Origin of the sequence: Pseudomonas sp. NFACC16-2, from assembly GCF_900119205.1 — a bacterium.
Classification (GTDB): domain Bacteria; phylum Pseudomonadota; class Gammaproteobacteria; order Pseudomonadales; family Pseudomonadaceae; genus Aquipseudomonas; species Aquipseudomonas fluorescens_Q.
Map to the genome: position 1 here is coordinate 57,058 of NZ_FPIX01000022.1, position 48,074 is coordinate 105,131.

The 48,074-nt window shown below is 60.3% G+C and carries 43 protein-coding genes; 17 read left to right on the plus strand and 26 right to left on the minus strand.

What is annotated here, in order from left to right; genetic code table 11:
• The first annotated feature begins 140 nt into the window (after positions 1-140).
• From BT116_RS18115 to BT116_RS18130, 4 genes are all read left to right on the plus strand, one after another.
• Complete coding sequence (locus tag BT116_RS18115; protein ID WP_072346113.1) at positions 141-1,157, plus strand: outer membrane protein assembly factor BamD; 1,017 nt, start codon at positions 141-143, stop codon at positions 1,155-1,157.
• A gap of 125 nt (positions 1,158-1,282) precedes the next feature.
• Positions 1,283-1,516 (plus strand): PP0621 family protein, encoded by a 234-nt coding sequence (locus tag BT116_RS18120; protein WP_063324319.1) that lies wholly within the window; start codon positions 1,283-1,285, stop codon positions 1,514-1,516.
• On the plus strand, positions 1,506-3,095 hold the full coding sequence (locus tag BT116_RS18125) for a two-component system sensor histidine kinase NtrB (protein ID WP_072346115.1): 1,590 nt from the start codon (positions 1,506-1,508) through the stop codon (positions 3,093-3,095). Before BT116_RS18120 ends, BT116_RS18125 begins: the two co-directional genes overlap by 11 nt.
• Positions 3,092-4,438: a sigma-54-dependent transcriptional regulator gene (locus BT116_RS18130; RefSeq protein ID WP_072346117.1), complete on the plus strand. Its 1,347-nt coding sequence runs from the start codon at positions 3,092-3,094 to the stop codon at positions 4,436-4,438. The genes BT116_RS18125 and BT116_RS18130 overlap by 4 nt, the downstream gene beginning before the upstream one ends.
• 226 nt (positions 4,439-4,664) lie before the next feature.
• On the opposite strand, the gene BT116_RS18135 is transcribed toward BT116_RS18130, so the two are convergent.
• The 8 genes from BT116_RS18135 to BT116_RS18175 form a co-directional block, all read right to left on the minus strand.
• Positions 4,665-5,030: a DUF6124 family protein gene (locus BT116_RS18135; protein WP_072346119.1), complete on the minus strand. Its 366-nt coding sequence runs from the start codon at positions 5,028-5,030 to the stop codon at positions 4,665-4,667.
• Between the two features lie 599 nt (positions 5,031-5,629).
• Positions 5,630-6,730: a glycine oxidase ThiO gene (gene thiO, locus BT116_RS18145; RefSeq protein ID WP_072346121.1), complete on the minus strand. Its 1,101-nt coding sequence runs from the start codon at positions 6,728-6,730 to the stop codon at positions 5,630-5,632.
• Positions 6,731-6,784: 54 nt separating this feature from the next.
• Complete coding sequence (locus BT116_RS18150; RefSeq protein WP_072346123.1) at positions 6,785-7,186, minus strand: type IV pilin protein; 402 nt, start codon at positions 7,184-7,186, stop codon at positions 6,785-6,787.
• Between the two features lie 11 nt (positions 7,187-7,197).
• Complete coding sequence (locus tag BT116_RS18155) at positions 7,198-10,299, minus strand: pilus assembly protein (protein WP_072346125.1); 3,102 nt, start codon at positions 10,297-10,299, stop codon at positions 7,198-7,200.
• Positions 10,286-10,756 carry a pilus assembly PilX family protein gene (locus BT116_RS18160; RefSeq protein ID WP_371856188.1) on the minus strand — a complete coding sequence of 157 codons (471 nt, stop codon included), beginning with the start codon at positions 10,754-10,756 and terminating at the stop codon, positions 10,286-10,288. The genes BT116_RS18155 and BT116_RS18160 overlap by 14 nt, the downstream gene beginning before the upstream one ends.
• A gap of 20 nt (positions 10,757-10,776) precedes the next feature.
• The gene (locus BT116_RS18165; RefSeq protein ID WP_063324311.1) at positions 10,777-11,493 is read right to left on the minus strand and encodes a PilW family protein; all 717 of its coding nucleotides are present in this window, start codon (positions 11,491-11,493) and stop codon (positions 10,777-10,779) included.
• Complete coding sequence (gene pilV / locus BT116_RS18170; RefSeq protein WP_072346127.1) at positions 11,490-11,951, minus strand: type IV pilus modification protein PilV; 462 nt, start codon at positions 11,949-11,951, stop codon at positions 11,490-11,492. The genes BT116_RS18165 and pilV overlap by 4 nt, the downstream gene beginning before the upstream one ends.
• Complete coding sequence (locus tag BT116_RS18175) at positions 11,948-12,421, minus strand: GspH/FimT family pseudopilin (protein WP_072346129.1); 474 nt, start codon at positions 12,419-12,421, stop codon at positions 11,948-11,950. The genes pilV and BT116_RS18175 overlap by 4 nt, the downstream gene beginning before the upstream one ends.
• 262 nt (positions 12,422-12,683) lie before the next feature.
• Here BT116_RS18175 and BT116_RS18180 point away from each other — a divergent pair, with 262 nt between their 5' ends.
• Positions 12,684-13,199 (plus strand): GspH/FimT family pseudopilin, encoded by a 516-nt coding sequence (locus BT116_RS18180; protein ID WP_063324308.1) that lies wholly within the window; start codon positions 12,684-12,686, stop codon positions 13,197-13,199.
• Here the strand turns inward: BT116_RS18180 and ispH are convergent.
• The 6 genes from ispH to murJ all read right to left on the minus strand — a co-directional run bounded on the left by ispH (position 13,176) and on the right by murJ (position 20,618).
• Positions 13,176-14,123 (minus strand): 4-hydroxy-3-methylbut-2-enyl diphosphate reductase, encoded by a 948-nt coding sequence (gene ispH, locus BT116_RS18185; protein WP_063324307.1) that lies wholly within the window; start codon positions 14,121-14,123, stop codon positions 13,176-13,178. The genes BT116_RS18180 and ispH overlap by 24 nt on opposite strands.
• 108 nt (positions 14,124-14,231) lie before the next feature.
• Positions 14,232-14,669 carry an FKBP-type peptidyl-prolyl cis-trans isomerase gene (gene fkpB / locus BT116_RS18190; RefSeq protein WP_063324306.1) on the minus strand — a complete coding sequence of 146 codons (438 nt, stop codon included), beginning with the start codon at positions 14,667-14,669 and terminating at the stop codon, positions 14,232-14,234.
• A complete protein-coding gene (gene lspA, locus BT116_RS18195; protein ID WP_063324305.1) occupies positions 14,662-15,174 on the minus strand; it encodes a signal peptidase II in 513 nt (170 codons plus the stop codon). Before lspA ends, fkpB begins: the two co-directional genes overlap by 8 nt.
• Complete coding sequence (ileS, locus tag BT116_RS18200; protein WP_072346131.1) at positions 15,167-17,998, minus strand: isoleucine--tRNA ligase; 2,832 nt, start codon at positions 17,996-17,998, stop codon at positions 15,167-15,169. The genes lspA and ileS overlap by 8 nt, the downstream gene beginning before the upstream one ends.
• Before the next feature lie 13 nt (positions 17,999-18,011).
• Positions 18,012-18,950 (minus strand): bifunctional riboflavin kinase/FAD synthetase, encoded by a 939-nt coding sequence (gene ribF / locus BT116_RS18205; protein WP_063324303.1) that lies wholly within the window; start codon positions 18,948-18,950, stop codon positions 18,012-18,014.
• 129 nt (positions 18,951-19,079) lie between these two features.
• Positions 19,080-20,618: a murein biosynthesis integral membrane protein MurJ gene (gene murJ / locus BT116_RS18210; protein ID WP_072346135.1), complete on the minus strand. Its 1,539-nt coding sequence runs from the start codon at positions 20,616-20,618 to the stop codon at positions 19,080-19,082.
• A 254-nt stretch (positions 20,619-20,872) separates the two neighbouring features.
• On the opposite strand from murJ, the gene rpsT reads away from it, so the two are divergent.
• Positions 20,873-21,151: a 30S ribosomal protein S20 gene (gene rpsT, locus BT116_RS18215; protein ID WP_003185593.1), complete on the plus strand. Its 279-nt coding sequence runs from the start codon at positions 20,873-20,875 to the stop codon at positions 21,149-21,151.
• Positions 21,152-21,321: 170 nt separating this feature from the next.
• Here the strand turns inward: rpsT and BT116_RS18220 are convergent, their stop codons facing one another.
• The 6 genes from BT116_RS18220 to rplU form a co-directional block, all read right to left on the minus strand.
• Positions 21,322-23,358: a toxin-antitoxin system YwqK family antitoxin gene (locus tag BT116_RS18220; RefSeq protein WP_072346164.1), complete on the minus strand. Its 2,037-nt coding sequence runs from the start codon at positions 23,356-23,358 to the stop codon at positions 21,322-21,324.
• 81 nt (positions 23,359-23,439) lie between these two features.
• Entirely contained in the window at positions 23,440-23,895 is a 456-nt protein-coding gene (locus BT116_RS18225) for a CreA family protein (protein ID WP_003205733.1), read from the minus strand.
• A 9-nt stretch (positions 23,896-23,904) separates the two neighbouring features.
• On the minus strand, positions 23,905-25,023 hold the full coding sequence (gene proB / locus BT116_RS18230; RefSeq protein ID WP_072346137.1) for a glutamate 5-kinase: 1,119 nt from the start codon (positions 25,021-25,023) through the stop codon (positions 23,905-23,907).
• Between the two features lie 268 nt (positions 25,024-25,291).
• On the minus strand, positions 25,292-26,515 hold the full coding sequence (cgtA, locus tag BT116_RS18235) for an Obg family GTPase CgtA (protein WP_003205736.1): 1,224 nt from the start codon (positions 26,513-26,515) through the stop codon (positions 25,292-25,294).
• A gap of 190 nt (positions 26,516-26,705) precedes the next feature.
• Positions 26,706-26,963 carry a 50S ribosomal protein L27 gene (rpmA, locus tag BT116_RS18240; protein ID WP_053153633.1) on the minus strand — a complete coding sequence of 86 codons (258 nt, stop codon included), beginning with the start codon at positions 26,961-26,963 and terminating at the stop codon, positions 26,706-26,708.
• Positions 26,964-26,998: 35 nt separating this feature from the next.
• A complete protein-coding gene (gene rplU / locus BT116_RS18245; protein WP_007950961.1) occupies positions 26,999-27,313 on the minus strand; it encodes a 50S ribosomal protein L21 in 315 nt (104 codons plus the stop codon).
• Positions 27,314-27,552: 239 nt separating this feature from the next.
• On the opposite strand from rplU, the gene BT116_RS18250 reads away from it, so the two are divergent.
• The 3 genes from BT116_RS18250 to BT116_RS18260 all read left to right on the plus strand — a co-directional run bounded on the left by BT116_RS18250 (position 27,553) and on the right by BT116_RS18260 (position 29,567).
• Positions 27,553-28,521, plus strand: a complete 969-nt coding sequence (locus tag BT116_RS18250; protein WP_072346139.1) for a polyprenyl synthetase family protein — start codon at positions 27,553-27,555, stop codon at positions 28,519-28,521.
• A gap of 240 nt (positions 28,522-28,761) precedes the next feature.
• The gene (locus BT116_RS18255; RefSeq protein WP_072346141.1) at positions 28,762-29,103 is read left to right on the plus strand and encodes a zinc ribbon domain-containing protein YjdM; all 342 of its coding nucleotides are present in this window, start codon (positions 28,762-28,764) and stop codon (positions 29,101-29,103) included.
• 206 nt (positions 29,104-29,309) lie between these two features.
• Complete coding sequence (locus tag BT116_RS18260) at positions 29,310-29,567, plus strand: PA4570 family protein (protein WP_003205743.1); 258 nt, start codon at positions 29,310-29,312, stop codon at positions 29,565-29,567.
• Positions 29,568-29,702: 135 nt separating this feature from the next.
• Here BT116_RS18260 and BT116_RS18265 read toward each other — a convergent pair whose 3' ends face one another.
• The 4 genes from BT116_RS18265 to BT116_RS18280 form a co-directional block, all read right to left on the minus strand.
• Entirely contained in the window at positions 29,703-30,320 is a 618-nt protein-coding gene (locus BT116_RS18265; RefSeq protein ID WP_003205746.1) for a BamJ family beta-barrel-assembly machinery protein, read from the minus strand.
• 203 nt (positions 30,321-30,523) lie between these two features.
• Complete coding sequence (locus tag BT116_RS18270; RefSeq protein ID WP_003205748.1) at positions 30,524-31,012, minus strand: TIGR00645 family protein; 489 nt, start codon at positions 31,010-31,012, stop codon at positions 30,524-30,526.
• A gap of 132 nt (positions 31,013-31,144) precedes the next feature.
• Positions 31,145-31,486, minus strand: a complete 342-nt coding sequence (locus BT116_RS18275) for a PA4575 family protein (protein WP_072346143.1) — start codon at positions 31,484-31,486, stop codon at positions 31,145-31,147.
• A 311-nt stretch (positions 31,487-31,797) separates the two neighbouring features.
• Positions 31,798-34,236 carry a Lon protease family protein gene (locus BT116_RS18280; RefSeq protein WP_072346145.1) on the minus strand — a complete coding sequence of 813 codons (2,439 nt, stop codon included), beginning with the start codon at positions 34,234-34,236 and terminating at the stop codon, positions 31,798-31,800.
• Between the two features lie 275 nt (positions 34,237-34,511).
• On the opposite strand from BT116_RS18280, the gene BT116_RS18285 reads away from it, so the two are divergent.
• From BT116_RS18285 to lanM, 7 genes are all read left to right on the plus strand, one after another.
• Positions 34,512-35,000: a DUF3015 domain-containing protein gene (locus BT116_RS18285; protein ID WP_003185616.1), complete on the plus strand. Its 489-nt coding sequence runs from the start codon at positions 34,512-34,514 to the stop codon at positions 34,998-35,000.
• Between the two features lie 89 nt (positions 35,001-35,089).
• A complete protein-coding gene (locus BT116_RS18290; RefSeq protein ID WP_072346147.1) occupies positions 35,090-36,943 on the plus strand; it encodes an Lnb N-terminal periplasmic domain-containing protein in 1,854 nt (617 codons plus the stop codon).
• 104 nt (positions 36,944-37,047) lie between these two features.
• Entirely contained in the window at positions 37,048-37,404 is a 357-nt protein-coding gene (locus BT116_RS18295) for a hypothetical protein (protein WP_072346149.1), read from the plus strand.
• Positions 37,405-37,474: 70 nt separating this feature from the next.
• Entirely contained in the window at positions 37,475-37,966 is a 492-nt protein-coding gene (locus BT116_RS18300; RefSeq protein WP_072346151.1) for a GreA/GreB family elongation factor, read from the plus strand.
• A 232-nt stretch (positions 37,967-38,198) separates the two neighbouring features.
• Complete coding sequence (locus BT116_RS31070) at positions 38,199-38,339, plus strand: hypothetical protein (protein ID WP_170845994.1); 141 nt, start codon at positions 38,199-38,201, stop codon at positions 38,337-38,339.
• Between the two features lie 158 nt (positions 38,340-38,497).
• On the plus strand, positions 38,498-38,656 hold the full coding sequence (locus tag BT116_RS31075; protein WP_170845993.1) for a hypothetical protein: 159 nt from the start codon (positions 38,498-38,500) through the stop codon (positions 38,654-38,656).
• Positions 38,657-38,740: 84 nt separating this feature from the next.
• Positions 38,741-41,824, plus strand: coding sequence for a type 2 lanthipeptide synthetase LanM (gene lanM, locus BT116_RS18305; protein WP_072346153.1), 3,084 nt, complete (start codon positions 38,741-38,743; stop codon positions 41,822-41,824).
• A 53-nt stretch (positions 41,825-41,877) separates the two neighbouring features.
• On the opposite strand, the gene ettA is transcribed toward lanM, so the two are convergent.
• The gene (ettA, locus tag BT116_RS18310) at positions 41,878-43,542 is read right to left on the minus strand and encodes an energy-dependent translational throttle protein EttA (protein ID WP_030140297.1); all 1,665 of its coding nucleotides are present in this window, start codon (positions 43,540-43,542) and stop codon (positions 41,878-41,880) included.
• A gap of 271 nt (positions 43,543-43,813) precedes the next feature.
• Between ettA and BT116_RS18315 the strand changes: the two genes are divergently transcribed.
• Positions 43,814-47,662, plus strand: coding sequence for a sensor domain-containing protein (locus BT116_RS18315; RefSeq protein ID WP_072346156.1), 3,849 nt, complete (start codon positions 43,814-43,816; stop codon positions 47,660-47,662).
• Between the two features lie 85 nt (positions 47,663-47,747).
• On the opposite strand, the gene BT116_RS18320 is transcribed toward BT116_RS18315, so the two are convergent.
• Positions 47,748-48,074: transposase (locus BT116_RS18320; protein ID WP_139209507.1), on the minus strand; the 327-nt coding region annotated here is incomplete at its 5' end.

Below are 48,074 nucleotides of genomic sequence, written 5' to 3' on the forward strand. Positions count from 1 at the left end.
GGCGTCGGCACAGCCTTTGGTTTCGGCTGCGCGCTTGTGGTTAAATACGGCGTCTTTTGCCCCGAGGCTTTCAACGGGGCGCTCATCATAACAGGACGGCCCCGCCCAAGACAGCGGCCGTCATAGGGACGCAAGCCGCCATGCAAGTGAAACACCTGCTGCTGATCGCCATCCTCGCATTGACTGCTGCTTGCTCGTCGAAGGAAGTCGTAGACGAAAACCTGAGCGAAGTCGAACTGTACCAACAGGCGCAGAACGACCTGGACAACAACAGCTATACCAGCGCCACTGCCAAGCTGAAGGCGCTGGAGTCGCGGTATCCGTTCGGTCGCTACGCCGATCAGGCCCAGCTGGAGCTGATCTACGCCAACTACAAGAACGCCGAGCCGGAAGCAGCCAAGTCCGCCGCCGAGCGTTTCATTCGCCTGCACCCGCAGCACCCGAATGTCGATTACGCCTATTACCTCAAGGGCCTGACCTCCTTCGACCAGGACGTCGGCCTGCTGGCGCGCTTCCTGCCGCTGGACATGACCAAGCGTGACCCGGGCGCTGCGCGCGACTCCTACAATGAGTTCGCCCAACTGACCAGCCGCTTCCCCAACAGCCGCTACTCGCCGGACGCCAAGCAGCGCATGATCTACCTGCGCAACCTGCTGGCCTCCTATGAAATCCACGTGGCCGACTACTACCTGACGCGTCAGGCCTACGTCGCCGCCGCCAACCGTGGCCGCTACGTAGTGGAAAACTTCCAGGAAACCCCTTCGGTGGGTGATGGCCTGGCCGTGATGACCGAAGCCTACCAGCGCCTGCACCTGGACGACCTGGCGGCCACCAGCCTGGAAACCCTCAAGCTGAACTACCCGGATCACCCATCCCTGGTCGATGGCCAGTTCACCCCGCGGGTCGACGAAGCGGACAACCGTTCGTGGCTGAGCAAGGCGACCCTGGGCCTGATCGAGTCCCGTCCTCCTCTGCCGCCAGGCGAGACACGCGCCAACCAGGACGTACAGCGCCAGTTCCAGGATGCCAAGGAAGCCATCCCGAACGAACTCAAGCCAAAGGATGAAAATGGCGACGTGATCGAGGAAGAAGAGCCTGAAAGCGAGTCCAGCGACCGCTCCTGGTTCAGCCACCTGACCTTTGGTCTGTTCGACTGAGACCCAAGGCATTCAAAAAAGGGAGACCCGACGGTCTCCCTTTTTTTGTGCCTGGGTTTATTGCGCTGTGCGCCGTTCCTGTCCTTGGCTAAACTGCCTGATCTCTAGCCAAAAAGCCGCCCATCATGCTTCGTTTACTGTTCTGGATCGCCCTGATTGCCGCCGCGGTATGGTTCTGGCGCAAGTTCAAGAGCACCTCATCCGCGCCGAACGCTCCCCGGGAGCAGGACGCACCGCCCATGGTTCGTTGCGCCCATTGCGGCGTCCACCTGCCCCGTGACCGGGCCCTGGCCCTCGAACAACAATGGTATTGCAGCCAGGCTCATCTCGAGCAAGGCCCGGGCACTCGTGATCGCTGAGGCCTCAAGCCCACGCGAAAAACAGGCGCAGCGCCTGCTGCGTCTCTATCACCTGTATCGCCTGAGCATCGGCATCACCCTGGTGCTGCTGATCTCCAGCAAGCTGGACAACCGCCTGCTGGAGTTCGCCAACGACGACCTGCTGCGCAACGGCAGTTGGTTGTACCTGGTGCTGAACATCCTGCTGGTGGTGTTCCTTGAGAACACTCGCCGCCCCGCCCGGCTGTTCGGCCTGGCCCTCACCGACGTTCTGCTGCTTTCGTGGCTGTTCTTCGCCGCGGGCGGTGTGCCCAGTGCCATCGGCAACCTGCTCATTGTCTCGGTAGCCATCGGCAATACGCTGTTGCGAAGCCGGGTCGGCCTGTTGATCGCCGCTGTCGCCACGATCGGTATCGTCGGGTCGACTTTTTTCCTCGGCCTGAGCGATTCGAACCGTCCCAGCAGTTATCTGCAAGCCGGCACCCTCGGGGCACTGTGTTTTGCCGCCGCCCTGCTGGTACAGGGCCTGACCCGGCGACTGGAAGCCAGTGAAACCCTGGCCGAGCAACGGGCCAGCGAGGTGATCGGCCTCGAAGCGCTCAATGCACTGATCCTGCAACGCATGCGCACCGGTATCCTGGTGCTCGACCGCGAGCGGCGCGTGCAATTGGCCAACGAAAGCGCCTTGAACCTGCTGGGCATACACGACCTGGTCGGCCAGCGAATCGATGACTATTGCACCGCCCTGGTCGAACGCCTGCAATTGTGGCTGAACAACCCCAGCCTGCGTCCCCCCAGCCTGACCGTGACCGGCACAGGCCTGACCCTGCAACCGAGCTTCATCGCCTTGGGGCATTACGATCAGCAGCAGTTGCTGGTATTCCTTGAGGACCTGGCCCAGGTTGCGCAGCAGGCCCAGCAACTGAAACTCGCGTCCCTCGGGCGCCTCACAGCTGGCATCGCCCATGAAATCCGCAATCCCTTGGGCGCCATCAGCCATGCAGCGCAATTACTGCGCGAATCCGAGGAACTGAACAACGCGGATCGGCGTCTGACGCAGATTATTCAAGATCACTCCCAACGAATGAACCGCGTCATTGAAAACGTCCTGCAGCTGTCTCGTCGCCAGCAAACCACCCCCCAACGCCTCGACCTGCGGACCTGGCTCGACCAGTTCGTCCGGCAGGCCCGCGAAAGCATGGCCGAGCACCAGCACTTGCACCTGAGCATCGACCCGGGTGACTACACCACGCTGATGGACCCCGACCAATTGACCCAGATACTCGACAACCTGCTGCGCAACGCCTGGCGCCACAGCGCCATGGTCCACGAACAGGCCGAGGCCTGGCTGAAACTGTTCATCGACCCCCACAGCCAGTTATCCACCCTGGACATCATCGACAACGGCCCTGGCGTGACGCCAGAGCAGCAGGCACATTTGTTCGAACCCTTCTTCACCACCAGCAGCCAGGGCACCGGCCTTGGGCTCTATCTGTCCCGTGAGCTGTGCGAAAGCAACCAGGCCCGCCTAGACTTCAAACCACGCCAAGGCGGCGGTTGCTTTCGCATCACCTTTGCTCACGGACGGAAACAGATTTGAATACACGCTCACGGCAACGAATCCTGATCGTCGATGACGAACCGGACATCCGCGAACTCCTGGACATCACCCTGGGCCGGATGAAACTCGACACCCGCAGCGCCAAGAACCTCGCCGAAGCCCAGAACCTGCTGGCCGGCGAGGCCTTCGACCTGTGCCTGACCGACATGCGCCTGCCCGACGGCACCGGCCTGGAACTGGTGCAACACATCCAGCAACGTTACCCCCAGCTCCCCGTGGCAATGATCACCGCCTACGGCAGCCTGGAAACCGCCATCGACGCCCTCAAGGCCGGCGCCTTCGACTTTCTGACCAAACCGGTAGACCTGGGTCGGCTGCGGGAGCTGGTCACCAGTGCCCTGCGCCTGCCGCCGGTCGCCACACCTGGCACCACCCTCGAGCGCAGCCTGCTGGGCGACTCGCCACCCATGCTCAGCGTGCGCAAGCAGATCGAAAAACTCGCCCGCAGCCAGGCACCGGTGTACATCAGCGGAGAATCGGGCTGCGGCAAGGAACTGGTCGCCCGGCTGATCCACGAACAAGGCCCCCGTGCCAACCTGCCCTTTGTACCGGTCAACTGTGGGGCAATTCCCACGGAACTGATGGAAAGTGAATTTTTCGGCCATCGAAAAGGCAGCTTCAGCGGCGCCATCGAGGACAAGCCAGGTTTGTTCCAGGCCGCCCATGGCGGGACCTTGTTCCTCGATGAAGTGGCCGACCTGCCCTTGGCGATGCAGGTCAAACTGTTGCGGGCGATCCAGGAAAAGGCCGTGCGCGCTGTTGGCGGCCAGCAGGAAGAAGTGGTGGACGTGCGCATCCTCTGCGCGACCCACAAGGATCTGGACGGCGAAGTGGCCGCCGGGCGCTTTCGCCAGGACCTGTACTATCGGCTGAACGTCATCGAACTGCGCGTCCCGCCATTGCGTGAACGCCGCGAAGACATCGAGCTGCTGGCCAATCACATGCTTGAGCGCCTGGCAGCCAACACAGGCAGTCCACCGGTCAAGTTGCATCCCCAGGCGCTGGACGCTCTCAGGAGTTACCGCTTCCCGGGCAACGTGCGTGAACTGGAGAACATGCTCGAACGGGCCTACACCCTTTGCGAACAGCAGCAGATCGAAGCGGATGACCTGCGTTTGGCCGAGGGCAATGGCAGCTCTGAGGCGGGCAACCCCGACTTGATGCAGGTCGATAACCTGGAAGACTACCTGGAAGACGTCGAACGCAAGCTGATCCTCCAGGCCCTGGAGGAAACCCGCTGGAACCGCACGGCGGCGGCGCAGCGGTTGAAGTTGTCGTTTCGGTCGATGCGGTATCGGTTGAAGAAATTGGGGTTGGATTGAGCATGTGGCCCGCTCAGCTCAACCAATGGCTGGGGCTGCACCGAATGGCTGGGTCTACACCGAACTGTGTGGCGAGGGGATTTATCCCCGCTGGGCTGCGCAGCAGCCCCGAACCTGGCACCTCGGTGTATCAGGTTGTTTGAGTAGCTGCTTTTTGGGGCTGCTTCGCAGCCCAACGGGGATAAATCCCCTCACCACAGGTGCTGTGTTCGCCTTGGCAGCTTTTCTAGCCCTCCGCCACCGGCACCTGCTCGTCCAGCACACGATTGGCTAGCAACTCGCTCAGTTCGATCAACTGCTGCACGCCCAATGCAACATGCCGTCGCGAGCCGTCGAGTTCGAAGGCCAGGTCGCTGATTGTTGCGCTGGCTGAGGCCAGGGTTTCGCTGAGGTTGGCGAGGAGGCATTCGGTGTCGATGCCTTCCACGACGGTGAATAGCTGGTTCGAGGGTGGTTTCTTTTTGGCTTCAGGCTTTGGGGCTAGGTAATAGTCGAGGGCGCGCTTGGCGGCTTCGTCGAGCTTTTTGGGGTTGAGGCTGGAATTGGGAGAAGCGTTATTGGTTTCTGAAGGTGATGGAGGTTTGTTACACATTGCGGTACTCCAAAGGGGGAATGGACTACCAAGTTTTCGGGCCGCGACGCCCGATCGCTGAATTGGCAGCGACGGGAGAAGGTTAGCTAGAGCCCTTCCCACTCGGCAACCGCCAGAGATCGTCGGAAAATTCATCTCGATTCAGAATTTTGTCCGACCTTTCTCACAAATCTGGTTTGGCTGTCAGGGCATCGGGAGTGTGTATATCCGTTTCTGCGGTAACGGCCACTTAGGGTTCCGCCCTGACGGCGGGTCACTTTCGAAAAGCGCGAAAGTAACCAAAGCGCTTCTGCCCCACCACTCGGCACCTCGCCTAGGCTCGGTGTGCCCTCACTCCGGCATTGCTCCGTGGGCCGCCGCGAAGGGCCATCCATGGCCCAGCGCGGCTATCCCGGCATCCATGCCAGGATGCCCACTGCGCAATGCCTGCGTTCGGGCATGCCGAGCCCTAGCGAGGCACCGAGTGGTGGGGCTAAAGCGTTTTGCTTACTTTTGCGCTTTTCAAAAGTGAGACGCCGTAAGGGCGGAACCCTAAGTGGCCGTTACCGCAGGAATGGATATGTACTCGGCCAACAAAATCCCCAAGCCAAAGCCGAACCTTACAACCGCCCCGCCGGCGCATAAGGCGCAGGATCAATCACCGCCTCCCGCCCCAACATCAGGTCCGTAAACAACCGACACGAAGCCGGCGCCAACACCAACCCATTGCGATAATGCCCACAATTCAACCACAGCCCCGCAACCCCCGGCACTTCGCCGATATAGGGAATGCCCTCTGGCGACCCCGGCCGCAGCCCAGCCCAATGCCCAACCACCTCAGCCCCCGCCAGCGCCGGAATCAACTGCTGCGCCGAAGCCTTCAGGCTGTCCAGGGCAGCATCGGTCGGCGTCTTGTCGAAGCCCTCACGCTCCAGCGTACTGCCGACCAGGATATGCCCATCGCGACGCGGGATGGCATAACGCCCCTTGGCCAACACCATGCTCGACAGAAAATCCGACGCACACTTGTACAAAATCATCTGGCCCTTGACCGGCTCGACCGGCAACTTCAGCCCCAGCGTCTTGAGCAACTCACCGCTCCAAGCACCTGCGGCCAGCACCACCTGGTCGCCACGTATCGGGCCCGCCGAACTGTCCACCCCGATCACAGTCGCCCCCTCGCGAATGAACCCACTGACTTCACAGTGCTCATGAACCGTGACGTTGGGCAGCGCCAGCAAGGCCGCCTTGAGGGATTTCACCAAACGAGGATTACGCACGTTGGCCACATCGGCCATGTAGATCGCCCGGGAAAAACCAGGACCCAGTACCGGTACAGCATCATGAACAGCAGAGATATCCACAGCTCGCAGCGGGCGCCCTTCCCGCTCAGCCCAGGCCAGTGCCTCATCCTGATCGTCCAGGTCCAGCCAATACAGGCCAGTGACATGCACTTGCGGATCAATCCCGGTCGCCGCGAATAAACGCTCGCCTAGCTGTGGATAAAAATCCTGCGACCAATGGGCCAGCGCGGTGACCGCTGGGCTATAGCGCCACGGGTACAACGGCGACACGATACCGCCGCCGGCCCAGGACGACTCCTGGCCGAGACTGGAACGGTCCAGCAACACCACACGCTGCCCTTCGGACGCCAGATTGAACGCCGTCAGCAGGCCAATGACTCCGCCGCCGACAATCACCACTTGCTGTTGCCTGGTCATGTTTTGATTCGACTCATAAGACAGAGGGCGCAAGCGTGCACCCGAATAAAAAACTCAGCGGCCCCAGCAATCCTTGGCGGTCAGCCCTGCAGCCTGGTTGACCATGTCTCGCGTGCCTGTGTTGTTGATCCTGAAATCACCGCATTTGTCCGTGGCCATGGACGAACCGCTCTTGCGCACGGCGGTCAGGGTGAAGCTCTGGTCCGTCAATGCCTGGGTAATGGTATAGAAATCATTGCCGCTACTCAGGCCGGTCGCATTGGTGTAGACGTTATTCTTCGAGTAGTAGCGCTCGAGAATCTGCGCCTGCTGCGCCAACAACCCAGCAATTTCGGTACGTCGGCCCTTCTTCATGTATTCGGTCAGGCTCGGATAGCCGACGGTGATCACGATACCGATGATCGCAATCACGATCATGATTTCGATCAAGGTGAAACCTCGGTTGGATCTGCGCATGCCTTGCCTCTTCATTGTATTTGTCGCCACATGATGCGGCGGCTGCCGCCCACGGATTTTTCCAGCAGTTCGGTGATGTTGCCGCTGGAGTCGTTGACGATCATGTTGGTGGCCCCGCTGGCGCTGACGACGGCGCTCAAGGTCGGGATTCCACCCGTGAAGACCACCCCGCTGGAAATCGTGTCGGAGCTGTTGATCGTGCCATCGCCGTTGGTATCGAGCACCGCATAGTTGAGCATCTTACCGTTGAACGCATCCAATTCGATCAGTTTGCCGGTACCGAAGCTGGCACAAGGATCGGTAGTGTCCACGGCGGCCGTGGTAAAGACCACGCGCCCGCTCACCAGATTGGCCGAGTTGATCACCCGCTCCCCGGTCAGCGCATTGTTGTACACCAACGGCAGGTACCAACCCTTTTTCGTCGGGTAAGCCACGTCGGTCTGGCTGGTCGTCACGAACTGCCCCGTGCCGCCCGAGAACACCCCCGTGATCGACTGGGCTTGCAGGTTCGACACGGTGATTTGCCCGGCACCGCCGGTGGCGTCCCATATCGAATAGAACCCTTGCAGGTCCTTGTTGAGTTTATCCGCCGTTTCGTTGAACTTGCCGGTCCCGAAAAACACCTGGGTACCGCCCTGCGGGTTGTCCGCCAGCAGCGGTTGAACGGTGATCGGCTGAGTCGCCCCACCGGAGGTGGTGAACAACGGCTGGCCGGCAAACGCCACCCCCCAAGCAGTCGGGGAAGTACCACTGAGGTCGAACTTCCACAGCCGCCCTCTCAAGTCACCACCGTACGCAGCCTGCACCACATTCTGGGAGTTGACCCGCAGCTTGACCGACGACAAGCCATTACCGGTCTCGCTGCTGTTGATGACGATTTTCCTGATCAACGAGCCGTCGCGGATATCCACCACGTACAGCGCCGCGACACCGCTATTGCTGCCGTAGCCGTTGGAGATGAACGCCGCCCAGCGCCCATCCGCCAGGCGGGCGACTTCGGGGCGGGCGTAGGCGTAGCCCAGGTCATTGAAAGCGTTGGCCGTGTTGGCAACGGCCGGTGCGCTGATTTCCCACAGCGCCCGATACGCATTGCCCGCCGCCGCGTCGAACAACTGGACCGCGAAGAACGTCTTGCCTCCGGCCCCGGTGCCACCCAGGGCCACCGTCTTCCAGGCGCTTCCCGATTGCGTATCGAATACGCCGATCTGGCCATCCACTAGGAACTTGTGGCTCACGCCATTGACGTAGTTGATGTCGGCAATGTTCTCCAGCTGTGGCAGCACGCTCGATGGCATATAGGCGTAACGCCGCGTACCGTTGGCGCTGTTGATGACACTGAAAAAACCGTCGTTGGCGTTCACCACCAGGTTGGCGCTCATGTTCGTCGCCTTGGTCGTCAGATACGTGCTGTAGCTGGTGTCGTTGAGCAAATCCGCGGCGGTCTGTTCATTGGGTGATGCCAGCACCAACGGCGAGTTGATGATGTCCCCCAGCAACACATTGCGCACCTTCAAGCCGGTTTTATTGACGCCCTTGCTCCACTCCACCAGATCGTTGCCGGTGATTCCCGTAGGCAGGTTCTGGCTGAGGCTGGTTTGTTGGGCCGGTGAGAAGTTGGTGTAGGCCAGGGTGACCGGCACGTTGGTCGCGGTATTCCACGACTGATAAATCGGCGCCGTGGCGCCGGGCACGATGGCCGTGTCGGTGGTCCATTGCACCGCGGCCCTGTTGACCGTGCCTGCCGAAGTGAAGCCGAACGCGCGGATGGTGCCGCGCCAGTCCTTGGGGTCATACGTGGTCTGGTAGTAACTGGAGGTGCTGGACAACGTGGCGGCATTGGTCGTGCCAGCGCCCCCGGACCCGGCCTTGGAGGTGATGTCGCTCAGGGCTGAGGCCAACGCCGAGTTGAGGCCTTCGCTGTCGGTCGCCTGGTAATACTTGCCTGCGCCATAGCGGGCGGCGTCGGACAGCATTTGATTGGTGGCGGTAAAGCCCACGGTGTAGGTGTTCAGGTACTGCCGGGTGAAATCCGTGGCGTTCCAGCTCTGGCCGGTGGCATCGGTGCCAGTGGAGCGCATGTCGATGTCGAAGGCGAACTTGGCGATGTCGTCCAGGTACAGCGTATCGCCCTCGCCGTCCCCAGTGGGATTGTCACCATCGTTGGTGCTGATGCCATCCCAGTTCGGCAGCCGCGAACCACCCAGTGGGTCGTTGGTGGGGAATGTCCGGTCATAGGTGGGCAACCCGTCGGTGATCACGACGCCGAAGTTCTTCTGGCATCGATACTGGATCGGGCTGGTGTAGGTGGTCGGTGTGCTGTTGTAGTACGGCGCCATGCCCCTGAAGTAACGGGTGACTTCGTAATAGCTTTCGGCCAACGGCGTATTCGCGACGGCGCCCAGGGCGTTGATGGCGCTGATCAGGGCAGTGTAGTTGCTGTTGGCCTGGGTCTGGGTCACGCTGCCGCTGACCGGTGACAGGTCGCTGACGGCGCGGGCGATGTAGCCACCCGGACCGGAATTGCTGCTGTTGGGCGGGTTGAACGTGGCGAGGCCAATGCGCAAGGCGCGATTGCTGGTGACCAGGTCGTTGGACACATCCCGGGCGACGTTGATTCGATAGTCGTTGGGAATCGTGCCCGTGGTGAAGTCGCGGTTCGAGCCGTTGGCCAGGGTCAGCAGATAGGCCAGGTATTTTGTGGTGTAGCGAGTGTTGCCGCCGCCCACCGGGTCCGGCAGGCGCAGGCAGACCCGGCCAAGGTTACCCCGGTAGAAACCATACCAGCCGCTCGTGCAACCGCCACGGAGCAGGCTGACCAGCAAGACGTTCCCATCGTCGGGATCCAGCAGCACGCCCCCGTTACAGTTGGAGCTGGAGTTACAGTAGCTAACCGCTGGACGCGACACGGTCGGATCGAACCCCGCCGCCCAGATAATGTTGTTCATGCTCCCCGAATCATCGATCAGCAGCATCACGTTCGGCGTAACCGCAGCCGCACTCAACAGCGGCGAATCCGAGGGCGTGAACGCATAGGCCGGGGCCGCCAGGTAAAGGCTGAGCAACGCGCCCCACAGCGCCTGCCTCCAATTGCGGCGCACCTTAGTACTTCGCATAAATGCTCTCCACCACGCTGCGCTGGTTATTGCCCACCACCGCCACCGCCGTGATCCGGTACAACGTCGCCGAGGTATTGACCGGCACGTTGACCGCAGCAAGCGTAGTACCGATGTTCTGCACGCCATAAAACCCGCCGGCAGCGGCAACCCAGAGCACTCCCGACGACGAATTGCGCCCCGCCGCCGTGATGGTCGCCGACTCGGCCGGCGGCGCGCATTGAGTCGCGGTGGTACAGACCGCCAGTGAATAGGTCTCGACCTGCACCGCACTCTCACCCATCCTCAACGCAGCCTCGGCGATCTGGAAGGACTGGTTGCGTTGCATGACGCTGCTGGTCATCTTTTCCTGGAGCGTGGCGCTCTGCATCGACGACAGGCCGATCAGCGTCAGCAGCAACAGGAACACCAGGCTGACCAGCAGTGCCATGCCATGCTGGCGATGCTTGAGATCCATCGAACTCATCGATCGCCCCCTCATAGAAGCCGGTTGCGCAAGGCGGCAACTACATTGAAGGTCTGCTCGCGTACCGTGTTCCTTGGATCAAAGAGCGTCAGGCTCAGGCGCACGCTGCGGATCAGTGCCGGGTCTGCCGGGTTGCCGGTGTAGCTTGACGCGGCGATGTCCGTGGCGCTGGCGGCCACGCCAAACGTCACGTCGAATGCCCGAACGTTGTCCACCAGCACCGACAGGGTCGGCGGATTGGCGGTGCCGCTGCCCAACAGCAATTGGTTGTTGTTGAAGCTGTAGACCAGCCGACGGATCGGGAAGGCCAACTGCCCCGTCGCCGGCACCCGCGCGTTCGAGTAGGCCGTCGCCGAGGTACGGCAATCGGAGACGACGGTCCAGGTCGGCGCGCTACCGCCATTCCCAATGTCCGCGGTGACCAGGGTCAACCTCCGGTTGGCGTTATCCCAACGGATTGGAGTGGTCTGGCTGGCAGCGAAACTGTTATCCGTTGAGGCATCGATGATGGTCCCCACGCAACCGAACATGCCCACCATGCGAATTTCCTGGACCATTTTGCTCAAGGCAAACCGCGCATCCTCCTGAATCACCGCGGCGGCATTCTGGCTGACGTAGGTATTTTTGGCGGCAATGAAAATCTGCACGACGCCCAGCACGACGATCAGGCTGAGCACCAGCGCGATCATCAACTCAATCAGGCCGAATCCCCGGCAATGCCGGTTCATGGCGGCGTCCCCACCGGATCGACGGCGACACGGCTGGTCAGCACAAAGCTGCGTCGCGCCTCGGCCGCGTCGGTGGTGTTGGCGGCCCGGGCGTCGTCCCAGGAAATGGTGATGGTGTAGACCCGCTGGTTCAGCGCAATGGTGCCCGTGGCTGTGGCGCCGCCGAAGGCAACGATGTTGGTCTTGAAATCGTAGAGGTCCTGGTCCCGGGCCACGTTGAGGTTCGGCGAGCTGGGCGGTGTGATGGTGTAGTCGGCGCCGGAGTTGGCGCGAATGCGGTCCAGCAGGTCGTAGGCAATGAAACTGGCCTGGCTGGTCATGCGCGAACTGTCGGTGTACTTGAGCGCATTGAGCTGGATCATCGCCGCCCCCAGCAAACCCACACCGAGGATCAGCACCGCCACCAGCACTTCGATCAGCGTCATGCCTGCCTGCGCCCTGTTACTGCAACCCTTCATCCGCAACTTCCACCCAATACGATTCGTCCATTGAGGCAAACATTCAGCGTCCGGCTCTGCGCCCCCCTTACATAATTGAAACTCACCGGTGTGGCCGGGGCCGACAACCCACCGAGGTTGTTGAAATCAATATTGCTCACCTCTGAGGTTAGCGTCAGAGTCGCGCCGCTGCTCATCGCTGGAACAACCCGCAATACAGTGGGCGACGAGCCAGTACTGTCGTACACCGTGAGTTCGCTGCTCCAGGCCGCGCCGTCGACCGTGGGGCGAATTCGAGTGGTGGTACCTCGATCGATCGCCTCCATCCGGGCGAAGTTCAATGCCCGGCGCAGATCGCCGATCTCGGTGTCAGCCTTGGTGCTCTGCATCGACCCGGTAAACGCCGGTACCGCCATGGTGATCAGGATCAGCAGCACGCCCAAGGCCACCAGCACCTCGATCAGCGTGAAACCTTTTGTACGAAGATCCATCGATGCCCTCCGTTGCCGTCGGCTATACCTGCTTGTACACGCTAGAACAAACCACTGCCGTGTGCCCAATACTGCCCTCTGTGGTGAGGGGATTTATCCCCGCTGGGCTGCGCAGCAGCCCCAATGAAGCTGATTACGATCCAACCTGACACCGTGCGGAGGTTGGTCTGGGGCCGCTGCGCAGCCCAACGGGGATAAATCCCCTCGCCACAATGGGCTATAAAACCTGAATCCGCTTCACATTCTCCAGGGAGGAGATGTCATGCACCAACAGGGCTTCAGCCTCATCGAACTGCTCATGGGACTGGCGATTGCGGCAATTGTTCTGCCGTGGGCCAGCGCAAGCTATACCGCGCTGGTCGAAGCCACCGAGCGCAAAGACGCCGCGCAGTTGCTGGCCAGTGGTTTGCGCATTGCCCGCAGCGAAGCCATCACGCGCAGCCGGACCGTCGTGATCAGGGGGATAGACAACGATTGGGGCCGAGGTTGGCGCATCACCCTGGACGATAAGGAGAAGACCTTGCTGATGGAGCGCAGCGGTCGCGCGCGAGTGATAGGCAACCGGCCGGTGAAGCGTTCGGTGAGGTTCGGCAGCCAAGGGCAAGCGTTACTGCCCAGCGACGCATTCCAGGCCGGCACACTGCATGTCTGCGCCAAACGCGAGCCGGTCAGTCACCATCAGGTGGTGCTGGCGCGTAGCGGACGCATCAGCCTGCGCAGCGAGAAAGCCGAGCAGGCATTGTGCGGAAAAGGCTTAAAGCAGGGAGCGAACGCGTAGTTCCTTGGGCATGGAGAAAGTGATGTTCTCCTCGCGACCGGCCAACTCATCGGCCCCGGTAGCACCCCAGGCCTGCAATTGCTGGATCACACCGCGCACCAATACTTCCGGCGCGGAAGCGCCAGCGGTGATGCCGATGCGCTCGACCCCATCGAACCAACTGCGCTGCATGTCCTCGGCACCGTCGATCAGGTAGGCCGGGGTGTTCATGCGTTCGGCCAGTTCACGCAAGCGGTTGGAGTTGGAGCTGTTCGGGCTGCCGACCACCAGCACCACGTCGCACTCGTTCGCCAGTTGCTTGACGGCATCCTGACGGTTCTGAGTGGCGTAGCAGATGTCGTCCTTGCGCGGACCACCAATGGCCGGAAAGCGCGAGCGCAGGGCATCGATCACACGGCTGGTATCGTCCATGGACAAAGTGGTCTGGGTGACAAAAGCCAGGCTCTCAGGGTTGCGAACCTGCAGGGCCGCAACGTCCTCCTCGTCTTCGACCAGGTAGATCGCACCGCCGTTGCTGGCATCGTATTGGCCCATGGTGCCTTCGACTTCCGGATGGCCTTCATGACCGATCAGGATGCATTCACGACCATCACGGCTGTAGCGCGCCACTTCGATGTGCACCTTGGTCACCAATGGGCACGTCGCGTCGAAGACCTTCAGGCCACGGCCGGCGGCTTCGGTGCGTACTGCTTGGGAAACCCCGTGGGCGCTGAAGATCACGATGACGTCGTCGGGCACCTGGTCCAGTTCCTCGACGAAAATCGCCCCACGGCTGCGCAGGTCTTCGACGACGAATTTGTTGTGGACCACTTCGTGGCGCACGTAGATCGGCGGTCCGAAGACTTCCAGGGCGCGATTGACGATTTCGATCGCCCGGTCCACACCGGCGCAGAAGCCACGGGGGTTGGCGAGTTTGATTTGCATGCTGTGCCTCGTGTCTTGCGCGCAAGAAATTGAATCAGTGCAATCCAGTGTGGGAACGAGCTCGCTCCCACACTGGATCGGGTGGCAGCAGAAGCCGCCCGTCAAATGTTAAACCGCCTTGACCTCAAGGATTTCCACTTCGAAGTTCAAGGTCTTGCCGGCCAATGGATGGTTGAAATCCACGGTCACCTGGGCGTCATCGAACGCCTTCACCACACCTGGCAGCTCGGTATTGGCCGCGTCGTTGAAGATCACCAGCAAGCCCTGGGACAGTTCCATGTCCTGGAACTGGGAGCGTGGCATGGTCTGCACGTTTTGCGGGTTGGGCTGACCAAAGGCGTTTTCTGGCGGTACGACCACGGTGCGCTTGTCGCCGGCCTTGAAGCCGAAGATCGCTGCTTCGAAGCCTGGCAGCAGGTTGCCATCACCGACCTTGAACACCGCCGGCGCCTTGTCGAAGGTGCTGTCGACGGTGTCACCGTTTTCCAGGTACAGGGCGAAGTGAAGCTTCACTTCAGTGTTTTGAGCGATACGCTGCTCAGTCATGGACGGCTTCTCCGGTTTTCTTGCTCTTGAACATGTCCAGGGCGAGCATCACCGCGCCCACGCTGATGGCACTGTCGGCAAAGTTGAACGCCGGGAAATACCAGCGGTTCTGCCAATGCACCAGGATGAAATCGATCACATGGCCCAGAGCAATCCGGTCGTAAAGATTGCCCAGTGCGCCACCGAGCACCAACGCCAGTGCCACGGCCAGCCAGGTCTCGTCGCGGCCCAGGCGTTTGAGCCAGACCACGAGCACAGCGCTGACCACGACAGCGATCAGGGCGAACAGCCAGCGCTGCCAGCCCGAGCTGTCGGCCAGGAAGCTGAACGCTGCGCCAGTGTTGTAGGCCAGGGTCCAGCTGAAGTAGTCAGGGATGACCACGATCTGCTGGTACAGGGTCAACGAGCTTTCGAAGTAGAACTTGCTGGCCTGGTCGATGACCAGTACCAGCACGCTCAACCACAGCCAGCCCAGCCGTCCGAAACGGCCCGCCGTGTTAGGCATAATGACGAACCTCACCGCTGCCGCTGATGTTGTCGACACAACGACCGCAGATCTCTGGATGCTCCGGGTTCACGCCGACGTCTTCGCGGCAGTGCCAGCAACGGGCGCACTTGGTGTGGTTCGACTTGACGATCTTGAGCTTCAAACCGCTGACCTCAGTGGTCACCGCATCGGCCGGCGCCTGCACGAAAGGCGCGACGCTAGCGGTAGAGGTGATCAGCACGAAGCGCAGTTCGTTGCCCAGTTTGGCCAGGTCGACGTCCAGGGCTTCTTCGGCGTAGAGGGTCACCTCGGCTTGCAGGTTGCCACCGACGGCCTTGGCCGCGCGCTGGATCTCCATTTCCTTGTTGACCGCTGCCTTGACCGCCATGATCCGGTCCCAGTAGGCGCGGTCCAGCTCGAAGCCTTGGGGCAACTCGGTGAGGCCTTCATACCAGGTGTTGAGCATCACCGATTCGTTACGCTCGCCCGGCAGGTATTGCCACAGCTCGTCGGCGGTGAATGCCAGGATCGGTGCGATCCAGCGCACCAGGGCCTCGCTGATGTGGAACAGCGCGGTCTGGCACGAACGGCGCGCCTTGCTGTTGGCGCCGGTGGTGTACTGGCGGTCCTTGATGATGTCGAGGTAGAAACCACCGAGTTCCTGCACGCAGAAGTTGTGGATCTTGGAGTAGACGTTCCAGAAGCGGTATTCGCCGTAGTGCTCCTGCAATTCGCGCTGCAGCAACAGGGTACGGTCCACGGCCCAACGGTCCAGCGCGAGCATTTCTTCGGCCGGCAGCAGGTCGGTGGCCGGGTTGAAACCGGTCAGGTTGGAAAGCAGGAAGCGCGCGGTGTTACGGATCCGCCGGTAGGCGTCCGCGCTGCGCTGCAGGATCTGCTCGGAAACGGCCATCTCGCCGGAATAGTCGGTGGACGCCACCCACAGGCGCATGATGTCGGCGCCCAGGGTGTCGTTGACCTTCTGCGGCGCGATCACGTTGCCCAGGGACTTGGACATCTTGCGGCCAGACTCGTCGACGGTGAAGCCGTGGGTCAGCAGTTCGCGATACGGCGCGTGGTTGTCGATGGCGCAACCGGTCAGCAACGAGGAGTGGAACCAGCCACGGTGCTGGTCCGAACCTTCCAGGTACAGGTCGGCACGCGGGCCGGTCTCGTGGCCCATCGGGTGCGAACCGCGCAGCACGTGCCAATGGGTGGTGCCGGAGTCGAACCAGACGTCCAGGGTGTCGCTGATCTTGTCGTACAGCGGCGCTTCGTCACCCAGCAGCTCGGCGGCATCCATCTTGAACCAGGCCTCGATGCCTTCGACTTCGACGCGCTTGGCCACGGCTTCCATCAGTTCAACGGTGCGCGGGTGCAGCTCACCGCTTTCCTTGTTCAGGAAGAACGGGATCGGCACGCCCCAGTTGCGTTGGCGGGAGATGCACCAGTCTGGACGGTTGGCGATCATCGAGTGCAGGCGCGCCTGGCCCCAGGCGGGCACGAACTGGGTCTCTTCGATGGCCTTGAGCGAACGCTGGCGCAGGGTGTCGCCAGTGGTGGGCTGCTTGTCCATGCCGATGAACCACTGCGCGGTGGCGCGGTAGATCAGCGGGGTCTTGTGGCGCCAGCAATGCATGTAGCTGTGTTCGATGACGGTGGTGTGCAGCAGCGCGCCGACTTCGGTCAGTTTGTCGACGATGGCCGGGTTGGCTTTCCAGATGAACTGGCCGCCGAAGAACTCCAGCGACGGCACGTACACGCCATTGCTCTGCACTGGGTTGAGGATGTCGTCGTTGACCATGCCGTATTTCTTGCAGGTCACGAAGTCGTCGACGCCATAGGCCGGTGCGGAGTGAACCACGCCAGTGCCAGCGCCCAGTTCCACGTAGTCGGCCAGGTACACCGGCGACAGACGGTCATAGAACGGGTGACGGAAATTGATCAGTTCCAATGCCGAACCCGGTGCGGTGGCCAGCACCGAGCCTTCGAGGTTGTAGCGCGCCAGGCATGATTCGACCAGCTCTTCGGCCAGCACCAGCAGCTTGTCGCCGACGTCGACCAGGGCGTAGTTGAATTCCGGGTGGACGTTCAGCGCCTGGTTGGCCGGGATGGTCCACGGGGTGGTGGTCCAGATCACGATCGACGCCGGCTTGGCCAGCTTGCCCAGGCCGAAAGCCGCGGCGAGCTTGTCTTCATCGGCGATCGGGAACGCGACATCGATGGTCGAGGACTTCTTGTTCTCGTACTCGACTTCCGCCTCGGCCAGGGCCGAACCGCAGTCGAAGCACCAGTTCACCGGCTTGAGGCCCTTGAACACGAAGCCACCCTCGACGATTTTCGCCAGGGCACGGATTTCGCCGGCTTCGTTCTTGAAATCCATGGTCTTGTACGGATTGGCGAAGTCGCCCAGCACGCCGAGGCGGATGAATTCGGACTTCTGCCCTTCGATCTGCTCGGTGGCGTAGGCACGGCACAGCTCGCGGGTCTTGTCCGCGCCCAGGTTCTTGCCGTGGGTCACTTCCACCTTGTGCTCGATCGGCAGGCCGTGGCAATCCCAGCCCGGGACATAAGGCGCATCAAAACCCGACAGGGTCTTGGAGCGAATGATCATGTCCTTGAGAATCTTGTTCAGCGCGTGACCGATGTGGATGGTGCCGTTGGCGTACGGAGGACCGTCGTGCAGGACGAACTTCGGACGATCCTTGCCAATTTCGCGCAACTTTCCGTACAGGCCAATGCTGTCCCAACGCTGCAGAATCTGTGGTTCGCGCTGAGGCAGGCCGGCCTTCATTGGGAAGGCGGTGTCCGGAAGGTTTAGCGTGGCTTTATAGTCGGTCATTTAAGGCTCTTCATTAGCGATTGGCGCTGGTTGCGACAAGGGCACGGGCGGCGGCGATATCTGCATGGATCGCCGTCTTGAGCGCCTCCAGAGAGGCAAAACGCTGCTCTTCACGCAGCTTTTGGTGGAAAACCACCGTCAAACGCCGGTCATACAGATCGCCGGCAAAATCCAGAACATGTACTTCGAGGTGGGCCTTGCCATCCCCTTGGACCGTGGGCCGTACGCCGATATTGGCGACACCGGGCCAGGTCTTGCCGTCGATCTGGACGCTCACCAGGAACACCCCGGTCAGCGGCACACGACGACGCTTGAGTTGCACGTTGGCCGTCGGCGTGCCCAATTGGCGCGCCAGTTTCTGCCCGTGCAGGATCCGTCCGGCAATCCGGTACGGTCGGCCGAGCAAGCGCTCGGCCAATTCGAAGTCGGCAGCCGCCAGGGCATTGCGGACCTGGGTGCTGCTGACGCGCAGGCCATCGATCTCGACCGTCTGCGCCGCTTCGACGGTGAAGCCTTGGACGATACCGGCCTGTTGCAGGTAGTCGAAATCCCCCGACCGGTCACAGCCGAACCGGAAATCATCGCCGACTTCCAGATGCTTTACGCCCAGACCGTCCACCAGGATCGTGTCGACGAACTCGGCGGCGCTGAGCTTGCTCAAGCGCTGGTTGAAGGCCAGGCACAGGACCCGGTCGACGCCTTCGGCGGCCAGCAATTGCAGCTTATCCCGCAACCGGGCCAGACGGGCCGGGGCGGTGTCCGGGGCGAAAAACTCCCTGGGCTGCGGCTCGAAGATCACCACGCAGCTCGGCATACCCAATTCCAGCGCACGCTCGCGCAGCCGCGCCAGGATAGCCTGGTGGCCACGGTGAACACCGTCAAAGTTGCCAATAGTGGCGACACAGCCCCGATGTTGGGGGCGCAGGTTGTGGAGGCCTCGAACCAGCTGCATAACGCGCTTCTTGCTCATAAAGTGGCCGATTATAACCACACCCGGCGGCCGACGACAGGCAACACCGCACCCCAAAGTGATCGAACCGACAAAACCACTGCCCGCCCCGGGATTATCGAGGGCTTGCCCTCAGCTCAAGGCCTTGCGGTTGAAGTCACGCAGACGGAACCCCATCAGTAGCAACATGCCGAAATACGCCACCACGCCGGCAACCACCAACGCTCCCAGGCGCAGGAAACGCGCGAGCATCTGCCCTTCGCCCCACGCCGGCATGAAATGCATCGCCCCCAGCAAAACCGCCGACATCACCGCCACGGCCACCAGCAGCTTGAGGCCGAACTTGCCCCAGCCCGGCTGCGGCTGATACATCTTTTGCCTGCGCAGTTGATAAAACAGCAACCCGGCGTTGAGGCACGCGCCAGCGCTGATCGCCAGGGCCAGGCCGGCGTGAGCCAACGGACCGATGAGCAACAGGTTGAACAATTGGGTCATCACCAGGGTGAAAATAGCGATTTTCACTGGCGTGCGAATGTTCTGCTGGGCATAGAACCCCGGCGCCAGCACCTTGATCACGATGATCCCGAGCAGGCCCACTGAGTAAGCAATCAGCGCACGCTGGGTCATCAGGGCGTCGAAGGCATTGAACTGACCGTACTGGAACAGCGAAACGGTCAATGGCTCGGCCAGGATCCCCAGGGCCAGGGAACAGGGCAGGACCAGCACGAAACACAGGCGCAGGCCCCAGTCGAGGATGCGCGAATATTCCTGGCGGTCCTGACTGGCGTAGGTCTTGGCCAGGGTCGGCAACAGGATCGTGCCCAGGGCCACACCCAGCACGCCGGACGGCAGTTCCATCAAGCGGTCGGCGTAATACATCCACGACACCGAGCCGGCCACCAGGAACGAGGCGAAAATGGTGTTGATGATCAGGGAAATCTGGCTCACCGACACCCCGAGGATCGCCGGCAACATCTGCTTCATCACCCGCCACACGCCGCTGTCGCGCAGATTCAGCCGTGGCAGGACCAACATGCCGATCTTTTTCAGGTGCGGCAGTTGATAGAGCAATTGCGCCAGCCCCCCCACCAGCACCGCCCAGCCGAGGGCCATCACCGGCGGATCGAAATACGGCGTCAGGAACACCGCGAACACGATCATGCTGACGTTGAGCAGGGTCGGCACAAAGGCCGGTACGGAAAAACGGTTCCAGGTATTGAGGATCGCCCCGGCCAGGGACGACAGGGAAATCAGCAATATATAAGGAAAGGTCACCCGCAGCAGGTCCGAGGTGAGCTGGAATTTTTCTGGCGTATCAGTGAAGCCCGGGGCCGTGGCCCAGATTACCCATGGCGCGGCGAGCATGCCGGCCGCCGTGACCAGCGCCAGCACCAACGTCAGCAGGCCGGTGACGTAGGCAATGAATGTGCGGGTCGCTTCGTCGCCCTTCTGGCTTTTATATTCCGCCAGGATCGGCACGAAGGCCTGGGAGAACGCCCCTTCGGCGAAGATCCGCCGCAGCAGGTTGGGCAACTTGAAGGCGATGAAGAAGGCGTCGGTGGCCATCCCGGCGCCGAATATCCGTGCGATCAGTGTGTCGCGAACGAACCCCAGGACACGGGAAAGCATCGTGATAGAGCTGACGGCAGCCAACGATTTGAGCAGATTCATGAAAAGAGTATTTGCCTGTCGATAAACAGCAGGCGAACAACGCGCCCACTTGTGCGATACTCCGCGCCGCTAAACAGTGCAGAGCCAAAGCCCGCGAGTTTACAGGTCGTACGCCGGAAAGAAATCCTTCGGTGCGCAGCACCTGCCATTCAGCGGAACGCGTCACCCGCCCTTGACAAGACTTCAACTCATCGGCATGATTCGCGGCCTATTTTGTTTGCTATTTCCTAAAAAGTCTTTCGAGGAGCTCGACGGTGGCCAACACACCTTCCGCCAAAAAACGTGCAAAACAGGCTGAGAAGCGTCGCAGCCACAACGCCAGCCTGCGTTCCATGGTCCGTACCTACATCAAGAACGTAGTCAAGGCCATCGACGCAAAAGACGCTGAAAAAGCTCAAGCTGCTTACGTTCTGGCTGTGCCAGTTATCGACCGCATGGCCGATAAAGGCATCATCCACAAGAACAAGGCTGCTCGCCATAAGAGCCGTTTGAATGGCCACGTAAAGGCCCTGAACGTTGCCGCTGCTGCCTAAGCGACGCGCTCGTTAAAAAACCGACCTCAGGGTCGGTTTTTTATTGCCCGCAATTCCCCCCCCTTGCGGGAGCAGTGGATCAGCTTGCCTTGATACTGAATGCACCACCACATCGCGAGCAGGCTCGCGATGGCGTCAGTGAAAACAGACATCTCCACTAAAGCCCTGCACTATTCCCCAAAATTGAAAACCACCGGCTTGGGCGGAGGACAACCACCAGGCGGCGGGAAATTCTGCACACCCGCCTCGTCGTATCCAGTGTAACAACCCACTATCTTGTCATCCTTGAAATTCATGCGACGCTCAACCACACCCGTCGGGTAGTAGTAGACCGTCTCACCTTCGCGCCTGGCGTACGAGTAGTCCTTGTATTCGCGCCCCTCGACCGTTATCAGGCGAAAGCCCTGCTTGGCTTCAGAGTACTTCAACTGGCCATCGGGGTAGTACTTGTTGTGAGTCACGCGATCATCAGGTCCCAGCAGCACCTCCCGGACCTTGCGCCCCTCCCGGGTGTGGCGGGCACTTTGCTCATTACCGAACAGATAATCACTCTCCGAGTCGAAATGCCCGTTGTTGAAAGCCCCGCGCTGCTTGCCGCAAAGCTTGATACGGGTGTATTTCCCATCAGGCACGTGGCAATAGTTCCTGTCCGCTATCAACACCCCAGTCGCATCAAATGACTGCACGTTACCAATGGGCTCACCCCCCTCGTACGTTGCCACCGTATCGGGCTGACCATTGGGGTGATAGAGACGCAAGGCGCCCACTCGCGAACCATGGCGCCACGAGATATCCGAAAGCAGCACGGCACCGTCATCGGTGTAGGTCAGCGCCCGCCCCTCGATCTGGCCGTTGGCATAACTGGCCGAATAGGTGAGCTTGCCATTGGCCGCGTAGGTTTCTCTCAATCCATCCAGGACACCCGCGCGGTAATGCTCGACGAGCCGCAACACACCTGCGGCATCCACTTCGCGCAATTCGCCTTGCTTCTTGTCGGCAACAAAATCCACAACCTGGACACCACCGCCGTCCATTCTCAAGGTCCAACGACCTTCCCGGACGCCCTGCGCATAACGCCCCTCACCCCAGGGCATTATCCAGTCTCCGTGCTGCTGCCCCGCCACGAAATCGCCGCGCTGGACAACCTCACCATGACGCACGCGCTCGGAAGGCCCGTCGAGATCACCCTGTTTGTAAGTATCGAAGCCGGACATCAGCTCCTCATCGTCACGCGCCTCGATCGTCCAGCGCCCCTCATAGAAATCGTCGACGATCATGCCCTTGGAAACCGCACCCCCATCACTGACGACCCACGGCCCCTGGCGCAGTCCGTCCACATAGGCGCCGGTAGACGCGTAGCCCGACTCGTCGAACTCCGCCCACTGGCCCGACCTCTTGCCCTGGACATAGGCACCCAGCGCCCAGAGCCGCCCATTGCCCAAGGCCGCCCAGGCCCCATCCTCGGAGCCCTGGTACACCGCCGGATCGGTTTCCCAGGCCATCCTGCTGACACGATAGGCAGAGCCCACATCCTCGTCCCGAGGCGGCACGCGCTCATAAGTCAGCGTGAGCCAGCGTCCTTCGCGCTGCTGGAAAGTCTTTTTGTAGGTGTCGCGATGAGGGTCCTCTGGCGGCTGCCCCACTGACGCCGGGACACCGTCGACGCCGAAGTACCCCACCAGCGTGCCACTCGCAGGCTCCAGCGAGTCGAACTCGGCGATACCGGTCTTGGGCAACACGGCGCTGTAATCGTAGGGCGGCAACTTGCCCAGCTCCTTCTGGACCAGCGCAGCAGTGAGGACCTTGCGATCAGCGGCGATACGATCCAATACCGGCTGCAATGTCTCGAGCCGGCGATACCCGCCGGTGGACGGCACGAACCGATAACCCTGAAGAGCGTACCGCCCCTTTGCCCGTGACAGCACGACCAACGTCTGGAGATCACTGTCGAGGCTGGCGTAGAACACCGACTCGACACTCGCATCGCCATACCTGTCGAGCACTTGCGGGACGCCATCCGGCGAATCACACAGGCACGAGTAACCTACGACACCTTCGGCCTCGCGGATAAATGCCAGCGTCGCTCCACTCTCCTGGGAAGTTTTTATCAGCGGATGGGCCAGGTTTTTTTCGCTATAAAACGGCTCGGCCAAAGCCCCGACGGAGACCGAACAACCCAATGCAAACAACAGCAAAAACGCACGCATACGAATCCCTTCGCGCCAAAAGCACAACACATCCATGGAGATAAAAAAAGCGAGCCGATCGGCTCGCCCGTCATTCGCTACTTAACGCCAAGGCAAGATCGGAATAGCCGTCACCGCGTTCTGCGGGCTGCCCTCGATCACGCGATCGCTGTAGACCAGGTACACCAGCGTATTGCGTTTCTTGTCGAGGAATCGCACCACTTGCATGGTCTTGAACACCAGCGAAGTGCGCTCACGGAACACCTCTTCGCCGTCCTTGAGCTCACCCTTGAAGCTGATAGGCCCGACCTGGCGGCAGGCGATGGACGCCTCGGCGCGATCCTCGGCCAGGCCCAGGCCACCCTTCACGCCGCCGGTCTTGGCCCGCGACAGGTAACAGGTCACGCCATCCACCTTGGGATCGTCGAACGCCTCGACCACGATCCGATCGTTCGGCCCGACAAACTTGAACACCGTCGACACTTGGCCAATTTCTTCGGCCGAAGCCAGCAGCGGCACAGCCAGCAACAAGCCGATCAATCCTTTTGCCAAACCCATGATTTTTCCTTAGACGAGGATCAGGTTGTCCCGGTGGACCAGTTCAGGCTCCGCCATGTAACCCAACAGACCGACAATCGCATCAGACGACTGACCGATAATTTTCTGTGCTTCCAGGGCGCTGTAGTTGGCCAGGCCACGGGCGATCTCGCGACCATCCGGGGCCACGCACACGACCATTTCGCCCCGACGGAAACTGCCTTGCACCAACTTCACACCCACCGGCAGCAGGCTTTTGTTGCCTTGGGACAGGGCCATCACCGCACCAGCATCCAGTACCAAGGTGCCACGGGTCTGCAGATGCCCAGCCAGCCACTGCTTGCGCGCCGCCAACATGCCACGCTCCGGCGAGAGCAAGGTGCCGATGCGCTCGCCAGCTTTCAGGCGATCCAGCACCCGCTCCAAGCGCCCACCCACGATGATGGTGTGGGCCCCGGAACGCGCCGCCAGACGCGCAGCGCGCAGTTTGGTCTGCATGCCACCACGACCCAGCGCACCACCCGTGCCACCCGCCACCGCGTCCAGCGCCGGATCGTCGGCACGGGCTTCGTAGATCAGCTTGGCGTCGGGATTGTTGCGCGGATCAGCATCGAACATGCCGTCGCGATCCGTGAGGATCACCAACAGATCCGCCTCCACCAGGTTCGCCACCAGCGCGGCCAGGGTATCGTTATCGCCGAAACGGATCTCGTCGGTGACCACCGTGTCGTTCTCGTTGATCACCGGGATGACTTTCAGCTCCACCAGCGCGCGCAAGGTACTACGGGCATTGAGGTAGCGCTTGCGGTCGGACAGGTCATCGTGGGTCAGCAGGATCTGCGCCGTATGGCGACCGTGCTCGGCGAAGCTTGATTCCCAAGCCTGCACCAGGCCCATCTGGCCGATGGCGGCGGCAGCCTGCAGCTCATGCATCGCGCTGGGTCGCGACGTCCAGCCCAGGCGGCTCATACCGGCGGCTACAGCCCCGGAAGAGACCAATACCAGCTCGACGCCAGCCTCATGCAAGGCCACCATCTGCTCGACCCACACCGCCATTGCCTGGCGATCCAGGCCCTTGCCATCCGCCGTCAGCAGTGCGCTGCCGATCTTCACGACCCAGCGCTGCGCACCCGTCACCTTGCTCCGCATCATCTTCAACCTTTGCCAGCGAACAGCGCGACCCAGCGCCGCCCATGGGATTATTCGTATTTGCGTTTTACAGATACCAAAACGCCGCTCGAATGAGCGGCGCCTTGGAAACCGGCTGGTTGCGATGATAACACCGCACCGAAACACTTGAACCTGTGGGAGCGAGCTTGCTCGCGATTGCATGGGGCCAGCAATATTTGATACCGGCTGTCACAGCGCTATCGCAAGCAAGCCAGCCCCCACAGGCCTTCACTTCAACTGAGCAGCATCAGTCGCGAACGTAGATGATTTCCGGACCGTCTTCGTCATCCACGTCTTCTTCATCCCAATCGTCATCACCAATGTCATGGACCGACTTGACACCACTGCGACGCAGCGCACGCTGGTCGTCCAGCGCCTGCAACTGGGCACGGGCCTCGTCTTCGATGCGCTGGTCAAGCTCGGCCAGCTCTTCCTTGTAGGCCGGGTCATTGGCCAGGCGATCGGCGCGATCTTCCAGGTAACGCATGATGTCGTGACACAGGCGCTCGGTGCCCTCTTTGGCGATGGCCGAGATCACGTAGACCGGACCTTCCCACTCCAGGCGATCGACGATTTCCTTGACCCGCTCCTCATGCTCTTCTTCAAGGATCTGGTCGCACTTGTTCAGCACCAGCCAACGGTCGCGCTCGGCCAGGGCCGGGCTGAACTTGGTCAGCTCGTTGACGATGACTTCGGCGGCATCGGCAGCACTGGTTTCATCCAACGGCGCCATGTCCACGAGGTGCAACAACAGACGGGTACGGGACAAGTGCTTGAGGAAACGAATCCCCAGGCCTGCGCCCTCGGAAGCCCCTTCGATCAACCCTGGAATGTCGGCGATTACAAAACTCTTCCAGCGGTCGACGCTGACCACGCCCAGGTTCGGCACCAGGGTGGTGAACGGGTAATCGGCCACTTTCGGCTTGGCCGCCGACACCGAGCGAATGAAGGTACTTTTACCGGCGTTCGGCAAACCCAGCAGACCCACGTCGGCCAACACTTTCATTTCCAGCTTCAGGTCACGCTGCTCGCCTGGCTTGCCTGGCGTGGTCTGGCGCGGCGCACGGTTGGTACTGGACTTGAAACGGGTGTTGCCCAGGCCGTGCCAGCCGCCATGGGCGACCAGCAAACGCTGGCCAGCCTTGGTCAGGTCGCCAATCACTTCCTGGGTAGCCGAATCGATCACCGTGGTGCCGACCGGCACGCGCAGGATCAGGTCTTCGCCCTTCTTGCCGGTGCAGTCGGTGCTGCCGCCGTTGGAGCCACGCTCGGCATCGAAGTGCCGGGTGTAACGGTAGTCCACCAGGGTGTTGAGGTTTTCGTCGGCGAGCATGTAGATCGAGCCACCATCGCCCCCATCACCGCCGTTAGGGCCACCATTTTCAATGAACTTTTCCCGACGGAAACTCATGCAACCATTGCCGCCATCACCGGCCTTTACTCGAATCGATACTTCATCAACAAACTTCATGACACACGCCTCTCGCCATACGGACGAGCCAAAAAAACAAGACATAAGACTCTTGCAAAAATGAGCGCAGCGACCTGATGACACGCCCCAACCGCAGCGCCGACAGCCCATACAAACAGTTTTGCAAGAGACTCACCCCACAAACGAAAAAGCCCCGTCGCAAGACAGGGCTTTTCCAGCGGTCTCGCAATTAAGCTGCGATAACGCTTACGTAACGACGACCGAAGGCGCCTTTTACTTCGAACTTGATCACGCCTTCGATTTTAGCGAAGAGGGTGTGATCCTTACCCATGCCCACGCCGTAGCCAGCGTGGAATTGGGTGCCGCGCTGACGCACGATGATGTTGCCTGCTTTGATAGCCTGGCCGCCATACATCTTCACGCCAAGGCGTTTGGCTTCTGAGTCGCGACCGTTACGGGTACTACCACCAGCTTTTTTGTGTGCCATGAGTTCAATTCTCCTAGTGAGGAATTAGGCTGAAATTAAGCCTGAATACCGGTGATTTTGATCTCGGTGTACCACTGGCGGTGGCCCATGCGCTTCATGTGGTGCTTACGGCGACGGAACTTGATGATGCGGACTTTATCGTGACGACCTTGGGAGATCACTTCAGCCACAACGGTAGCGCCAGCAACGACTGGAGCGCCGATATTCACGTCATCGCCATTGGCGACCAACAGAACGCGATCAAAAGTCACGGATTCGCCGGTAGCGACTTCCAGTTTTTCGATCTTCAGGTATTCACCTGGGGCGACCTTGTATTGCTTGCCACCAGTAACAATTACTGCATACGACATGGTATTTCTCCGATAATCCTGCTCACCCAGCGCTTTATAAGAAGAGGTATTGGCTGGCATGGCTGCATGGGCTGGAAGGCCCGGATGCAATTGCGTAAGGCAGGTGCTGCCCAGGAAGTTCAGGGTGCGCGATTGTACGCAAGCCGCGAGAGCCTTGCAAGTAGCCGTCTATCGCGCCTTGACACCTGCGGACGTGGGTCCTAGCATGCCGCGCAACCCTTCTGGAGCACCTGTCGCTGATGCAACCCCAAGCTTTCTACCGCGCGGTGGCGGACGATTTTAGCGCCGTCGACGGCATCATCAAGAAGCAGCTGACTTCCCGCGTGCCTCTGGTATCGAAAATCGGCGACTACATCACTTCGGCCGGCGGTAAACGCCTGCGTCCTTTATTGGTGCTGCTGTGCGGCAAGGCCCTGGGTCGCGAAGGCGACGACATGCGCTTGCTGGCCGCTACCATCGAATTCCTGCACACCGCGACCCTGCTCCACGACGACGTGGTCGACATGTCCGGCATGCGCCGTGGCCGTTCGACCGCCAACGCCATGTGGGGCAATGCTCCCAGCGTATTGGTGGGCGACTTCCTCTATTCGCGCTCGTTCGAAATGATGGTCGAGCTGGGCTCGATGCCGGTGATGAAGATCCTGTCCCAGGCCACGCGCATCATCGCCGAAGGCGAAGTGCTGCAGCTGTCCAAGGTACGCGATGCCAGCACCACCGAAGAAACCTACATGGAAGTCATCCGCGGCAAGACCGCGATGCTCTTTGAAGCCTCGACCCACAGCGCCGCCGCCCTGGCCGGTGCCAGCGCCGAGCAGAGCGAAGCGCTGCGCACGTTCGGCGACCACTTGGGCGTGGCCTTCCAACTGGTGGACGACCTGCTCGACTACAAGGGCGATGCAGAAACCCTGGGCAAGAACGTCGGCGACGACCTGGCCGAAGGCAAGCCGACCCTGCCGCTGATCTACACCATGCGCGAGGGCACGCCTGAACAGGCAGCACTGGTTCGCCAGGCGATTCAGAAAGGCGGGATCGAAGACCTGGAAAGCATCCGTGTCGCGGTCGAAGCATCCGGTTCGCTGGAGTACACCGCGAAACTGGCCCGGGACTACGTTGCCCGCGCGATCAAATGCCTCGACGCCCTGCCGGCCAGCGAATACCGCGATGCGCTGGTGGAACTGAGCGAGTTTGCGGTCGCCCGTACTCACTAACATCCCTGGGGCTTCTTTGTGGCGAGGGGATTTATCCCCGCTGGGCTACGAAGCAGCCCTAAAAGTCATTCCCCGTGCTCCAAGCAGATTGGGTTGAATCCTGCTCTTGGGGCTGCTGCGCAGCCCAGCGGGGATAAATCCCCTCGCCACAGATCTCCGAACGCAGCCCCGCCACCCTGCTTTCCACAAAACCCTATATAATGTGCGCCCTTTTGCCCTCCTGATACCCAAGGAACCTTAGTGAGCACGTTGCCTCCCTGCCCGAAATGCAATTCCGAATACACCTACGAAGACGGTACTCAACTGGTCTGCCCGGAGTGTGCCCATGAATGGTCCGCCAGCGGCGAAGCTGAAACAGCGTCCGACGATACCGTGAAGAAAGATTCGGTCGGCAACGTCCTGCAGGACGGCGATACCATCACCGTGATCAAGGACCTCAAGGTCAAGGGCACGTCGCTGGTGGTCAAGGTCGGCACCAAGGTCAAGAACATCCGCCTGTGCGAGGGTGACCACGACATCGATTGCAAGATCGACGGCATCGGCCCGATGAAACTCAAGTCCGAGTTCGTAAGAAAAGTCTGATACTGCTGTATTCCATCCCATACCCCGCGTGTGGGATGGAGCTTCGCCCTCTCCGCTTCGCCCCCATTTCTCGGCCGTTAGCCAACTGCCAGCCGTTCTGAGCTGCCATAACCCACCGTCAGAAAAACAATCGCAACGCCAATAGAGCCTTGCTATTTAGCGAATAAGAATTATTCTCATCGAAACCCATCAAGGAGATGAGAACCATGACTTATTTGATCGATGCCTGGCTGGACCGCCCACATCCCTATCTCAGGATCCTGCATCGGGAAACCGGGGAAGTCTGTGCAGTGCTTGAAGAAGAAGCCTTGAACGAGCTGCAGGACCAGGGGGATCTGGACCTCAATAGCCTCAATTCCAGTGAGCCATTGGTGCTCAAGGAACTGGTGCGCAATCTGTTCCTGTTCTGCTACGCCCGGGCATTGCGCCCGACGGGTGATTTCAGTGGCAGGTTCCACGGATGAGCAAAAATAACCTGTGGGAGCCGAGCTTGCTCGCGATGGCGGTGTGTCAGTAACGACAATGTCGACTGGCTGTCCGCTTTCGCGAGCAAGCTCGCTTCCACAGTTTTTTGTCCGGCTGTAAAACCGGACAGAGTCTTACAGTACGTCCAACAACTCGACGTCAAACACCAGCACGCTGTGCGGTGGAATGCTGCCAACGCCTTGAGCGCCGTAAGCCAGTTCGCTCGGCACGTACAGGCGCCATTTGCTGCCGGCGTTCATCAGTTGCAGGGCTTCGGTCCAGCCTGGGATCACGCCGCCAACCGGGAATTCGGCTGGCTGGCCACGATCGTAGGAGCTGTCGAACACAGTGCCGTCGATCAGGGTGCCGTGGTAATGGGTACGCACCTGGTCTTCACGGGTCGGCTTGGCGCCTTCACCTTGGGTCAGCACTTCGAATTGCAGGCCGGAAGCCAGGGTGGTGATACCTTCACGCTTGGCGTTTTCGGCCAGGAACGCACGGCCTTCGCCAGCGGCGGCTTCAGCCTTGGCAGCGGCTTCGGCTTGCATGATTTCACGAATGACCTTGAAGCTGGCGGACATCTCGTCCTGGCCCACGCGGCTTGGCTTGCCGGCGAACGCGTCGGTCAGGCCGGCCAGGATGGCGTCCAGGCTCACGCCCGGTGGCGGGTTGTCGCGCAGTTGGTCGCCCAACTGACGGCCAATGCCGTAGCTGACGCGGGTTTCGTCGGTGGACAGGTTAACTTCGGACATGATGCTGCTCCGCTGTGCGGACGGCTCGAGAGTTGCCGTGCGTGACACAGCGCCTCCCGGAGCGCCCGGAACCAAAAGGGCGAGCAGACTAGCACAGATGCCACCGCGGGTGACGAGCCCCCACGTCAAAGCAAGCCGCCAGAAACGACAACGCCCGCCTGCAATTCTACAGGCGGGCGTTGCGCCAGCGTGGAGAACGGACCTCAGTGCTTGGTCAGTTTGTCCAGGTAGCCCATGGCAAATGCCGAGACCACGAAAGTCATGTGGATGATCACGTACCACATCAGATGCTCGGGATCGACGTTCTTGGCGTCCATGAAAATGCGCAGCAGGTGGATGGAGGAAATGGCCACGATCGAGGCAGCGACTTTCATCTTCAGCGATGAAGAGTCCATGGTGCCCAGCCAGTTGAGCTTTTCCTTGTCGTCGCCGATGTCCAGCTGCGAGACGAAGTTCTCGTAGCCGGAAATCATCACCATCACCAGTAGCCCGCCCACCAGCGCCATGTCGATCAACGACAGCAGCACCAGGATCAGGTCCGACTCGGCCATGGAAAACACGTTGGGGATGACGTGAAAGACTTCCTGGAAGAACTTCAGCGCCAGGGCCAGCAAGCCCAGGGACAACCCGAAGTAGATCGGCGCCAGCAGCCAACGGGAGGCGTACATTGCGTTTTCGATAAAGCGTTCCATTGAATCTCATACCAGGGCTGAAAAATCGCGGCGAGTATATCAGCCACGACCGGCCCCACAAACGCCGGGACCGTCCCAGGTCCCTGCTCTTGTGTCAAAATTTTACTGCCGGTGCCCGTGCGGTGATGGCCTTCACTGCAGCGGACGAAACTCGAAGCCGCCGACGTTGCGACAACGGCCTCCATTGATTTCACGCAGTTGGGCTTGCATGTGCAGGGACCATATCTGCGGGTCATCGGCTAGCTCGTAGCCGTGCAGCGTCAGGCTTTGCACAATGGTATCGAGGATGGATTCGGCGGCAGTCGGGCCGGGAAATGGCCCTTGGGCCTTGATGGCAGAAGGTTGTTCACCGGCCATTCCGGCGGCGAAGAGCAAGGTCCACATACCGGTATCTCCCGCCAGGGGGCGGATGGCGCATTCGATACGGGTGACAAGGCCCAGGCATTGACGAGTGAGGCAAAGGTTGCGCGACATGGCGGCGCCCCTCGGTAGATCCGGTATTCAGCCCCGGGAGGAGGCTGTTTCGATCCGATGATGACTCTCGTTATCCTTGAGCTGAGGATAGAAGAAAAGTTCCGGTCGCAAGGACTTTCGAGACCAGAATGCGCCGAGCGGTCACAGTGTGAATATTGACGCCAAAGTGGTGGCGTTTTTTTTGAAACAACCAAAAATTTGTGGGAGCGAGCTTGCTCGCGATAGCGGTGTGACAGTCGACTGATGAGTGACTGAAACTGCGCTATCGCGAGCAAGCTCGCTCCCACAGGGTCCCACTTGGAATACAGCAATCAAGCCGGCTTGGCCTCCGTCAATGCCTGCTGTGCCAGTTCCTTTTCCGCTTCCTTGATGTCATCTTCGCTGATCATTTCCGCGATCACCCGCAGCCGCTCCACTACCCTGGCATTGACGCTGCCCTCGGGGAACTCGCCGTTTTCGTCCGGCTCGCCAGCAGGCTCGCCCACCAACAGGCTCAGGGCTTCGTCGGCCTGGCGCACCGCATAGACGTGGAACTGCCCAGCGCGCACGGCGGCCAGCACTTTCTCGTCGAGCATCAGGGTCGCGACGTTGGCCTGGGGAATGATCGCCCCCTGCTCACCGGTCAACCCACGGGCTTCACAGAGGCGGAAGAAGCCTTCGATCTTCTCGTTGACCCCGCCCACCGCCTGCACTTCACCGAACTGGTTGATCGAGCCGGTAATGGCGAAGCACTGCTTGAGCGGCGTCTTCGACAGGGCCGAGATCAGCGTACACGCCTCGCCCAGGGACGCGCTGTCGCCATCCACGTAACCGTAGGACTGCTCCAGCGCAATGCTGGCCGAGATCGCCAGCGGGAATTCCTGGGCATAACGACTGCCCAGGTAGCCGGTAAGAATCATCACGCCCTTGGAGTGGATCGGCTGGCCGAGGTTGACCTCCCGCTCGATGTCGACGATACCGCTGCCGCCCGGGTACACCGTGGCGGAAATCCGCGCGGGTACACCAAACGCAGAGTCGCCGACCTCGAGGACTGTCAGCCCGTTGCATTTGCCCACGGCCGCGCCGGCGGTGTCGATCAGGATGATCCCCGCGAGCATGTCGTCGAGGATTCGCGCCGAGACACGCCCGGTACGGGTGGCCTTGGCCTTGAGGGCGCGCTCGATATGACCGGCGTCGGTCATATCGTCACCGGCCAGTTGGCGAATGAAATCCGCCTCGCTGACCAGTTGGAACAGATCACCGATGCGCGCCGACAAGCGCCCCTGGTGTTCGGCCAGACGCGCACTGTAGGTCGCCAGGCGCGCCACCGCGTCGGCGGTCAGCGGCGCCATGCCCTCCTCCGAAGTGCGGGTCTTGAGCAACTGGGCGAACTGCTCCAGGCTCTCGTCGCCCATCGGGATGTCTTCGTCGAAATCCACCAGCACGCGAAACATTTCCTGGAAGTCCGGATCCAGGTCCTGCAAGGCGTAGTAGAGCTGGCGGGCGCCGATGATCACGACCTTGACCTGCAGCGGAATGTGCTGCGGCGTCAGGGTCACGGTGGCCACGCGCCCCAGCTCCCCCAGCGGCGATTCCATTTTCAGCTTGCGCGATTGCAGGGCACGCTTGAGCGCATCCCACACGAACGGCTCACCGAGCATTTTTTCCGCTTCGAGAATCAGGAAACCGCCGTTGGCCCGGTGCAAGGCGCCCGGACGCAACTGCCGGTACGTGGTGTAGAGCGCGCCCTGGTCGGTGCTGTATTCGATGCGACCAAACAGGTTGTCGTAGGTCGGGTGCGGCTCGAACACCACCGGCGCGCCGCCACTGAACGGATGCCCGACCACCAGGCTCGGGGCGTACTGTTCCTCCAGCAGCTTGCGGGCGATGGCGTCGGTCTTGCTGTCGTCCACCAATTGCTCGACCACGGTCTTGAGCAGATAGACCTGCATGGCCTGCAGGTAGCCGCAGACCGCAGCGTTCTCTGCGTATTTCTCCGACAGTGGTGCCAGCAACGGTTGCAGGGCCAGGGTGATGGTTTCTTCGTTGAGCTGGCGCAACTGGTTGCTGGACTCGCGCTTCCACTGCGGCAGGCTGGCGAGCTCCTCGTTCAAGCGCTCTTCCAGGCCCGAGATGTCCTCATGGAAACGCTCGCGCTCGGCTTCCGGCAACTGGGCGAATTCCGCTTCATCCAGGGCCTTGCCTTCGCTCATTGGCGTGAAGGCGATGTTGCTGCTGTCACGGTACAGCGCGACATCCTTCTCCAGCGCCAGGCGCTCGATCACATCCAAGGCGCGGTCATAGCGCTGGTTGAAGGCGCGGTCGATGGCACTTTTCTTCTGCTGGTAGGACGGGTGCTCGAATACCGCCGGGAACGTCGCCAGCAAGTTGTCGATCAGGCCGTTGATGTCGGCGATGAAAGCACCGGCCGTACCTGACGGCAGTTCCAGGGCACGGGGTTCGCGGGGCTCATCGAAGTTGTTGACGTAGACCCAGTCCGCCGGGGTCTGCAGGCGCTTGCCTTCGGCCTTGAGGTAGCGTTTGACGAACGAAAACCGGCCAGTGCCGGGCTCGCCCATGACGAATACGTTGTAACCGGGGCGCGGCATGGCCACGCCGAACTGCAAGGCTTCGACCGCACGTTCCTGGCCAAGCACACCGCGGAAGGGCTCCAGATCATTGGTGGTAGAGAAGCTGAACTGTTCAGCGGAAAACGGACGGGTCAGCGCTTCGGGCGCTAGACGCAAGCTGGCAGCAACAGGATCAGGCATCGGGCTTCCTTACATCAGGCGGGGCAGATAGCGGCATTCTGGCGCCGCCTGTACCTGACTGGCAAGGAGCGCCTCTGCCCATAGCATAGTCAAAGGGGAAACCGCGGACGGGGCCCAGTAGACAGGCGATCTTCCAGTGATGTTTTTGCAAAATGTCACGGAACCCCTGGATCGTGCCTAAACTCCAAATTGCGCGGCTGGGACAATAACCGGCCCACTGGCTGCTATAGGGGCCAGACCCTGTCCATCGGTATGCACATAAAGAGAACATAGCTATGAAACGGATTCTTCTCGGTACTCTCTTCACCGCTGTATCCATCAACGCCATGGCTCAGGCGCCGGGCGGCCCGGATTGCGGCTGGGGCAACATGCTGTTCGAAGGTCAGCGTGGCACTCCGGCACACTTCCTGGCATCCACCACCAACGGCACTTCCGGTAACGCTACCTTCGGCATGACATCCGGCACCAACGGTTGCTCGACCAACGCGGCACTGACCTACGGTGGCAAGTCCTGGCTGGCCATGAATGGCATGATGAACGAGCTGTCCGAAGACATGGCCAAGGGTCAAGGCGAAGCGCTGACCACCTATGCCGTGGTACTGGGCGTAGCGCCGGAAGATCGCGCACACTTCTCAGCCGTTACCCACGAGCACTTCCAGCAGATCTTCAGCAAGGCTGACGTGACGGCGGAAGATGTGCATACCAACACCCTGGCCGTGCTGAAAAGCGATCCTCGCCTGGCCAAGTACGCCACTCAAGCTTAAGCTCGACACCACTCGCTCCTCTCGGGGAGCGGGTTTTCTTTTCGGGGCCCCTTCGGTCTTTGTTTTTTCGCCTTTCCAAGTAGCCGACTATGCTCAAACGCCTTGCCTGGCTGGCGCTCTGTGTGTGCGCCCCGCTGTCCGCCGCGCCTCATGTCGACCCTCAACGTTTGCAGCAACTGGCCAATGACCGCTTCTGGATTTCCCTGGGCCACTACGAAACCGCCAAGCTTGGCGGGTGGCGCAGCTATATCAGCGACAAGAAATTCTTCCTCGCGCCCGATGGCAACGAACATCCCGAGCGCGAACTGAGCGCCACGCTAAAAGCCCTGTACGGCCCGGCCAGCGCCGGCCAGCAGCATGCCCAGTGCGTGTACCCGGCGCGAACGCGCTGGCTCAAGGCCCAGCTCAATCTGACGGATCTGCCGGCCGTTGACTGCAGCGACTTCAACCAATGGTTCAAGGACGTCTCGCCCCACAGCGCGGTGATGATCTTCCCCGCCGCGTATCTGAACAGCCCGTCCTCGATGTTCGGCCACACCCTGCTGCGCATCGACCAGGCCGATGTGCAAAGCGACAAGACCGCCCTGCTCAGCTATGCGATCAATTTCGGCGCCTACATCGAAGGCTCGGACAACAGCATCCTCTATGCCTGGAAGGGCCTGATGGGCGGCTATCCCGGCCTGTTCGCCCTGGTGCCGTACCAGGAAAAACTCTCCGAGTACCGTAGCCTGGAGAACCGCGACCTGTGGGAATACCGCCTGAACCTGAGCCAAGCGGAAACCGAGCGCATGGTCGAGCACGTCTGGGAACTCAAGCAGATTCAGTTCGACTATTTTTTCTTCGACGAAAACTGCTCCTATCGCCTGCTCGAATTGCTGCAAGTGGCTCGCCCCAGCCTGCGCCTGACCGAACAATTCCCGCTGACGGCGATTCCCACCGACACCGTCAAGGCCGTGAAAGAAGCCGGCCTGGTGGAAAGCATCCAGTATCGACCGTCCCGTGAACGGGAACTGCTCAGCCGCGCCGAACCGCTCAGCGACGAAGAACAGCAATGGGTACTCAAAGCCAGTGCCGACCAGCGGCAACTGCAAGCCCCCGGCTTCAAGGCGTTGCCGCGCGAACGCCAGGCGCTGATCATCGATGCGGCCTATCGCCTGGAGCGCTATCGCGCCAACGGCCAGGAGCGCGACCCACAACGCGCCCAGCGCAGTTTCGAACTGTTGCGGGCGATCAACCAAAACCCTGCGCCGGAGCTCGATATCCCGCAACCGGGCCTGCCCGAGGACGGTCACCAATCGCGCACCTGGCAGGCTGGCCTCGGCACGCGGGGCGACCGGGCGTTCGGCGAGTATGGCTTGCGCATGGCCTATCACGATCTCAACGACAACGCCGAGAGCTTCCCCTTGGGCGCACAGATCGAAATCCTGCAATTGAAACTGCGCCAGTACGAAGGCAATGACTGGCAGGTGCAACAACTGGACCTGGCGACCATTCGCTCCCTGACGCCGCGCAACGAGTTGCTGCAACCGCTGTCCTGGCAGGTCACCGGCGGCCTGGAACGGGTACCGGGCAAACACGACGACGAAACCCTGGTCAGCCACGTCAACGGCGGCGCCGGTGGCACCTGGGCGCTGGGCGAGGATGTCCTCGGCTTTGCCCTGGGCACGGTGCGGGTCGAACACAACAATGACTTCGCCCAGTTCATCGCTCCGGCCGCCGGTTTCAATAGCGGTGTGCTGTGGAAAAACCCGCTGGGCAACCTGAGCCTGGAAGCCAAGGGCGATTATTTCGTCAACGGCGAGGTGCGCCGCAGCCTGAGCCTGAACCAGCAATGGGAATTGTCCCGCAACCTCGGCCTGCGCCTGAGTGCGCAGCGGGAATTCAGCCAATTGGCCGCGCCGGAGAACGAAGTGATGCTTGAGGTGAAGTGGTATCACTACTGACCATGGCCTGCGCAACGAACGGATTAATCACCACGCTTTCACGCCTTACTGACGAATCCACTTCTAGACTTATTGTATGAGCGGGATTCGGCAGGAAAGCAGAAATGAAGCGCACAGCAGTGGTCCTGAGTATGTTGATGTTGCTCGGTGGCTGTGAAACCACCCACGAAGACCTGATCGCCCGGGGTTATCCACCAGCGTTCGCCGACGGCTACGACGACGGTTGCAGCAGCGGCCGGCAAGCCGCCGGGGCGATCACCGGCCAATTCAGGAAAGACGTGCCGCGTTATCTCAAGGATCCGCGTTATGCCGAAGGCTGGAGCGATGGCTTCCGCCAGTGCCAGGCCATGCGCGAGAACGAAGAGCGTAATGCCTATCGCGAGCGCTATTGGGACGAACGTGAACGGGCCTGGCAGCAGCAGAAGGACCAGGACGCCGCCCGGGCCTATCGCTCGCCGTAAGTCGCGTACAGACATTCATCGAAACCAAAAGCCTGCGACCATGGCCCAAACTCCAATAGAGGAGAACACCATGAGTCGCGCTTTCGTCAACGAAGACAACGCCGCAGCCCAGGCCGATCAACCGGTCGAACGCCAGATCAGTGCGCAGCCCAATTACGTGACACCGTCCGGGTTTGCCCAGTTGCAGGCCCGCGTCGCCCAGTTGCAGGCACTGCATGGCCAGCACGCAGCCAAAGGCGACCAGACAGATAAACAGCGCATCGCCGACATTGAACGGGACCTGCGCTATTTCAATCAGCGCTTGCAAAGCGCCCAGGTCGTCGTGCCGACATCAACGGATCAGGTGCGGATCGGGCATTGGGTGACCTTCGTCGATGAGCATGATCACGAGCAGCGGGTGCAATTGGTGGGTGAAGACCAAGCTGATGCGGCCAGTGGACTGATCAACTGGGGTTCGCCGCTGGGGCGAGCGTTGCTGGGGGCGAAGGTGGGGGATGAGGTGATCTGGGAGCGACCGATGGGCAATCTCGCCATTGAAGTCATTGCAATAGCGCTTGATTAAAGAACCGAGCGGGCAGCACTTGTTAATACCATGAGAAAACACTTCAAAGCTTTCCAGCAGGCTCAAAAAAAGCAATAAGGCCTCTAACGCTAGAGCATAGCAACAGCAATTACATACTGTAGCAACATGTAACCGCAACATAAGGTCATAACGACAAGTTGGTGTCAAATCGGCAGCGTGCTATTGTTTTTCCCGCACCAAAACAGGTGCGCAACAATAGAGGAGAAACATGATGAGCGAACACATACTGGCAATGTCCGGTGACTTCGATGGTGACTTCAAGTCCTACCAACTCGTCAGTCGCGGCATTGAGTCAGCAGCGCTGACCATTGTCGAATGTGGCACCGCAGAGTGCACCGCCATTTTGTGCTAATCCCACTTTCAAGGTCGACCTGCACAGGGCGACTTTGATATCCCTAATCCCATTCATAGACAACTTCATTTGACATCCTACAGTTCGGATACAGTGATTGGCATCCGATTGGCCGCAGGCCGCTGTACGCGATATTCAATAACTGATGAGGAAATATCATGAACGAAAAAATCCTGAACATGTCCGGTGACTTCTATCTCGAGTTCAACGCCTACCAAGCGCCCGCCAACAACATCGCGGGCATGCTGGCAACGACAATGGAATGCAACACCTTTGGAACTTGCACCAATATTGGATGCTCGACACTCGGGTGTTAATCCCGCTTAATCGACATCGAAACAGGCAACACCTATAAACATAGAGCAGGCATTGCCTGCTCTATCCATGTCAGGAGCTATGGCATGCTAGTTAACGCTTTGAAGTTGGATCAGCGAGGGAAGTACCGGTACGCTTCAGACGGCGACATCGCCCTTTTTGAAAACAACCTGACCCGCCTGCATGCCGATGATCAAACCGTGCTGGATCACTTTGGCCTGAACAGGGAACAACTGGTCTCGTATATCAAGGAACCCGTCAATCAGCAGCCCTTGCCCGCCGCTGGCGAAGAGGCCTTGAATACGTTGAAAGAGAAATTGATTCATCTCGACAGCGTGAATGTCGACATGAAACAAGGCTCAAGCAACAAGGACAATTTTTATTGGTTTGGCTATCGCTTTTTTCTTTATTTCATCGATACGTTCAAGGCAGATGCGCGCTATTGGAATGCGTCAAGGCACATTGATGAACCCGCCTTGTTTGCCAGCCTTGAACGCTATGTCCTGGCCCGGGTTGGACGCACCTCGGAACAAAGCCTGGTCCATTATTTGAATACTCGGATTGCGGACGGCGATGACATTGACCTGGAAGGATTCAATCACCTTCTATGCACGTTGCCATTGCTGAAGTTTTTCGAATCCTACCCAGTGCTGGCGACATTGCTGTTTGACCTACTGGAAGACACCCTCCATTTTCTTTATACGGTCATTCGTAACTTTGCCGACGACGCTGAATGGTTGGAGGCGGAGTTTTCGATCCCTTCGCGGAAAATCGATGCCATTGAGCTCGGCCTGGGCGACCCTCACGGTCGTGGCGAAACGGTCTGCCAAGTCAAGATCGGCAGCACTGCATTGGTCTACAAGCCAAGGGCAAGCCGGGAGGCGCTGTTTTTCTATGGCCTTCTTGGCCAACTGCATGAGTGGACAGGCGCAGATTGTTTTTCTATCCATACGCCAAGAATCCTCAGCCGCGAACGGCACAGCTGGGTAGAGAAAGTCGAGAACCTCCCTTGCGATAGCGAAACAGACATTGGGCTGTTCTATCAAAAAATGGGAGCACAAATAGCCGTCATCCATGGATTGAATGGCATCGACTTTCACTACGAAAATATTATTGCGTGCGGCAACAGCCCGGTCATGATCGACCTCGAGTGTTTGTTCACGGCTTCCACCAGCGACCTGCTCACTGACCTGCCCGCAGGTTGCGCACTGTCCAATAGTTTTAAATTGGTCCAGCAGTCAATCTGCTCCAGCGGCTTCGTACCCTTCTCACAACAGCCCAATAACGACCAGAGCGGTCTGACCCGGCAAGCGCTATTCATCTCCACCCGCCATTCCCTGATTTTCGACGATGGTTTTTACCATTTGCGCAAAGTCGAATTCGAACATCACCTGATGCAAAAACATCTGCCGCTTTTGCAGGGTGAGCGCAAGGGACCTGAGGCTTATAAAAAAGAACTTTTCCAAGGCTTTGAAAAGGCCTATGGCGAACTGATGGTTCATCGGCACGCAATCATGCAGGTGGTTGAACAATCCGCAGGCGAACTGTCAACCCGGGTATTGCTCAAAAACTCTCAACGCTACGCTGATTTTATCGGGCTGATCCGCCACCCTCGCTTTATGCAGAACATGCTCGACCGGGAACTTCTGCTCGCCACCCTGTGGGAAGACCTGAAAGAACCCTATCGGGAAAAGGGCATTCCCCGCTATGAAATAGCCGACCTGGAACGATCCAGTATCCCGTGCTTTACCATGCCGCTGAACGGCAACTATTTTACGAGCGCACAGGGTGAAACAATTGAAATGGCAGCCGTGGAACCACCGGTAAAAAGCTGCCTGCGGAAAATAGCCAACCTGTCCCGCAAAGACTGGGCCTTACAACGCACCTTACTCGAAATCTGTCTGTTCCCAGAACCGAACGGACATCCTCCCTCCCCTATTCCGCAGACGCTGGCGAAACTTGAAACAGCGCCCCTGGCGGACCGACTCGACGCGCTACAGACCATCAGCGCCCGCCTCGAGGATCTGGCGGTAGTGGGCATGACGGAAGATGTAAGCTGGCTGTCTTTCCATACGCACCCCAGGACCCAGAGAAAATACCCGTTGCCCATGGATCACGGGCTGTACTCCGGTATCGCCGGGATTGGCTTGTTTTATCTGGGCCTGTTCAAGGTGAGCGGCGAACCGCACTGTCTGTCGCGCATGGACCAGGTGCTGCACTCACTGGAGCAACGCTTCGGCTTTTTCAGAACCGATTTGACGGTCAGTGCTTATCACGGGCTGGGGGCTTACCTCTATCTGCTCATCAATCGTCGCCAGGTCACTGGAGACGCCAGGCATGATGAAAAAATTGCCGGACTGCTACGCCAACTGATTGAAGTCTCTCCTGAAGACTATGATTTCGACTTCCTCGGAGGCTGTTGTGGGGCTGTGACCCTGCTGGCCAATATCCATGCATTGTCTGCACAGGAGAACGTGCTGCCCGCCATCCAACGCATGGTTGGCTACATCAAGGATCAAGTCCTGATTGAAGATGGCCAACTGCTGCTGCGTGATGATCGCTCGGTCATTTTGACAGGCTTGTCCCACGGCCTCTCGGGGGTCATCCATGCCCTGTGCAAAGCCTATGACGTGACCGGCGATGCGACCCTGGTGCCCTTGGCCCTCCAGGTGCTCGAAGGCGAAAACCGCTTGAGCCGGGACGGTTTCTGGCTGGACCTGCGGAACCTCGGCCCGGCGGACCATACGTCCAAGTGGTGCCACGGCGACGGCGGTATCCTTATCGCCAGGCGACAGCTCATGGCATCGATGGGGGACGCCCTGGACGACGCGGCCAGGCAGACCGTGCTCGACGATATCCAGCGATGCGAGAACAATCTCTGGCAGCACGGTTTCGGCGAGGGCTACAACCTGTGCCACGGGGATTTCGGCAATCTGATCTGTCTGCATGACTTGTATCGGCACTCGGATAATCCCGAAGGCATGAGCAGGGTCAGAAAGACACTCGACGGAATCGCCCGGCAGTTTTTCGAGGGACCATGGCTCGACAACGATCGGGTACCCGACGTCAGCCTGTTGACTGGAATCACGGGAGCGGGTTATGCCTTGCTGTACGAGATGGACCCGACCCTCCCCAACATTCTCTCCCTTGAATTCGCGGTGCCGGCGTAACCCCCATGAAAAACGGAGCCCGAAGGCTCCGTTTTTTCATGCAACCAACCGACTCAGGCCAGTTTTTTGTGCCGTACGCGATGCGGCTGGGCAGCGGCTTCGCCGAGGCGTTTCTTGCGATCGGCTTCGTACTCGGTGTAGTTGCCTTCGAAGAACACCGCTTGGGAATCGTCTTCGTATGCCAGGATGTGGGTCGCCACGCGGTCGAGGAACCACCGATCGTGGGAGATCACAATGGCGGCGCCCGGGAAGTCCAGCAAGGCTTCTTCCAGGGAACGCAGGGTCTCGACGTCGAGGTCGTTGGACGGTTCGTCGAGCAGCAGGACGTTGCCGCCCTCCTTCAAGGTCAACGCCAGGTGCAAGCGACCGCGCTCACCACCGGACAGGTCCTTGACGAACTTCTGCTGGTCGCCGCCCTTGAAGTTGAAACGGCCCACATAAGTGCGCGACGGGATTTCATAGTTGCCGATGCGGATCTGGTCGGAACCGTCGGAGATCTGCTGGAACACGGTCTTGCTGCCGTCCAGGTCTTCGCGGCTCTGGTCGACGCAGGCCAGTTGCACGGTTTCACCGATTTCGATGCTGCCCGAATCCGGCGTTTCCTTGCCCATCAGCATGCGGAACAGAGTGGATTTACCCGCACCGTTACCGCCGATCACGCCGACGATGGCGCCCTTGGGCATGGAGAACGACAGGTTGTCGATCAGCACGCGATCGCCGTAGCCCTTGGTGACGTTCTTGAACTCGATGACCTTGTCACCCAGGCGCGGACCGGCCGGGATGTAGATCTCGTTGGTTTCGCTGCGCTTCTGGAATTCCTGGGATTGCATTTCCTCAAAGCGTTGCAGGCGTGCCTTGGATTTGGACTGGCGGGCCTTGGCGCCTTTGCGCACCCACTCCAGTTCTTCCTTCATGGCTTTTTCATGGGCCGACTGCTGCTTGGACTCCTGGGCCAGACGATCGGACTTGGCTTCCAGCCAGCCCGAATAGTTGCCCTCGTATGGAATGCCCGCGCCACGGTCCAGTTCGAGGATCCAGCCAGCGACGTTGTCCAGGAAGTAACGGTCGTGCGTGATCGCAACCACGGTGCCTGGGAAGTCGTGCAGGAAGTGTTCGAGCCAGGCGACGGAATCGGCGTCCAGGTGGTTGGTCGGTTCATCGAGCAGCAGCATGTCCGGAGCCGACAGCAGCAGGCGGCACAGGGCCACGCGGCGCTTCTCACCACCAGACAGGTGTTCGACCTTCGCGTCCCAGGCCGGGAGGCGCAGCGCATCGGCGGCGACTTCCAGCTGGCGGTCCAGGTTGTGGCCGTCGCTGGCCTGCAGGATCGCTTCGAGCTTGGCCTGTTCGGCGGCCAGCTTGTCGAAGTCGGCATCCGGATCGGCGTAGGCGGCATAGACCTCGTCGAGGCGCGCCTGGGCGTCCTTGATCACACTGACCGCTTCCTCGACCACTTCACGGACGGTCTTGGTCGGATCCAGCTGAGGTTCCTGGGGCAGGTAGCCGATGTTCAGGTCCGGCATCGGGCGGGCTTCGCCATCGAATTCGTTATCGACGCCGGCCATGATTTTCAGCAGCGTGGATTTACCCGAACCGTTGAGGCCCAGTACGCCGATCTTGGCGCCGGGGAAGAAGGACAGTGAAATATTTTTCAGGATTTCCCGCTTCGGCGGAACAACTTTGCTCAGCCGATGCATGGTGAAGACGTATTGAGCCATGGTGAACCTAGCGTCAGTGACAGTTGAAAAGAACGAGCCAGGCCATGCGCGGCACCGGCATTTGACGGTCATCAATGCCTGCGCGCGGATAGAGCCTGGGGATCTGGAGCTGGAACGCTCTTGTTTGACCGGCAAAGCTACCTCAACCGTCGGTCAAGGTCCAGCCGCCAAGGACTGGCACTTTGCCACAAGTCAAGGCATGCTAGCCGCCCTTCGGGCGTCCGGCTTATAGTGCACGTCGCGCCAGTCCAGCAAACTGCAGGATTACAGCTTGTCCAACGTCACTCCGCCCCTGTCCCCTCGCGCACCCGCAGTCGTGTCCGGCTCGCCCCTGCGCGGGACATTGAAGAGCGCACTGGCCACGCTGGTGTTGCTGTTGCTCGGCTTGTTGTTCTGGCAATTGCTCGACCAACTGCGCGAAACCCAACAGCAACAACGCCAATACACCATCGACTACACCGCCGATCTCGCCGCGCAGGTCAGCCTGAACATGGCCCTGAACGCGCAAATCGCCCTCAACCTGCTACCGATCGTCGAACAACCCCAAACGGGCGACGAACAGCGGGCCCTGGTGCGCAAACTCCAGCAATCGCTCCCCGAATTGCGCAGCCTGGTCCTGCTGAGCCCCTCCGGCCGAGTGCTCAGTGACAGCAACGCCGACAGCCACGACGCCGACTACCTGGGCGAACTGGTGCGGCGCAGCCGGGCCCAGGCCCATTATTTCAGCAATGCCGAAGACGGCTCCGTGGTGCACCTATTGTTGCACCAGGCCAGCGGTAGCAGCCGTGGCTACTGGGCCCTGCGCCTGAGCCCGAACTTTTTCTCCACCCTGACCAAGCAGGCCGATATGGGGATGCGCCCGCTGTGGCTGGTAGAAAACCGTCTCAACCAGCAGATCATCAGCCGCGACGAGAGTCTGCCCTCGAGCAGCCCTACCCATTTGTCCCCGGATGACCTGGAGAACACTGTACTGACCGTGCCCTTGAGTAGCAGCGACTGGCAACTGCGGGGGCTGTTCGACCGTCGCCAGGTGATCGAACAATTGTTGCCGGCCTTCGTCGGCAAATGCCTGCTGGGCCTGGCGTTTTCGTTGTTGCCGGTGATTGCGCTCTTGAACATGCGCCGACGTCAGCGGCAGTTGCATGAAGGTCGGCGGCGCTACCAGGATATTTTCGAAGGCACTGGCGTGGCCTTGTGCGTGCTCGACCTGTCGGGGCTCAAGGCGTTTTTTGAGCGGGCCGGCCTGCACACGGGCGATCAATTGCGCGCATGGACAAAAACCTCCCATCAACTCGAGCAATTGCGCCAGGAAGTTCACGTCACCGAAGTCAACCAGATGGCGTTGAAACTGCTCAATGTCGATTCCTGCGATCAGGCCTGGCAACTGCTGGTCGGCAAGGGTGCGCAGGACAACAACCCCGTCGGCACGAAGCTGCTCGAGGCGCTGCTCGATCAACACAAGCAACTGGAGCTGGAAATCAAGCTCCAGGACGCCCATGGCCGCGACCAGCACCTGTGGCTGGTGCTGCGCCTGCCGGAAAAACAGCAAGACCATAACGCGGTCATCCTGAGCATCAGCGACATCACCAGCCGCAAGCTGATCGAGCTCTCGCTGCTCGAACGCGAGGGTTTCTGGTCCGACGTGGTGCGCACCGTGCCGGATCATCTCTATGTGCAGGACGTCATCAGTCAGCGGATGATCTTCAGCAACCACCACCTGGGCCAGACCCTGGGGTACGACCGCACCGAACTGCACCAGATGGGCGAGTACTTCTGGGAAATCCTGCTGCACAGCGACGATGCCGATCACTACCACAGCCTGCGCCAGGCACAGCGGCGGGGCGGGTACACGCAATTGTTGCAATGCCAACTGCGCTTTCGCCACCGCAATGGCAAATGGCGCTGCTTCGACATCCGCGAGCAGGCCCTGGCCCGGGACCGGGATAACCAGGTGACACGAATCATCGGCGTGGCCAAGGACGTCACCGAGCAGATCGAGGCCAGTGAATCGCTGCGTGACAGCGAACAACGCTACCGGATGCTCGCCGAAAGCATCAGCGACGTGATTTTCTCCACCGACAACAAGCTTTCGCTCAACTACGTCAGCCCGTCGGTGCAAGCGGTGCTGGGCTACACCGCCGACTGGATCTTCCAGAACGGCTGGCAATCGATCATCGCCAATCCGCAACAACTGACCGCCATCTACAGCCTGATGGACCGGGTCAGCAAGGCCCTCGACAAGCCCGATCAACTGGCCGAGCTGCGCAACCAGATGCAGACCCAGTTGTTCCTGTTCGACTGCCTGCGTGCCGATGGGCGCAAGATTCCCATCGAGCTGCGGCTGGTACTGGTATGGGATGAACACGGCGCGTTCGAAGGCGTGCTCGGCGTCGGTCGCGACATCAGCCAGCAGCGTCGCGCTGAAAAAGACCTGCGCATGGCCGCTACGGTCTTCGAACACTCGACCTCGGCGATCCTGATCACCGACCCGGCCGGCTACATTGTCCAGGCCAACGAAGCCTTCAGTCGCGTCAGCGGTTATGCCGTGTCGCAAGTGCTGGACCAGTTGCCCAACATGCTGACCGTGGACGAACAGCAGGAAGCCCACTTGCGCTACGTGCTCAAGCAGCTGCAACAGCACAGCACCTGGGAAGGCGAAGTCTGGCTCAAGCGCCGCAATGGCGAGCATTACCCGGCCTGGGTCGGCATTACGGCCGTACTGGATGACGAAGGCGACCTGGCCAGCTATGTATGCTTCTTCAGCGACATCAGCGAGCGCAAGGCCAGCGAGCAGCGCATTCATCGCCTGGCCTATTACGACGCCCTGACTCACCTGCCCAACCGCACGCTGTTCCAGGATCGCCTGCACACCGCGCTGCAATCGGCCGACCGGCAGAAGACCTGGGTCGTGCTGATGTTCCTCGACCTGGACCGCTTCAAGCCGATCAACGACTCCCTGGGCCATGCCGCCGGCGATCGGATGCTCAAGGAAATGGCCACGCGCCTGCTCGGCTGCGTCGCCGACGACGACACTGTGGCACGCATGGGTGGCGATGAATTCACCCTGCTGCTGCAACCGCGCGCCAGCCGCGAAATGGCGCTGAACCGGGCAATCAACGTAGCCGAGCAGATCCTCGCCAGCCTGGTCCGGCCCTTCGTGCTCGAAGGCCGGGAGTTCTTCGTCACCGCCAGTATCGGTATCGCCCTGAGCCCCCAGGACGGCAACGAACTGAGCCAATTGATGAAAAACGCCGACACAGCCATGTATCACGCCAAGGAGCGGGGCAAGAACAACTTCCAGTTCTATCAGGCCGACATGAACGCCAGCGCCCTGGAGCGCCTGGAGCTGGAAAGCGACCTGCGCCACGCCCTGGAACAGAACGAGTTCGTGCTGTATTACCAGCCGCAGTTCAGCGGCGATGGCAAACGTTTGACCGGTGCCGAAGCCCTGCTGCGCTGGCGCCATCCGCGACGCGGATTGGTGCCGCCGGGGGATTTCATCCCGGTACTCGAAGAACTCGGCTTGGTGGTGGACGTCGGCGACTGGGTCATCACCGAGGCCTGTCGGCAGCTCAGGACATGGCACCAGGCCAAGGTCCGGGTGCCGAAGGTCTCGGTCAACATTTCGGCCCGGCAGTTCTCCGACGGCCAGTTGGGCACGCGCATCGCCAATATCCTGCGCAGCACCGGCCTGCCGCCGGCCTGCCTGGAGCTGGAACTGACGGAAAGTATCCTGATGCGCGAAGTCAGCGAGGCGATGCAAATCCTGGCCGGGCTGAAAAACCTGGGCCTGAGCATCGCCGTCGATGACTTCGGCACCGGTTATTCGTCGCTCAACTACCTCAAGCAATTCCCCATCGACGTGCTGAAGATCGACCGCACCTTCGTCGACGGCCTGCCGTCCGGCGAGCAGGATGCGCAGATCGCCCGGGCGATCATCGCCATGGCCCACAGCCTCAACCTGGCGGTGATCGCCGAGGGTGTCGAAACCCACGAGCAGCTGGATTTCCTGCGCGAGCACGGCTGCGACGAAGTCCAGGGCTACCTGTTCGGCCGGCCGATGCCGGCCAATCGGTTCGAAGCGCAGTTCAGCAATGATGCGTTGTTCATGCTCGACTGAGGTTCTTCGGTGCCTGTAGTGGCCTCATCGCGAGCAAGCTCGCTCCCACAGGCTGATGGACACGCAGGTCCAAACGTGGGAGATTCTATGTTGCAGGGCAACCCTGCAACATAGGCGCTGGTTGGTATTCGCTCTGATTTTTCATCAAGGCAAATGCCACTCGGCAAAGCTTGCGGGCTAGCACCACCAATGCCTGGGTTTTTGAGAAGCCTCTCGCCAGGTACGACTCGTAAAATGGTTTCCATCTAGACGAGCGGCACGCGGTCATTGCGGCGATATGAGCGAGTCTGCGTATCTCGGGATCGCCTTTCTTGGATAGATACCGGGCGCCATTCTTTTTTCCGGAATCATCGACCCGCAAGTCCATCCCTAAAAATGCGATAAACGCATCGCTGTCGGTAAAATCGCCTCG

What these genes read in the sequence shown, in the direction of transcription:
- BT116_RS18115 (WP_072346113.1), top strand. Translation starts at nt 141, where the DNA reads ATGCAAGTGAAACACCTGCTGCTGATCGCCATCCTCGCATTGACTGCT.
- BT116_RS18120 (WP_063324319.1), top strand. Translation starts at nt 1,283, where the DNA reads ATGCTTCGTTTACTGTTCTGGATCGCCCTGATTGCCGCCGCGGTATGG.
- BT116_RS18135 (WP_072346119.1), bottom strand. Translation starts at nt 5,030, where the DNA reads ATGTGTAACAAACCTCCATCACCTTCAGAAACCAATAACGCTTCTCCC.
- thiO (WP_072346121.1), bottom strand. Translation starts at nt 6,730, where the DNA reads ATGACCAGGCAACAGCAAGTGGTGATTGTCGGCGGCGGAGTCATTGGC.
- BT116_RS18150 (WP_072346123.1), bottom strand. Translation starts at nt 7,186, where the DNA reads ATGCGCAGATCCAACCGAGGTTTCACCTTGATCGAAATCATGATCGTG.
- BT116_RS18155 (WP_072346125.1), bottom strand. Translation starts at nt 10,299, where the DNA reads ATGCGAAGTACTAAGGTGCGCCGCAATTGGAGGCAGGCGCTGTGGGGC.
- BT116_RS18160 (WP_371856188.1), bottom strand. Translation starts at nt 10,756, where the DNA reads ATGGATCTCAAGCATCGCCAGCATGGCATGGCACTGCTGGTCAGCCTG.
- BT116_RS18165 (WP_063324311.1), bottom strand. Translation starts at nt 11,493, where the DNA reads ATGAACCGGCATTGCCGGGGATTCGGCCTGATTGAGTTGATGATCGCG.
- pilV (WP_072346127.1), bottom strand. Translation starts at nt 11,951, where the DNA reads ATGAAGGGTTGCAGTAACAGGGCGCAGGCAGGCATGACGCTGATCGAA.
- BT116_RS18175 (WP_072346129.1), bottom strand. Translation starts at nt 12,421, where the DNA reads ATGGATCTTCGTACAAAAGGTTTCACGCTGATCGAGGTGCTGGTGGCC.
- BT116_RS18180 (WP_063324308.1), top strand. Translation starts at nt 12,684, where the DNA reads ATGCACCAACAGGGCTTCAGCCTCATCGAACTGCTCATGGGACTGGCG.
- ispH (WP_063324307.1), bottom strand. Translation starts at nt 14,123, where the DNA reads ATGCAAATCAAACTCGCCAACCCCCGTGGCTTCTGCGCCGGTGTGGAC.
- fkpB (WP_063324306.1), bottom strand. Translation starts at nt 14,669, where the DNA reads ATGACTGAGCAGCGTATCGCTCAAAACACTGAAGTGAAGCTTCACTTC.
- lspA (WP_063324305.1), bottom strand. Translation starts at nt 15,174, where the DNA reads ATGCCTAACACGGCGGGCCGTTTCGGACGGCTGGGCTGGCTGTGGTTG.
- ileS (WP_072346131.1), bottom strand. Translation starts at nt 17,998, where the DNA reads ATGACCGACTATAAAGCCACGCTAAACCTTCCGGACACCGCCTTCCCA.
- ribF (WP_063324303.1), bottom strand. Translation starts at nt 18,950, where the DNA reads ATGCAGCTGGTTCGAGGCCTCCACAACCTGCGCCCCCAACATCGGGGC.
- murJ (WP_072346135.1), bottom strand. Translation starts at nt 20,618, where the DNA reads ATGAATCTGCTCAAATCGTTGGCTGCCGTCAGCTCTATCACGATGCTT.
- BT116_RS18220 (WP_072346164.1), bottom strand. Translation starts at nt 23,358, where the DNA reads ATGCGTGCGTTTTTGCTGTTGTTTGCATTGGGTTGTTCGGTCTCCGTC.
- BT116_RS18225 (WP_003205733.1), bottom strand. Translation starts at nt 23,895, where the DNA reads ATGGGTTTGGCAAAAGGATTGATCGGCTTGTTGCTGGCTGTGCCGCTG.
- proB (WP_072346137.1), bottom strand. Translation starts at nt 25,023, where the DNA reads ATGCGGAGCAAGGTGACGGGTGCGCAGCGCTGGGTCGTGAAGATCGGC.
- cgtA (WP_003205736.1), bottom strand. Translation starts at nt 26,515, where the DNA reads ATGAAGTTTGTTGATGAAGTATCGATTCGAGTAAAGGCCGGTGATGGC.
- rpmA (WP_053153633.1), bottom strand. Translation starts at nt 26,963, where the DNA reads ATGGCACACAAAAAAGCTGGTGGTAGTACCCGTAACGGTCGCGACTCA.
- rplU (WP_007950961.1), bottom strand. Translation starts at nt 27,313, where the DNA reads ATGTCGTATGCAGTAATTGTTACTGGTGGCAAGCAATACAAGGTCGCC.
- BT116_RS18250 (WP_072346139.1), top strand. Translation starts at nt 27,553, where the DNA reads ATGCAACCCCAAGCTTTCTACCGCGCGGTGGCGGACGATTTTAGCGCC.
- BT116_RS18260 (WP_003205743.1), top strand. Translation starts at nt 29,310, where the DNA reads ATGACTTATTTGATCGATGCCTGGCTGGACCGCCCACATCCCTATCTC.
- BT116_RS18265 (WP_003205746.1), bottom strand. Translation starts at nt 30,320, where the DNA reads ATGTCCGAAGTTAACCTGTCCACCGACGAAACCCGCGTCAGCTACGGC.
- BT116_RS18270 (WP_003205748.1), bottom strand. Translation starts at nt 31,012, where the DNA reads ATGGAACGCTTTATCGAAAACGCAATGTACGCCTCCCGTTGGCTGCTG.
- BT116_RS18275 (WP_072346143.1), bottom strand. Translation starts at nt 31,486, where the DNA reads ATGTCGCGCAACCTTTGCCTCACTCGTCAATGCCTGGGCCTTGTCACC.
- BT116_RS18280 (WP_072346145.1), bottom strand. Translation starts at nt 34,236, where the DNA reads ATGCCTGATCCTGTTGCTGCCAGCTTGCGTCTAGCGCCCGAAGCGCTG.
- BT116_RS18285 (WP_003185616.1), top strand. Translation starts at nt 34,512, where the DNA reads ATGAAACGGATTCTTCTCGGTACTCTCTTCACCGCTGTATCCATCAAC.
- BT116_RS18290 (WP_072346147.1), top strand. Translation starts at nt 35,090, where the DNA reads ATGCTCAAACGCCTTGCCTGGCTGGCGCTCTGTGTGTGCGCCCCGCTG.
- BT116_RS18295 (WP_072346149.1), top strand. Translation starts at nt 37,048, where the DNA reads ATGAAGCGCACAGCAGTGGTCCTGAGTATGTTGATGTTGCTCGGTGGC.
- BT116_RS18300 (WP_072346151.1), top strand. Translation starts at nt 37,475, where the DNA reads ATGAGTCGCGCTTTCGTCAACGAAGACAACGCCGCAGCCCAGGCCGAT.
- BT116_RS31070 (WP_170845994.1), top strand. Translation starts at nt 38,199, where the DNA reads ATGAGCGAACACATACTGGCAATGTCCGGTGACTTCGATGGTGACTTC.
- BT116_RS31075 (WP_170845993.1), top strand. Translation starts at nt 38,498, where the DNA reads ATGAACGAAAAAATCCTGAACATGTCCGGTGACTTCTATCTCGAGTTC.
- lanM (WP_072346153.1), top strand. Translation starts at nt 38,741, where the DNA reads ATGCTAGTTAACGCTTTGAAGTTGGATCAGCGAGGGAAGTACCGGTAC.
- ettA (WP_030140297.1), bottom strand. Translation starts at nt 43,542, where the DNA reads ATGGCTCAATACGTCTTCACCATGCATCGGCTGAGCAAAGTTGTTCCG.